The organism is Kordiimonas lipolytica, from assembly GCF_001550065.1.
On sequence record NZ_LRUB01000002.1, the window covers coordinates 408,050 to 462,672 of the forward strand.

At 55.6% G+C, this 54,623-nt stretch carries 59 protein-coding genes and 1 riboswitch (2 of these 60 running past the window's edge); of the genes, 30 read left to right on the forward strand and 29 right to left on the reverse strand.

Annotation, left to right across the window (positions count from 1 at the left end; genetic code table 11):
* On the reverse strand, positions 1 to 598 hold the 5' portion of the coding sequence (proB, locus tag KORM41_RS02050) for a glutamate 5-kinase (RefSeq protein ID WP_156431858.1). It extends 560 nt beyond the left edge of the window; 598 of the gene's 1,158 nt are visible here — the first part of the coding sequence; its start codon is at positions 596 to 598; its stop codon lies beyond the left edge, outside the window.
* A gap of 315 nt (positions 599 to 913) precedes the next feature.
* Between proB and proC the strand changes: the two genes are divergently transcribed.
* The 3 genes from proC to putP all read left to right on the forward strand — a co-directional run bounded on the left by proC (position 914) and on the right by putP (position 4,598).
* Entirely contained in the window at positions 914 to 1,693 is a 780-nt protein-coding gene (gene proC, locus KORM41_RS02055; RefSeq protein ID WP_068143857.1) for a pyrroline-5-carboxylate reductase, read from the forward strand.
* A gap of 47 nt (positions 1,694 to 1,740) precedes the next feature.
* Entirely contained in the window at positions 1,741 to 3,006 is a 1,266-nt protein-coding gene (locus KORM41_RS02060) for a glutamate-5-semialdehyde dehydrogenase (RefSeq protein WP_068143859.1), read from the forward strand.
* 92 nt (positions 3,007 to 3,098) lie between these two features.
* Positions 3,099 to 4,598, forward strand: coding sequence for a sodium/proline symporter PutP (putP, locus tag KORM41_RS02065; RefSeq protein WP_068143862.1), 1,500 nt, complete (start codon positions 3,099 to 3,101; stop codon positions 4,596 to 4,598).
* A 3-nt stretch (positions 4,599 to 4,601) separates the two neighbouring features.
* On the opposite strand, the gene KORM41_RS02070 is transcribed toward putP, so the two are convergent.
* From KORM41_RS02070 to nirD, 7 genes are all read right to left on the reverse strand, one after another.
* Complete coding sequence (locus KORM41_RS02070; protein WP_068143863.1) at positions 4,602 to 5,090, reverse strand: Csu type fimbrial protein; 489 nt, start codon at positions 5,088 to 5,090, stop codon at positions 4,602 to 4,604.
* Positions 5,087 to 7,402 (reverse strand): fimbria/pilus outer membrane usher protein, encoded by a 2,316-nt coding sequence (locus KORM41_RS02075; protein WP_068143865.1) that lies wholly within the window; start codon positions 7,400 to 7,402, stop codon positions 5,087 to 5,089. The genes KORM41_RS02070 and KORM41_RS02075 overlap by 4 nt, the downstream gene beginning before the upstream one ends.
* Positions 7,399 to 8,103 (reverse strand): fimbrial biogenesis chaperone, encoded by a 705-nt coding sequence (locus tag KORM41_RS02080; RefSeq protein WP_231727097.1) that lies wholly within the window; start codon positions 8,101 to 8,103, stop codon positions 7,399 to 7,401. The genes KORM41_RS02075 and KORM41_RS02080 overlap by 4 nt, the downstream gene beginning before the upstream one ends.
* 45 nt (positions 8,104 to 8,148) lie before the next feature.
* A complete protein-coding gene (locus tag KORM41_RS02085; RefSeq protein WP_068143869.1) occupies positions 8,149 to 8,616 on the reverse strand; it encodes a hypothetical protein in 468 nt (155 codons plus the stop codon).
* A 67-nt stretch (positions 8,617 to 8,683) separates the two neighbouring features.
* Positions 8,684 to 9,205 (reverse strand): Csu type fimbrial protein, encoded by a 522-nt coding sequence (locus KORM41_RS02090; RefSeq protein WP_068143871.1) that lies wholly within the window; start codon positions 9,203 to 9,205, stop codon positions 8,684 to 8,686.
* A gap of 159 nt (positions 9,206 to 9,364) precedes the next feature.
* Positions 9,365 to 10,096 (reverse strand): ABC transporter permease, encoded by a 732-nt coding sequence (locus KORM41_RS02095; protein ID WP_068143873.1) that lies wholly within the window; start codon positions 10,094 to 10,096, stop codon positions 9,365 to 9,367.
* A 99-nt stretch (positions 10,097 to 10,195) separates the two neighbouring features.
* Positions 10,196 to 10,540, reverse strand: coding sequence for a nitrite reductase small subunit NirD (gene nirD / locus KORM41_RS02100; RefSeq protein ID WP_068143875.1), 345 nt, complete (start codon positions 10,538 to 10,540; stop codon positions 10,196 to 10,198).
* A 374-nt stretch (positions 10,541 to 10,914) separates the two neighbouring features.
* On the opposite strand from nirD, the gene KORM41_RS02105 reads away from it, so the two are divergent.
* Entirely contained in the window at positions 10,915 to 12,093 is a 1,179-nt protein-coding gene (locus KORM41_RS02105; protein ID WP_068143877.1) for a pyridoxal-phosphate-dependent aminotransferase family protein, read from the forward strand.
* 54 nt (positions 12,094 to 12,147) lie between these two features.
* Here KORM41_RS02105 and KORM41_RS02110 read toward each other — a convergent pair whose 3' ends face one another.
* Positions 12,148 to 12,387 carry a hypothetical protein gene (locus KORM41_RS02110; RefSeq protein ID WP_068143878.1) on the reverse strand — a complete coding sequence of 80 codons (240 nt, stop codon included), beginning with the start codon at positions 12,385 to 12,387 and terminating at the stop codon, positions 12,148 to 12,150.
* A 335-nt stretch (positions 12,388 to 12,722) separates the two neighbouring features.
* On the opposite strand from KORM41_RS02110, the gene KORM41_RS02115 reads away from it, so the two are divergent.
* On the forward strand, positions 12,723 to 13,274 hold the full coding sequence (locus tag KORM41_RS02115) for a DUF1697 domain-containing protein (protein WP_068143880.1): 552 nt from the start codon (positions 12,723 to 12,725) through the stop codon (positions 13,272 to 13,274).
* Positions 13,275 to 13,285: 11 nt separating this feature from the next.
* On the opposite strand, the gene KORM41_RS02120 is transcribed toward KORM41_RS02115, so the two are convergent.
* Positions 13,286 to 14,449, reverse strand: a complete 1,164-nt coding sequence (locus tag KORM41_RS02120; RefSeq protein ID WP_068143882.1) for an alpha/beta hydrolase — start codon at positions 14,447 to 14,449, stop codon at positions 13,286 to 13,288.
* An 88-nt stretch (positions 14,450 to 14,537) separates the two neighbouring features.
* Positions 14,538 to 15,647 carry a fatty acid desaturase family protein gene (locus KORM41_RS02125; protein WP_197420922.1) on the reverse strand — a complete coding sequence of 370 codons (1,110 nt, stop codon included), beginning with the start codon at positions 15,645 to 15,647 and terminating at the stop codon, positions 14,538 to 14,540.
* 278 nt (positions 15,648 to 15,925) lie between these two features.
* Here KORM41_RS02125 and KORM41_RS02130 point away from each other — a divergent pair, with 278 nt between their 5' ends.
* Entirely contained in the window at positions 15,926 to 16,843 is a 918-nt protein-coding gene (locus KORM41_RS02130; protein WP_068143885.1) for a glutaminase, read from the forward strand.
* Positions 16,844 to 16,851: 8 nt separating this feature from the next.
* Here KORM41_RS02130 and KORM41_RS02135 read toward each other — a convergent pair whose 3' ends face one another.
* The 5 genes from KORM41_RS02135 to KORM41_RS02155 all read right to left on the reverse strand — a co-directional run bounded on the left by KORM41_RS02135 (position 16,852) and on the right by KORM41_RS02155 (position 21,135).
* Positions 16,852 to 17,415, reverse strand: coding sequence for a DUF7010 family protein (locus KORM41_RS02135; protein WP_068143888.1), 564 nt, complete (start codon positions 17,413 to 17,415; stop codon positions 16,852 to 16,854).
* Between the two features lie 94 nt (positions 17,416 to 17,509).
* The gene (locus KORM41_RS02140) at positions 17,510 to 18,265 is read right to left on the reverse strand and encodes a substrate-binding periplasmic protein (protein ID WP_197420923.1); all 756 of its coding nucleotides are present in this window, start codon (positions 18,263 to 18,265) and stop codon (positions 17,510 to 17,512) included.
* Positions 18,266 to 18,383: 118 nt separating this feature from the next.
* Entirely contained in the window at positions 18,384 to 19,781 is a 1,398-nt protein-coding gene (locus KORM41_RS02145) for a serine hydrolase domain-containing protein (RefSeq protein ID WP_068143892.1), read from the reverse strand.
* 67 nt (positions 19,782 to 19,848) lie between these two features.
* Positions 19,849 to 20,265, reverse strand: a complete 417-nt coding sequence (locus KORM41_RS02150) for a group I truncated hemoglobin (protein WP_197420924.1) — start codon at positions 20,263 to 20,265, stop codon at positions 19,849 to 19,851.
* Positions 20,266 to 20,268: 3 nt separating this feature from the next.
* Positions 20,269 to 21,135: a DUF3034 family protein gene (locus KORM41_RS02155; protein WP_068143894.1), complete on the reverse strand. Its 867-nt coding sequence runs from the start codon at positions 21,133 to 21,135 to the stop codon at positions 20,269 to 20,271.
* 162 nt (positions 21,136 to 21,297) lie between these two features.
* On the opposite strand from KORM41_RS02155, the gene KORM41_RS02160 reads away from it, so the two are divergent.
* A complete protein-coding gene (locus KORM41_RS02160) occupies positions 21,298 to 22,497 on the forward strand; it encodes an acyl-CoA dehydrogenase family protein (protein WP_068143896.1) in 1,200 nt (399 codons plus the stop codon).
* 14 nt (positions 22,498 to 22,511) lie between these two features.
* Positions 22,512 to 23,615: an acyl-CoA dehydrogenase family protein gene (locus KORM41_RS02165; protein ID WP_068143898.1), complete on the forward strand. Its 1,104-nt coding sequence runs from the start codon at positions 22,512 to 22,514 to the stop codon at positions 23,613 to 23,615.
* A gap of 86 nt (positions 23,616 to 23,701) precedes the next feature.
* On the opposite strand, the gene KORM41_RS02170 is transcribed toward KORM41_RS02165, so the two are convergent.
* Both KORM41_RS02170 and KORM41_RS02175 read right to left on the reverse strand, forming a co-directional pair.
* Complete coding sequence (locus tag KORM41_RS02170) at positions 23,702 to 24,412, reverse strand: energy transducer TonB (protein WP_082719674.1); 711 nt, start codon at positions 24,410 to 24,412, stop codon at positions 23,702 to 23,704.
* Positions 24,413 to 24,750: 338 nt separating this feature from the next.
* Complete coding sequence (locus tag KORM41_RS02175) at positions 24,751 to 26,841, reverse strand: TonB-dependent receptor domain-containing protein (RefSeq protein WP_068143902.1); 2,091 nt, start codon at positions 26,839 to 26,841, stop codon at positions 24,751 to 24,753.
* Positions 26,842 to 27,152: 311 nt separating this feature from the next.
* On the opposite strand from KORM41_RS02175, the gene KORM41_RS02180 reads away from it, so the two are divergent.
* Both KORM41_RS02180 and KORM41_RS02185 read left to right on the forward strand, forming a co-directional pair.
* Positions 27,153 to 27,731 (forward strand): PAS domain-containing protein, encoded by a 579-nt coding sequence (locus tag KORM41_RS02180; protein WP_082719675.1) that lies wholly within the window; start codon positions 27,153 to 27,155, stop codon positions 27,729 to 27,731.
* A 111-nt stretch (positions 27,732 to 27,842) separates the two neighbouring features.
* Positions 27,843 to 28,793 (forward strand): DMT family transporter, encoded by a 951-nt coding sequence (locus KORM41_RS02185; RefSeq protein ID WP_231727082.1) that lies wholly within the window; start codon positions 27,843 to 27,845, stop codon positions 28,791 to 28,793.
* A 31-nt stretch (positions 28,794 to 28,824) separates the two neighbouring features.
* Here the strand turns inward: KORM41_RS02185 and KORM41_RS02190 are convergent, their stop codons facing one another.
* Positions 28,825 to 29,604: a substrate-binding periplasmic protein gene (locus KORM41_RS02190; protein ID WP_068143908.1), complete on the reverse strand. Its 780-nt coding sequence runs from the start codon at positions 29,602 to 29,604 to the stop codon at positions 28,825 to 28,827.
* Positions 29,605 to 29,953: 349 nt separating this feature from the next.
* Between KORM41_RS02190 and KORM41_RS02195 the strand changes: the two genes are divergently transcribed.
* On the forward strand, positions 29,954 to 30,334 hold the full coding sequence (locus KORM41_RS02195; RefSeq protein ID WP_068143910.1) for a helix-turn-helix domain-containing protein: 381 nt from the start codon (positions 29,954 to 29,956) through the stop codon (positions 30,332 to 30,334).
* Here the strand turns inward: KORM41_RS02195 and KORM41_RS02200 are convergent.
* Positions 30,325 to 31,113, reverse strand: a complete 789-nt coding sequence (locus KORM41_RS02200) for a substrate-binding periplasmic protein (protein WP_068143912.1) — start codon at positions 31,111 to 31,113, stop codon at positions 30,325 to 30,327. The two genes, KORM41_RS02195 and KORM41_RS02200, sit on opposite strands and share 10 nt — an antisense overlap.
* A 133-nt stretch (positions 31,114 to 31,246) precedes the next feature.
* On the opposite strand from KORM41_RS02200, the gene KORM41_RS02205 reads away from it, so the two are divergent.
* From KORM41_RS02205 to KORM41_RS02225, 5 genes are all read left to right on the forward strand, one after another.
* Positions 31,247 to 32,386, forward strand: a complete 1,140-nt coding sequence (locus tag KORM41_RS02205) for a fumarylacetoacetate hydrolase family protein (RefSeq protein WP_068143913.1) — start codon at positions 31,247 to 31,249, stop codon at positions 32,384 to 32,386.
* 559 nt (positions 32,387 to 32,945) lie between these two features.
* Positions 32,946 to 33,434, forward strand: coding sequence for a hypothetical protein (locus KORM41_RS02210; protein WP_068143915.1), 489 nt, complete (start codon positions 32,946 to 32,948; stop codon positions 33,432 to 33,434).
* Position 33,435: 1 nt separating this feature from the next.
* The gene (locus KORM41_RS02215; RefSeq protein ID WP_068143917.1) at positions 33,436 to 33,909 is read left to right on the forward strand and encodes a DUF4279 domain-containing protein; all 474 of its coding nucleotides are present in this window, start codon (positions 33,436 to 33,438) and stop codon (positions 33,907 to 33,909) included.
* 12 nt (positions 33,910 to 33,921) lie between these two features.
* Complete coding sequence (locus tag KORM41_RS02220) at positions 33,922 to 34,167, forward strand: hypothetical protein (protein ID WP_068143919.1); 246 nt, start codon at positions 33,922 to 33,924, stop codon at positions 34,165 to 34,167.
* Positions 34,168 to 34,462: 295 nt separating this feature from the next.
* Entirely contained in the window at positions 34,463 to 34,666 is a 204-nt protein-coding gene (locus KORM41_RS02225) for a hypothetical protein (protein WP_068143921.1), read from the forward strand.
* Positions 34,667 to 34,686: 20 nt separating this feature from the next.
* On the opposite strand, the gene KORM41_RS02230 is transcribed toward KORM41_RS02225, so the two are convergent.
* Positions 34,687 to 35,304 (reverse strand): TetR/AcrR family transcriptional regulator, encoded by a 618-nt coding sequence (locus KORM41_RS02230; RefSeq protein WP_082719677.1) that lies wholly within the window; start codon positions 35,302 to 35,304, stop codon positions 34,687 to 34,689.
* A 92-nt stretch (positions 35,305 to 35,396) separates the two neighbouring features.
* Here KORM41_RS02230 and KORM41_RS02235 point away from each other — a divergent pair, with 92 nt between their 5' ends.
* Positions 35,397 to 35,876: a PaaI family thioesterase gene (locus KORM41_RS02235; protein ID WP_068143923.1), complete on the forward strand. Its 480-nt coding sequence runs from the start codon at positions 35,397 to 35,399 to the stop codon at positions 35,874 to 35,876.
* Positions 35,877 to 36,076: 200 nt separating this feature from the next.
* On the opposite strand, the gene KORM41_RS02240 is transcribed toward KORM41_RS02235, so the two are convergent.
* The gene (locus KORM41_RS02240; RefSeq protein ID WP_068143925.1) at positions 36,077 to 36,856 is read right to left on the reverse strand and encodes an RDD family protein; all 780 of its coding nucleotides are present in this window, start codon (positions 36,854 to 36,856) and stop codon (positions 36,077 to 36,079) included.
* A gap of 181 nt (positions 36,857 to 37,037) precedes the next feature.
* Here KORM41_RS02240 and KORM41_RS02245 point away from each other — a divergent pair, with 181 nt between their 5' ends.
* Complete coding sequence (locus KORM41_RS02245) at positions 37,038 to 37,844, forward strand: hypothetical protein (protein WP_068143927.1); 807 nt, start codon at positions 37,038 to 37,040, stop codon at positions 37,842 to 37,844.
* A 54-nt stretch (positions 37,845 to 37,898) separates the two neighbouring features.
* Here the strand turns inward: KORM41_RS02245 and KORM41_RS02250 are convergent, their stop codons facing one another.
* Entirely contained in the window at positions 37,899 to 38,705 is an 807-nt protein-coding gene (locus KORM41_RS02250) for a hypothetical protein (RefSeq protein ID WP_068143929.1), read from the reverse strand.
* Positions 38,706 to 38,766: 61 nt separating this feature from the next.
* On the reverse strand, positions 38,767 to 39,618 hold the full coding sequence (locus tag KORM41_RS02255) for a hypothetical protein (protein WP_068143930.1): 852 nt from the start codon (positions 39,616 to 39,618) through the stop codon (positions 38,767 to 38,769).
* 309 nt (positions 39,619 to 39,927) lie between these two features.
* Here KORM41_RS02255 and KORM41_RS02265 point away from each other — a divergent pair, with 309 nt between their 5' ends.
* Together KORM41_RS02265 and KORM41_RS02270 are read left to right on the forward strand one after the other, a co-directional pair.
* Entirely contained in the window at positions 39,928 to 41,037 is a 1,110-nt protein-coding gene (locus KORM41_RS02265; protein ID WP_068143934.1) for a c-type cytochrome, read from the forward strand.
* Positions 41,038 to 41,211: 174 nt separating this feature from the next.
* Positions 41,212 to 41,991 (forward strand): sterol desaturase family protein, encoded by a 780-nt coding sequence (locus tag KORM41_RS02270; RefSeq protein WP_082719679.1) that lies wholly within the window; start codon positions 41,212 to 41,214, stop codon positions 41,989 to 41,991.
* Here the strand turns inward: KORM41_RS02270 and KORM41_RS02275 are convergent.
* On the reverse strand, positions 41,988 to 43,025 hold the full coding sequence (locus KORM41_RS02275) for a GlxA family transcriptional regulator (protein ID WP_068143936.1): 1,038 nt from the start codon (positions 43,023 to 43,025) through the stop codon (positions 41,988 to 41,990). The two genes, KORM41_RS02270 and KORM41_RS02275, sit on opposite strands and share 4 nt — an antisense overlap.
* A gap of 356 nt (positions 43,026 to 43,381) precedes the next feature.
* Here KORM41_RS02275 and KORM41_RS02280 point away from each other — a divergent pair, with 356 nt between their 5' ends.
* A complete protein-coding gene (locus tag KORM41_RS02280) occupies positions 43,382 to 43,801 on the forward strand; it encodes a heavy metal-responsive transcriptional regulator (protein WP_068143937.1) in 420 nt (139 codons plus the stop codon).
* A gap of 9 nt (positions 43,802 to 43,810) precedes the next feature.
* On the opposite strand, the gene KORM41_RS02285 is transcribed toward KORM41_RS02280, so the two are convergent.
* Positions 43,811 to 44,371, reverse strand: a complete 561-nt coding sequence (locus tag KORM41_RS02285) for a hypothetical protein (protein WP_068143939.1) — start codon at positions 44,369 to 44,371, stop codon at positions 43,811 to 43,813.
* Positions 44,372 to 44,475: 104 nt separating this feature from the next.
* On the opposite strand from KORM41_RS02285, the gene KORM41_RS02290 reads away from it, so the two are divergent.
* Positions 44,476 to 44,934: a S26 family signal peptidase gene (locus KORM41_RS02290; protein WP_231727084.1), complete on the forward strand. Its 459-nt coding sequence runs from the start codon at positions 44,476 to 44,478 to the stop codon at positions 44,932 to 44,934.
* Here KORM41_RS02290 and KORM41_RS02295 read toward each other — a convergent pair.
* Positions 44,931 to 45,824, reverse strand: coding sequence for a LytR/AlgR family response regulator transcription factor (locus tag KORM41_RS02295; RefSeq protein WP_068143943.1), 894 nt, complete (start codon positions 45,822 to 45,824; stop codon positions 44,931 to 44,933). The genes KORM41_RS02290 and KORM41_RS02295 overlap by 4 nt on opposite strands.
* Positions 45,825 to 46,007: 183 nt before the next feature.
* Here KORM41_RS02295 and KORM41_RS02300 point away from each other — a divergent pair, with 183 nt between their 5' ends.
* On the forward strand, positions 46,008 to 47,186 hold the full coding sequence (locus KORM41_RS02300; protein ID WP_068143944.1) for an acyltransferase family protein: 1,179 nt from the start codon (positions 46,008 to 46,010) through the stop codon (positions 47,184 to 47,186).
* A gap of 64 nt (positions 47,187 to 47,250) precedes the next feature.
* Here KORM41_RS02300 and KORM41_RS02305 read toward each other — a convergent pair whose 3' ends face one another.
* The gene (locus tag KORM41_RS02305) at positions 47,251 to 47,493 is read right to left on the reverse strand and encodes a hypothetical protein (RefSeq protein ID WP_068143947.1); all 243 of its coding nucleotides are present in this window, start codon (positions 47,491 to 47,493) and stop codon (positions 47,251 to 47,253) included.
* A gap of 219 nt (positions 47,494 to 47,712) precedes the next feature.
* On the opposite strand from KORM41_RS02305, the gene KORM41_RS02310 reads away from it, so the two are divergent.
* Positions 47,713 to 48,186 carry an Lrp/AsnC family transcriptional regulator gene (locus KORM41_RS02310; protein ID WP_068143949.1) on the forward strand — a complete coding sequence of 158 codons (474 nt, stop codon included), beginning with the start codon at positions 47,713 to 47,715 and terminating at the stop codon, positions 48,184 to 48,186.
* On the opposite strand, the gene KORM41_RS02315 is transcribed toward KORM41_RS02310, so the two are convergent.
* Positions 48,183 to 48,809, reverse strand: coding sequence for a TetR/AcrR family transcriptional regulator (locus KORM41_RS02315; protein ID WP_068143950.1), 627 nt, complete (start codon positions 48,807 to 48,809; stop codon positions 48,183 to 48,185). The genes KORM41_RS02310 and KORM41_RS02315 overlap by 4 nt on opposite strands.
* A 148-nt stretch (positions 48,810 to 48,957) precedes the next feature.
* Here KORM41_RS02315 and KORM41_RS02320 point away from each other — a divergent pair, with 148 nt between their 5' ends.
* From KORM41_RS02320 to KORM41_RS02345, 6 genes are all read left to right on the forward strand, one after another.
* Positions 48,958 to 49,911, forward strand: coding sequence for a homocysteine S-methyltransferase family protein (locus KORM41_RS02320; protein ID WP_068143952.1), 954 nt, complete (start codon positions 48,958 to 48,960; stop codon positions 49,909 to 49,911).
* Positions 49,912 to 49,977: 66 nt separating this feature from the next.
* A riboswitch (cobalamin riboswitch) is annotated at positions 49,978 to 50,196 on the forward strand.
* Between the two features lie 136 nt (positions 50,197 to 50,332).
* The gene (locus KORM41_RS02325; RefSeq protein ID WP_068143953.1) at positions 50,333 to 51,220 is read left to right on the forward strand and encodes an ABC transporter substrate-binding protein; all 888 of its coding nucleotides are present in this window, start codon (positions 50,333 to 50,335) and stop codon (positions 51,218 to 51,220) included.
* A complete protein-coding gene (locus KORM41_RS02330; protein ID WP_068143955.1) occupies positions 51,217 to 52,224 on the forward strand; it encodes a FecCD family ABC transporter permease in 1,008 nt (335 codons plus the stop codon). The genes KORM41_RS02325 and KORM41_RS02330 overlap by 4 nt, the downstream gene beginning before the upstream one ends.
* Positions 52,221 to 53,000 carry an ABC transporter ATP-binding protein gene (locus tag KORM41_RS02335; protein ID WP_068143957.1) on the forward strand — a complete coding sequence of 260 codons (780 nt, stop codon included), beginning with the start codon at positions 52,221 to 52,223 and terminating at the stop codon, positions 52,998 to 53,000. Before KORM41_RS02330 ends, KORM41_RS02335 begins: the two co-directional genes overlap by 4 nt.
* Positions 53,001 to 53,003: 3 nt before the next feature.
* Positions 53,004 to 54,461 (forward strand): cobyric acid synthase, encoded by a 1,458-nt coding sequence (locus KORM41_RS02340; protein WP_068143960.1) that lies wholly within the window; start codon positions 53,004 to 53,006, stop codon positions 54,459 to 54,461.
* Positions 54,462 to 54,497: 36 nt separating this feature from the next.
* Positions 54,498 to 54,623, forward strand: the beginning of a protein-coding gene (locus KORM41_RS02345) for a trimeric intracellular cation channel family protein (protein WP_068143962.1). Its footprint extends 486 nt past the window's final position; the window shows 126 of its 612 coding nt (coding positions 1–126); the start codon lies at positions 54,498 to 54,500; its stop codon lies beyond the right edge, outside the window.

Sequence of the window (54,623 nt, forward strand, 5' to 3'; positions counted from 1 at the left end):
CCTCCAGATAGGTGCTGACATCCTCCAGCTTTTCGATGAACTGGGCGCCAGGCTCTGATGGGGGGCGGTCATAAAGTCCGTCGATGCTGGTCAGCAGGACAAGATGATCGGCCTGAATCATCTGGGCCACTTTGGCGGCCAGACGGTCATTGTCGCCCACGCGCAGTTCTTCGGTTGTTACCGTGTCATTTTCGTTCACGATTGGCATGATGCCATTCTCGAACAGGCGCTCTAACGTGTTCTTAATATTGATGAACCGGCGGCGGCCTTCCATGTCGCCCAAGGTGACCAGGATTTGCGCTATATCGAAACCGAATTCGTGGGCGACCTGCTTGTAGGCGTTCAGGAGAAGCGGCTGGCCGTAAGCGGCGGCGGCCTGCTTGTCCAGAATGCCTGCTTCCTCCGGTGTCTTGCCGATCGCGTTCAGTCCGAGGGCGACTGCGCCTGAGGACATAAGCACCACCTCGTAGCCTTGTTCCTTGAGGCGCGCAATGTCGCCCATCAGACCGTGCATGAAGGCATACCGCAGCGTCAATTGCTGGCTGTGGGCCAACAGGCTTGAGCCGATTTTGACGACGATACGCTTGGACATAGACACTACAGAATCTCCTTTTTCATGGCCAAAACTCGGCCCCTCATATAGGGGGCATTGTTTAAATATGCCAGAAATATTTTGAATTAAAATTAATTTCAAACGAAATGGTTGGTGAAAATATTCATATTATCTCATAAAAAACATTAGCTTATGGCTAAAATATGCGTCAGTGTCCCTGACCTTCTAGAAATTTAGACTTGAAAATATCATTCGAATTCTAATATTTAGCTCCAGCCGAGCAGCCACGCTTTTGTCGGGGCAATGCGCTTGGCCAAATGAAATCAAATGCCGGACGGCGTGAAGAAATGGAGTGAAAGAATGGATATTCTGATGGTCGGTTGTGGCCGTATGGGCGGGGCAATGCTGGGATGCTGGAGCACTCGCGAGGATATTCATTTTACTGTTGTGGACCCGGCTAAGCCGGATGTGCCTGCGGGCGTTCGTGTGCTGAGCGAGGCTTCCGCGCTGGGTTCAGACCAGTTCGATATCATTATTATCGCGGTCAAGCCGCAGATGATCGAAGCTGTCATGCCGGATTATACCGCTCGCCTCAAGGATGGTGGCTGCATGGTTTCCATTGCGGCGGGGTTCAGCATGGATAGCCTGAGGCGTGTGCTTGGCGATGCTCCTGTGATCCGCGTCATGCCCAACCTGCCAGCGTTGATTGGCAAAGGCGCCACTGGAATCTATGCCACCAACGATTGCCCGACCGCCCTTAAGGAAACGGTGGGGGATCTGATGGGGCGTATCGGCAAGGCAGTCTGGGTTCGGTCCGAAGACGAGCTTGATCGCCTGACAGCCGTTTCCGGCAGCGGGCCAGGTTATGTATTCCAATTTATCGAAAGCTTTATCGAAGGTGCCAGAGAGCTCGGCTTTGCTGAAAAGGACGCCCGCACGCTGGTTATCCAAACCATGGTTGGTGCGACTGAGATGGCCGCCAGCACAGATGCACCGATCAGCGAGCTGCGTACTTCAGTTACCAGCAAAGGCGGCACCACGCAGGCTGGCCTGGCACAGTTGCGGCAGGATCATATGCTGGACCTGTTGATGAAAAGCACGACCAAAGCCGCTTACGAGCGTGCCCTTGAGCTTAAGTAAGCCCCTGGCCGCACCTCATTTTTCCAATAACACAAACGGAGCCATTCATGACCTCCCTGTCCAACGAAATCAGAGAATATGTCCATTTGCTTGCCAAGCGCGCGAGTATCGCTTCCAGAAAGCTGGCAACGGCAACGACTGAGCAAAAGAACGCTGCCCTGTTGGCTGCAGCACGGGCTTTGCGCGCAGACAAGAAACTGATTGTGGCAGCGAATGAGCGGGACGTTTCCAGCGCGCGCGAAGAGGGCCGCAACGATGCCTTTATCGACCGCCTGATACTGAACGATGATCGGGTGGAGGCGATGGCAGATGCGCTTGAGGCGATTGTCGAATTGCCGGACCCTGTTGGGCGTCAATTGGCGATGTTCGACCGCCCGAACGGCTTAAAGGTTGAACGTGTAGCCGTGCCGATTGGTGTCATTGGTATGGTCTACGAGAGCCGCCCGAACGTGGGGGCGGACGCCGGTGCCTTGTGCCTCAAGTCAGGGAACGCAGTTATTTTGCGCGGCGGATCCGAAAGCTATCATTCTACAAGCGCCATTGTTGCTTGTATGAAGCAGGGCCTTAAGGAAGCCGGGCTGCCGGAAGATACAATCCAGTTTGTTGACACGCGTGATCGGGCCGCTGTAACGCATCTTCTTAAGTGCGCGGAATATGTCGACCTTGTAATCCCACGCGGCGGCAAGGGCCTGGTGAAACTGGTGACGGAACAGGCTGAAGTACCAACACTTCAGCACCTGGACGGGAATTGTCACACATATATCCATGCGGCAGCTGACATTGATAAGGCAGTGGCAATTGTGAAGAATGCCAAGCTGCGCCGTACAGGTATTTGCGGCGCCACGGAGAGCCTTGTAATCGACCGCGAGATCGCGCCAGATGTTCTGCCGCGCCTTCTTGATGCCATGCCAGACTGCGAATTCCGTGGTGACGGGCTCGCCATGACAATCGATGACCGGATCAAAGAGGCTGCTGAAGACGACTTCAGTACCGAATATCTGGATGCTGTCCTGTCAGTGAAGCTGGTGAACGGCGTGTCGAACGCTGTTTCATTCGTGGACCAGCATTCGTCCAAGCACACGGACGCAATCATTACTGAAGATCAGGAAGCCGCAGACCTATTCATGGATATGACCGATAGCGCCGTGGTGATGCATAATGCGTCAACCCAGTTTTCTGATGGCGGTGAATTCGGCATGGGGGCCGAAATCGGCATTGCCACCGGCAAGATGCATGCGCGTGGGCCGGTGGGGCTCGAGCAGCTGACAACCTTCAAATACAAGGTGCACGGTAGCGGCCAGACAAGGCCCTGAGGTGTAACAGCGAAACCATGATGGGCGCCCGGCACCTGTGTGACCGGGCGTTTGCTTAACAGATATATCAAGAACCGAAGGGGTAGGAGACAATGCAGATAGAAGTGATGATTTCACTGGCGGCCTATTTCATTTTGATGATGGGTATTGGGCTCTATGCCTACAAGAAATCCACCGATGACGTATCCGGTTACATGTTGGGTGGCCGGCAACTTAGCCCGGCTGTGGCATCCCTTTCTGCCGGCGCATCAGATATGAGCGGATGGATGCTGATGGGCTTGCCGGGGGCAGTCTATGTCTCTGGGCTATCGAGCGCCTGGATCGCGGTTGGCCTGATGGCCGGGGCATTCCTGAACTATCTGTATGTGGCACCGCGCCTGCGGGTCTATACCGAGATCGCGGATGACGCGATTACCATTCCAGACTATTTTGAAAAGCGATTCCATGACAGCTCGCACATGCTGCGTGTCCTGTCCTCTGTGGTCATCATTATTTTCTTCACGCTTTATACATCTGCGGGTGTGGTTTCCGGTGGCAAGCTTTTTGAGGCTTCCTTCGGCATGTCTTATGAAGTAGGCCTGTTCGCGACTGCAGGCGTGGTTGTTGCTTACACACTGTTCGGCGGCTTCCTTGCGGTAAGCATGACTGACTTCGTCCAGGGCTGCATTATGTTTGTCGCCCTTATTCTGGTGCCTGTTGTCGCTTTCTTCGACATGGGTGGCGGGAAGGCCATCTCCAATACAATTGGTGAGATCGACCCGGGGCTCATGAATATGTTTGGCGGGCTGACGATCGCGGGTGTTGTCTCCAGCCTTGCCTGGGGGCTTGGGTATTTCGGTCAGCCGCATATCATTGTGCGCTTCATGGCGATCAGGACGCTTCGCGACGTGGCAACTGCACGCAATATCGGCATGAGCTGGATGCTCATCACCGTTATTGGTGCGGTGGCTACGGGTAGCGTAGGGCTTGCATATATCGTGAAAAACGGCCTCAGCCTCGAAGACCCGGAAACGGTTTTCATCGTGTTGTCTGAGCTTCTGTTCCACCCCTATATTGCGGGCTTCCTGCTGGCGGCAATCCTGGCTGCGATCATGAGTACCATCTCGAGCCAGTTGCTGGTGTCCTCCAGTTCATTGACGGAAGATTTTTACAAGACCTTCCTCAGGAAAGAGGCGTCGCAGAAGGAATTGGTGTTGGTCGGGCGCCTGTCCGTTCTTGCCGTGTCGCTGGTAGCCATCGGGCTGGCATATGACCGATCCAGTACGATTCTGTCGCTGGTTTCCAACGCCTGGGCTGGCTTTGGCGCAGCCTTTGGACCACTGATCCTCCTGAGCCTGCACTGGCGTCACATGACGCGCGATGGTGCGATGGCAGGTATGATTGCCGGTGCGGCGACCGTACTGTTCTGGATCTATGCGCCTATCACCATTGGTGGCAAATCGCTTTCTGACAATCTCTATGAGATGCTGCCAGGATTTGCGGTCAGCATGCTGGTGTCGATTGTTGTCAGCAAGATGACGGAAGGCCGCGGCGAGGCCGAACGGTCAAAAGCACTGTTCGCGGAAATGGAAACTGAACTGGCAAAGGGCTAGGGGCTACCATTCGACCGTAACAATGATGGCATCGGAATAGAGGCCGGGGGCTGCGTTCTGTCCCCCGGCGATCCGGCCATAGACCGTGTAATTCCGGATTTCGCAGCACAAGAGCGACAGGGTATAACCGTCCGATACGACGGAAGTCCCGCCAGCGCCATCGGCCCAGATGGCTGTATGGGTGACATCCGTATAAAGATTGTAGAGCAAAGTATTACGACCGGAAGCCATTTTCCTGTCTGTCTTCTTGCCGTTTTCGCCCATGCTCAGCGATACCAGATAGGAAATGCTGTCCCCAATCGTGTCCGAGCCGCAGCTGACCTCGACATTGCCTGTGCTGTCGACAGCTTGTTGGGTCAGGGCATTATAGGTCCCGAAGCTTACGGCAGTGGCATTGACGGTGCAATAGCAGCCGGTGCCGCTACAGCTTGCTGCCGCCTGCCAGGACAGCAGGAAGATTGAAGCAAGCATGTAAAGGGCGGCGCGGGTCATCGTTGTATCCTCTTACAAACAACAGGGCGCGATACTGTTTGGCCTATCGAAGCAGAGATTGCTTGAATGTCTATTGTACAGCTTCCTGACGGCATATGGACAAAAAACCGGCGCGCTTTCTGCAGGCCCGAGACATAAGCCATCCCCCGAAAGCCGATTGGGATATCTTCGCCATCGTCTGCGGCATGCATCCTTGAACCCGGAGGAAGATCGTTGCCGTCCTCATCAACAATGTGAAACAGCGCTGCTGTCACTGCCTGCACAGGGAAGTCGGCAGATACGCCGCTGCGTCTTTTGGGAACCACGCGAAGCGAGGTCTTGCCGATATCTGCCGAAAGCGGCAGGTCCAACGGATCGATGGAAAGCCTGTTTTCCTCATAAGCGCGCAGGCCCGTGACCAGTGCATGGCCTGACTTGTTCGTTTTGGTGACAACGCGGTTGTCCTGCATGACGTCCACACCTGCAAAATTGCCTACGCTTACGAGGGCGAAGCTGTCGCGGACGGGCCGCGAAAGATAAGCATCGCCCTTGAGGATAACCAACCCACCCTTGAGGCCCAGGCGCGCCGCATCACGGCCATACCAGTGGCTGACATCAAGTGAGGCAATAGCTTTTGGGCTATCATAGGTGACGCCGGCCCTGCCGCTTTGGGTGTCGTCCTGCCGAATTTCCGCGCGGTAGCCCAGCCCACCCTCATATGGGGCGTTTTGATTGATCCGTGTGGTACCCGCCCAGTCACGGCCTGTTTTTTCCATCGTCACATTGCCAGCCGTGCGCGCCCCCAGCCGGGTTGTGAAGCTGATAAAAAGGCTGGTCTCCCGGAATGCACCGACACGGCGCGAGAAGTTAACGCCCAGCCCGCCCAGCTTGCCGAGTTGCACCGAATAGGTGGCGCCGATGACTTCAAAGTCGTCTCTGTCGCGTTCGTCAACCCGGGTGTAATTGACGGAAATAGACCCTTTGGATTGCATCTCGAACCCGATGTTGGCGCTGCTGCGGCTGCGTGCGGGGCGGAAGTCTTTACTCTCGCCCAGGCGCGTGAAGTCGGCGGTTGTCATTTCATGGGACGCGAATATGCCGAACGTCTGTGATGACCAGCTGGCGTCAAGTTGCAGTAGCCCGCCGACATTTCCGCCGCGAAAGCTGACGGCTGTCGATGTGGAAAGTTGGCCGCCAAAGGGCAGCTTCCAGTCGATGAAGGGGCCAAGGCTTGCTTGTTGGGTTGATCCTTCAAGGTGCATGCCGGCGGTGAAGCTCTGGCTCAACCCTTTGCGGAAACTGCCGGCTATGAATGGTTCCTCATAGTCGTTGCTGGTTGTCCCATAATTTTTCCGCAGCATGCCAAGGGACGCCGAGTAGGAGGCAAGGCCCGGTGTTAGCAGGTCGCGGTTGGCATAGAAGGGTTGCATCAAGACGGTTTCCCTGCCCAGCAGGTCTCGCACCACGACGCGCATGTTGCCTGCGCCCGTGATGATGGGCAGATGCTGGATGGTGAAAGGCCCAGGGTCTATGGGAAGGCTCGACCGTTTGACGTCATTAACGAAGATATCCGCAGTTGACGGCAGTGAGGCAGTGCCCGAGACGGTTGGTGTCGGGAAAGTAATGAAGCCGGGCTGCAGGTTGAAGTCTGTGCCGAAGCGGATGCCTGCAAATCTGACGGGTCGCCCCCAGCCACTGGCCCTTGTCACGCTGTCTCCCAGGTCCAGGCGAAGGCGCTTGTCCGGGAAGTCGATTGTCCATGTTGTTTCAAGCCGGGTCAGGCTGGCGTTCCCTGTCAGGTCTCTTCCCACGAAGGTCGCGTTGCCGGTGCCGCGTTCGGAAAACACAGATAGTTCAGCCAGGCCCCCGCCAAAATCGCTGCCGTCCCCGATTTCCAGGGACAGGTCGTAGTTGAGGAACATGCCCAGTGGTGTTGGGTCCGGGGGAACATGCCGCCAACGCTCGCCCACCTGATGATGAGGAAAGCAGCTTGCTGCACAGCTGATGTCCAAATGCTGGCGGTGCGTATCAAATTCATAAGACAGGCCGGGAATAGCCAGCAGGGGCAGCAGTGAAAAGGTACGGTATGACCGGGGTGTTATAATTGGTGGGACCAGCCCAAGCGAGTCGAGGGCCCGAATGTCCAGATAGAAGTCATCTGGCGTTTCAAGCGCCGCATATATGCCAGGCTGGCTGATGCCGTTCACGGCGACTGTGGTAAAATAGAGTGATTGACGCGGCTCTTCAGCGTCTTGTGCCAATCCGGTGTCGGCAATCCCGAAGATCAGGATTGCCAGTCGGAACAGGGACATCAGCTGAAGGCGCGATGTCATTTTTCCGCCGGAAGTGTTTCCTGATAGATGCCTTGGTCGGTCGCGGCCATTACTTCGAAGCTGTCAGGAAGTCTGGCGGCAAACGGCTCAGCGGTATCAAGACGCCATGTCATTGTCGATCCTGGCAAAATATATTGATGGGTGTTGGCTTCAAAGAAGATTTCATCGTCTTTCACCAGCCTGATGCCCGCCACCAGCGCGTGCGCATTGCCACTGTTTTCAACGGTTGCCCAAAGGCCGCCATCCTGGATGATCTTCCACGACAGGGGCGGCTGGGAAACAGTTTCAGGCTGCAGGAATACCGGAATGCTGATCCGGACGGCAAACTGAACCTGGCTGCCAGAGTCCTCATCAGGTGGGGACGGAACCTCCTGAATATACAGGCGATAGGTGCCTTCCCTGTTCCAGTCGTCATGTCGTGTACCCAGCGCTATGCGAACAACCTGTTCTTCACCGGCTGCTACACTGAATATTGGGGGGCAGGCGATGAGATTGTCTGAGTCCGCATATTGGTCTTTACCACCCGTTTGATCCCACTTGACCAAGCGTAACTGCACGACAGTGTCAGTGGTGCCGCGGTTATGGATGGTCATGGCAGCCAGAGCTGTGTCTTTTGTGAGCGTGATCCGGATCGGGCTGACTTCAAGGGAAGCCGCAGCCTGTGCTGCCTGAAACGGGGCAACTGAAAAAAATAAAAGCACCAAAAATCGTGCGACGTTATTCATGAAAAATTGCTCCCTGCTTCCCTAGAAATCCAGCGCTAAAATGGTGATTTCGCCTGAAGCGCCAGTTTCTCTTTTTTTGGCTGAGTTTCCTCTAGGTAACTGATAGTAGGACGCCTGGCCATATAGATTGCCTGCCTTGTTGATATTTGTTGACTGGTAGGCAGCTGTTTTTATCGAGACGGACTGCTGCCCTGGCCTTTGCACGGCTAGCTGATAATCGGTCTCACGTGTGCATAAAATTTCGAGCGGTTCTGCAGAACCTGCCACCTGTACTCTGGCCATGCGGACAATGCAGCGCGGCAGAACCACAGCTGAGACGCCAATGCGCGCGGTGGGTCTTTTAGTGTTTTTGTGCAAGTTGTTTTCTTGGGGGCTGTCTGCGGCGGCTTGCTGACTGGCAAGCAAAATCTGAGACCAGATGGCCAGAATGGCCGCGCTTCTGGTGGCAGAGCGATGCCAATGTCTGGTCAATAAATCCGCAAGTGTCATGCGTGCATCACCTGTTTCAGCATTGCAGCATTCGCCTTTCCTTCCCCATATGAAGCAGTATAACTCTCTAGAAAGTTACTGTCACTGTTACGGTGTCGCTATAGGACCCGGGGGCTGCGTTCTGAAGCGCAAACAATCTGCCATATACCGTAAAGGTCTGGTTTGATCCGGTACCTGTATCGGACACAGTATCGACGCCAACAGTATCGCCCCAAACTGTGGTGCGCTGGGTGTTTTGATAGAGCGAATAAGTCAGGTCATTGGCGCCGGATTCCATAACGCGGGTGGTCACTGTTGCGCCTTGGCCCGTGCCCTCATCCAGGCCGATGTCATAGTCGGTCGTGTTAGTGCAGAGAACGGTCAGTGTTACGGTGCCATCGATATCTGTTGCAGAAAACGGGTCATAAACGCCAAAGGCCAAATCTGTTGCGCTGACGGAGCAGGTAGCATTCACGGTTGCAGTGACCTGAAATGTATCGGTTTGCGCCGACGCGCCCGAAGTTGCGGTCATCCCCAACAGTAAAGTCGCACTAACAAGGGCAAGAAACTTTGCCACGTGATACCGTATCTGAGTTTTAAAATACTTCATATCTCCAGCTCCTTGTTGGCTAGAAAATATATCTACATATAGCTTATATGATGTATTCTTAATTTTATTTAAAGAGATCACAATCTGTCTTGTGTTTGTTTGCGGCAAACTGTCGCGATATAACGCTATTAATGATACCATGAGTTATTTTTTACATCTTTAAGGCGCTTTTTCTGACGTGAATTGCTCTGCCTGTGGCCGAATGAACAAGAGGAAAAGCGTTGCTGACAGCCCGGCTGCGGCAAACATCATACACATCACCATGATCTGGTAGCGCGCTGCGACAAGGGGCGATACGCCGGAAAGGATTTGCCCTGTCATCATGCCGGGCAGCGATACCAGCCCAACAGCAAACAAGCTGTTTGTGATGGGAATGAGGGCCGCTTTGAGGGCCACCGAGCGTGCGGTCAGATAGTCGTCGCCGCGCTTCATCTCTGCGGCGAGGCGTTCTGCAGCAAGGCTGACACTGTTCATTGAAGCTGCGAAAATCATCCCAGCCAGCGGGACCATGACTTGCGGTTTGAACCACGGGTCGGGGCGCAGAACTCCTTGTGTGATCAGGGCTAGGACAGAGCCGCCCCCAAGTGCGATTGCCAGTAACGCGACCGGATACAGCGTGCGTCTGGAAAGCTTGGTTGTCCTTAGTGAAATCCAGCTGGAAACAAGGGCCATTATGGCCAGAACCGAGACGACCACCCAGGGCGTTTCCGCTGCGAACAGGTAAACCAGGAAATACCCGATGAGCGACAATTGAAGGATCATTCGGGCAAAACCATATAGGGTTTCCCTCGCGTCACGTGACCATGTGTGCAGGATGGCGACCACGACGGCGACCGGCAAGAGCGCCAGCGCCAGATTGGCCAGTGGGATAGTGTGGGTCGCATCAGCCATGTTTCGGCTCCTGATTTTTATCTACGGCAAGTGATAAGCACGTTCGATTTTTATCAGGAAAGTCATATATTCACACGCTGCAATTCTTTAGCGTGTCTGTCATGCGGCTGCGCCTTCTTCCTTTGGTATTGCCAGATAGATGTTCCCTTTTTCGTCAGTTTTTGTCTCAAGGGCGGGGGTGCAGCCTTCGTTCGCGCCCTGTGCGGTGCCGGTTTTCAGGTCAATCACCCAATTATGAAGCGGGCAGGCAACGGAATGGCCATGCACAATCCCTTCCGACAAGGCAGCGTGTTTGTGTGGGCACTCGTTTTTCAGGGCAAAAATCCTGTTGTCCGAGGTACGAAACAGCGCCACTTCAAAGGCGCTCGTATAAATGCGGCGGGCCCCGCGGGCCGGGATGTCGTCAATATGACAGACAAGGGTAAAAGTGGGTTGAAATGTCATCGCTTCATCCTGCTGGGATTTTATTCTGATTGGGCGTCTTATTTTCTGCCTGCTGTGTCCGGACTCTGGCGTGAATTAGCAAGGCACGTGCCAGCATGGGAGGTGCTCAAGAATGAAAATAAAAACAGAGATTTAGTCCTTTTTTGAGACTATTGATGCAATTCCAACGAGAAAAACCTGATTATAATTTAGACATCGGCCAAAAAAATAGTCAGCCCAACTAACTCAGGGCGCCAAGCATGCTGGGGCGGCGGTGGGCAGGTTGCACCGGATAGTCATATGGGCTACAAAAGCCGCGCCCTGTTCGACATATGCTGGCGCCCGCCTATGTCATAGACAATCAACCGATTTGTGACTTTTCAGGAGTGCTTCCCATGCAATCATTCATCCCCCCGAAACGCACACTGATGGGGCCCGGCCCATCGGACGTTCACGACCGTATCCTCGAGGCAATGGCACGCCCCACACTTGGTCACCTGGACCCTGAATTCCAGCGCATGATGGAAGAGCTGAAGGAAGGCCTGCGTGCACTTTTCAAAACTGAAAATTCCATGACTTTCCCGGTCTCGGCTCCCGGTTCAGCGGGTATGGAAATGTGCTTTGTCAACCTGATTGAGCCCGGCGACAAGGTCGCCGTGGTCAAGTACGGTGTGTTCGGCGAGCGGATGAAGGAAAATGTGATCCGCGCCGGTGGCGTGCCTTTGATGGTGGAATTTGAATGGGGAAAGGCCCCGCTGCCGGCAAAAGTGGCAATGGTGCTGGAAGCCAACCCAGACGCTAAAATTCTGGCCTTCGTGCACGCAGAGACCTCCACGGGGGTGTGTGCAGATGCCAAAGCACTGTGCGATCTGGCGCGGGAATATGATTGCCTGACCATTGTTGATGCCGTGACCAGCTTGGGTGGCCTGCCGGTTGAGGTGGACAAATGGGGCATCGACGCCATTTATTCCGGCAGCCAGAAATGCCTTTCCTGCACGCCGGGGCTTTCACCTGTAAGCTTTTCCGAGCGCGCGCTGGACCGCGTGCGGGCACGTAAAACGCCAGTACAAAGCTGGTTCCTGGATCTCAGCCTGGTGATGGCATACTGGGACGGCACGGGGGGGCGGTCCTATCATCATACGGCGCCTGTGAATCCGCTTTACGGCCTGCATGAAAGTCTCGTGATGCTGTTCGAAGAGGGGCTTGAAGAAAGCCATGCCCGCCATGCGGTGATGCATGAAGGCCTTGTGGCAGGCCTTGAGGCAATGGGGCTTGAAATGCTTGTGGATGCCGACGTGCGCCTGCCCATGCTGAACGCGGTCAAGGTGCCGGACAGCATCGATGAAGCCGCGGTGCGTGCGCATCTCCTGGCGGAATATGATCTGGAAATCGGTGCAGGGCTTGGGCCGATGGCGGGCAAGGTATGGCGTATCGGGCTGATGGGAACATCCGCACGCGAGGAGAATGTGGAACTGTGCCTGACCGCACTCGCCGACGCGCTTGGCCGGCAGCAGATGCATGTGGATGGCATCAAGGCGCTGGAAGCTGCGCGCGCCGCCATGAGCGACGACTAGGCTTCAAAAGTCAGTTCCTGCAGATGATAGAGGGCGGGGATTTCCCCGCCCTTTTTACTCGCTCTTACCAATCAATTTGCGCCACATGCGTCTTTCGCACGCCAGGCTGCCGCCAGTAAGCGTGCTGGTGGCGGCCAGAACGATCAGAAGCCACATTACTTTGTCTGCCTGTTCTGTGCCTTTCAGCAAGAGGGCGCTGCCGATCAGCGCGGCAGCCCACAAAATTGCCTGGGTAACTTTTTGGCGTCCGCCGGCGTTTTTTTGGTTGATATCAGGTTTGGTGTCCTCGGTCATAACTTTCCCTTTTTGTTTCCTTGGGGTTCTTTAATGTAACCTATAGGTATCAAATAGGGATAAATTAAGGCCATGTCAAGAGCATGCCCAAATTTTGTCTATGATGGACTTGATCCAAAGCCTGGCGCAGTTCGTAAAAGAGACATTCCTCGTTTAAGCGACCCCCAAAGGGTCTCCTCCCTCTCCATCCAAAGGAGGCCCTCGCTGACTGACCCGCCCCGTTCCCCCGAGGGCGGGTCAATTTTTTGGCGTCCGACCGATCATTCAGTCCAATTTACATCTTGAGGTCGTCATATTATGCCGCCATGGTGCGCGGAAACTGAGATGGGAATGTTATGACCAAATTCGTAGCGCTGTTGCGTGGCATCAATGTGGGTGGCCACAAGAAAATCAACATGGCGGACCTTAAGGAAGTGGTGTCAAAATGCGGCTTTGCGGGCGTGCAGCATTATATCCAGTCGGGCAACCTGGTCTTTGATGGCAAGGGCACGGCAGAGGCGGCCAGGAGCAAGCTGGAACGCGCCATCGAAAACGCCTTCGGCTTTCCTGTGGATATTATGGTGCTATCGGAAAACGGCTTCCGCGGGGAAGTAGCGGCCTGCCCATTTGCTGATGGCGATAGCCCGAAAGGTGAGCTTGATCCCAAGTTTCTGCAGTTAGCTTTCCTGAAAGGTACGCCAGACGCAGCGCATATCGAAACTCTCTTCAGCGCATACGAAGGGCCGGAGATGATTGCGTATAAGGGGCACACGATCCATATCTATTTCACTGAAGGGTCTGGCCGGTCAAAATTGACACCATTGCTGACCGACAAGAAGCTGGGTGTGCCAGCCACTGCGCGCAACTGGAACACGGTTCAAAAGTTACTTTCCATGCTGGACGGCTAGGCTTGCGAGCTTCAGTCTTCGTCAAGTACGCCGTGCGCTGCTTTTAGCCCTGTCTGGATGTCGGTATTGTCTGGAAAGCGCTTGATGCCGATCTCAAAGAGAGGCAGTGCTTTTTCGGGCATGCCGCCTTCAAGATAGGCATTGCCGAAGCTTGTCAGCCAATAGGCGCTGGTGTGGGTCAGGAACTCAGGGAAGGCGTCCAGCACTTCCGTCAGTGTGTTCATGTTGCCTTCACGAACCGATATCATCGCGATTCTGTGGATCGTCTCATTGTCCACCTCTGGCGCGGTGCCATATTTTGAAGCCCGCGCCTCGTAGAAGGCACGCACCGCGGGGATGCCGCCGAAGGCCTGATATTCGGCCACATCTTCGAACCGTATCCAGCGATAGTCGGCGAAGGCTTCATTCAGGCCCAGGGCGATTGTGCGGTAGGCGGTGGTGACATGCTCTTCGTCGGTATATTCCTTGACCGTCCATTTGATGCGGTCGCCGGCATTTGCCTCAAGCGATTCCCGGATGGCTTGTGCTGCCAGAGTGACCACGCCTTCATTGTCAGCAATTGCAATCACAAGCTTGGTGTTAGAGTGTGGCGCGGCCTTGAGTGTTCCAGTGAACGTACCAATAAAGTCGCGGTCAAGCGGCCAGGTGCTGGCGGTGACATAGGTGTCGAACAGGGTGCTGTCGGCGATAAAGCTGTTCATCACCATGCGCCCGGCATATTGCCAGCCGAACAGCAGGCGGACATCCCCAGCGCCGTAGCGGTCGGTCATGAAGGGTAGTAGCTCGTCCTTGAGGAAGCGCTGGTAGGCGGCAGCATTTGCAACGAAGTCGGCGGCGCGGTCATCGAACACGGCGGAGCTCTCGATGCCAACAACGATCAGATCAGGGACTTTGCCGAAATCCCCAAGGCTTTTCGCCAGCCCGATGCCGTGACTGAAATAGCGTTGGCCATCCAGCAGGTACAGGACCGGATAGCTTTTGCCCGAGCTAGCGTCATGGCCTTCTGGCAAGTGAACGCGAATAAAACGGTCGCCATCTAGGGCCGTGGAGCTAATGCGGTGGCGCGTCCCCACCACAATGGCTTCTTCGCCAGTTGCCGCACTGATATTTTTGCTGAAGGCGGGCGTCGCAAAAAGCAGCGCACCAAGCGCCAACACAAAAAGTCGATAAGCCATAAAGCCGGATCCCCATCTGGAAGTTTCGTTACCTTGTAACGTCAGTGAGGCACTATTGCTATAGGCGATTGGTTTAGCCGGGGGTGCTTCAGGCTGCCTTCTGAGCATCCTTCTGTGCAGCTTTGGCTTCACGCCACAATTGTGCAACAGCAGCCATCAGGCTTGGGCGCGTGGCCGCAAGATACAGGCGGTTGTCCGGCAGCTCGGCCTTCAGCCGGAAATAGGCTTTCTCAAGCGAATGGTATGGCATGCCAGGAAACAGGTGGTGCGTTGCATGGAAGCGGAGCCCTACAGGTGCCCAAAGCGCAGAGATATAGCGGTTGCCAGGGATGTCCACGCTATCGAGGAACTCTTCCTGCTGGGTCATGCGCTCGCGCCCGCCGTTCCTGTAGGCGTGGGCGGCCAATGTGCGCAGGCCGTTCAGCACAAAAATCAGGATCGTGACTACATACCACACGGCCAGGAGCTTCCAGGGCAGGGTACCCATATACATCAGGCCAAGGGCCACATAGGCATAGATGCCGGTGAAGATGTCTTCCAGGAGCCAACCCGCGACCTGATCTTTCTTGGGCTCTGGCCGGATATAGGCGAAATCAATGACCAGCGAGCTGGCACGCTTCCAAACATAGCGGCGGAAGGCGGGAATGATCAGCGTCAGCGGCATCAGCACCGTATAGCGCAGCAGCAGCAGGCCAGGCACGATCAGCGCCTGCACGATGAAAGCCACAATCTTCCATGGTTTGTCCACGGCGAACGGCAGATATTCGCCGTCTTCTGCCGTGCCGTATACTTGCGGTTTATGGTGGTCGATATGCACGTCGGCATATGTATAAGCCGGCACCATCATGGGCATGCCGCAGAAGGCATTGAAAAAGCGCCTGAAGGCCGTGAAAGTACCTTTGCGGAAATGCGCGATCTCATGAATGAAGATAACGGCGCGGTAGAGGCCGAGCGTGGCCACAACAAGGGCAAGGATTTGCATCAGCGAATAGTTGGCAGCCATGGTTGCCACAGCAACCGCGCCCCAGCCGATGGCAGCTGAGAGCGTAAAATCTGTCCAGTAGATGCGGGCGTCAGGCTTCCACAGATCCTTCACCAGCTTGCGCGCTTCCTTCAGCGGGAAGTCAGCCGCTTCCGGGTGCTTGCCCGAGCGGACGGGTGCACCTGTCGCCGCGTCTGTCACCTTTTCTACAGTCATACTCTCTTGCATGTCATTCTCTTGAGCTGCGATCATGTTCGGACCACAGCGAAAATCAGTTGTGCGCCTAATTGCCATAAAATCGCCGAAAGGCAAAGCGTCTTAAAGCCGCACCTGCCTCACAAATCCTTGACTTTGGGCAAGCGCCCGGCGGCTTGTGGGGTATTTCTGTGGCCAAACTATGTTCCGCGCGCAGGGCAGCGGTGCATAATTGTGCTCTTTTTTTCAGGCCTTTGTCCGTCTAATCTTGCGGACTGGACAGAGAGGAATTTTGGAACGTGCTCGATTATCAGGCATTGCTGGACTATATCGCTGAGGCAGTGCAGCCGCATTTCGGCAAAGGGAAAGTGGCGAATTATATTCCTGCGCTGGGGCGCGTGCCGGCCAGCAAATTTGGTATGGCAGTGCAGTTGGCGTCCGGTGAAAGCTTCACGGTCGGGGATGCGTTTGAGCCATTCTCTATCCAGAGTATCTCGAAGCTTTTCGTGCTGGAACTCGTCATGTCCCACTTTGGCGACATGGTCTGGACACGGGTTGGCAAGGAACCATCGGGCGACCGCTTCAACAGCTTGATCAAGCTGGAAATGGAACAGGGCGTGCCCCGCAACCCCTTCATCAATCCTGGCGCACTCGCGACGCTTGATCTGCTGATGGGCCTGAAGGGTGATACCAAGCACCGTATCCGCAACTATCTTCGGTTTTTGGCGATGAATGAGGCGGTTGATACGGATGCTGCGGTAATGAATTCCGAACTGGCGCACTCGGACCTTAACCGTGCGATGGCCCACCTGATGAAAAGCCACGGCAACATCGACCAGGATGTCGATACTCTACTGGAAACATATTGCTACCAGTGCGCCATGACCATGAGTTGCAAGGATCTGGCGCTTGCGGGCTTGCCGCTCGCAACAGGCGGTTATTCGGCCCTTCATGACGCTGCCGTCGTCTCTGCAGCGCAAGCCAAGCGCATCAATGCCGTGATGTTGACATGCGGTATGTATGATAGCGTCGGCAGCTTCGCCTACCGTGTTGGCGTGCCAGCCAAAAGTGGGGTGGGCGGCGGCATTCTGGCGGTTATACCAGGCAAGATGAGCGTGGCAGTCTGGTCGCCGGAACTGGACCAGTTCGGTAACTCATACGTGGGTACAGCTGCGCTTGAGATGTTCACAAGCATGACCCACAGCAGTATCTTCTAGGAACAGGGTTAGCCCGCGTTCACAGCTCGCCAGCGCTTTTCCAGGATCACGATTGTTACCAGATAGACCGCGACAACAGCCAAGGGCACCGCAAGGAAGCGGTCGTTCGGGAATAGGTACCAGGCGCCCAGGACGAGGCCTGTACGAACAATGCCGTGAAATAGCCCAACCCAGTGTTCAATGGCCCATGAGAGCGGCACCCACATCAGCCCCGTCAGGATGCCAACTGTAAGCGGCAACGACGTATAGTCCTGCTGCAGGAAGGGAATGGCAATGGCAAAGACAAGAAGGGCCATAACAACAGTCTGAAGGAACAGGCTGTCGAAGGTGTTCTTTGGCCTGTTTTTGCCAAGCAGGTCTTCACCTGTGAATTTAGAGATCAGTACACCGAGATAGAAGATCGATCCGGTACAAATGAACAATAGCCACACTGCGTGCTGTGGCGCGAGCTGGGGTGCCACGGCACCCACAATTGCCCAGGCAATGGTTCCTGCGACCGGCATCGCCAGGAAGCGGCGTTTCTTGTAATCGGCCCTCTGGTCTTCCAGCGATCTGGTTGCTTCAATAGTCATTGGTTTTCCCCCACCGTTTTCCTAATTGCAGGTTTTAGTGAGACAAAGAAGGGGAAATGTCCAGCCCCGTTGTGAGCATGGCGAGTGTGGCAGGTTAGTCCACAGTCGATGTGGCTGCCTGCATCATGTCGAAGTTGCCTTCACCTACAAGCTTCTTGTACGCCACCTCTATTTTTGTCGCGAGTTCAGGGCGCAGGTTGGCCCCGCCTGCCAGGTAAAGCGTTAGTCCTATGTTGAGGTCATATACTGGCTTGAATGCGCCCCGCCAGGCTCCGTTATGCTGTTGTTCTGTGCTATAGTTGATCATGCTGCCAGGGAAAAGGTCCACACGCTCGGCCTCTACCATCTTGAGGGTGCCGGGCTGGTCAAGGTCCGTTGATCGGATGATGCTGGCCTCCGGCAGGCCGGTGCTTTGCAGAATGCTGCATGAGATGTCACCACGAACGCAGATGACGGAAAAGTCCCCCGCCATAAGACGTTCGTGCGTGTAGATGCGCGTGTCATCCTTGCGTGCAAACAGCCTGTAATTGTCAAACGCCAGGGGCACCAACCACCGAAAGCGTTTCTCCCTGTTGGGGATGCGGGCGATGGAATAGATCAGCACATTGTCCGCCGTTTCGGCATAGCGTACCGCTCGTGCCCAGGGACCAATGGTGATGGTATAGTCCAGCTCAGTTGCTTCCATTACCTTGTTGACGAGCGCCGTGGCTTCTCCGGCAACGCTGCCATCATCGGCGGGGAAATTATAGGGTGGATAATTTTCTGTGACGATAAAGACATCCGCGGCGCGCACGCAGCAAAAGCTGCTGAAAATCAGCAAGCCAACAAGAAACACTAAGCTCTTGACCAAAAGCCGACGCCTCCCCATTGCACGCCCCACCATTGAATTGTAGCCGGATAACGGCTTGGGCGCACGTGTTTGTTGGTGGCAGGGTCACGCAGTGGTTGTGTTCATGCCTTTGCTACAGTTACTCCAGCGCTTTCAACACATCCGCTGCGAAGCTATGAATCTGGAAACCTTCGCCGCCAGCAGGGTCATGCCCGCGCCGCACTATCACCAAATTCTTTGATGGGATGATCATCAGTATCTGGCCCCTGTTGCCGAGGGCCGCGAAGCTGTCATTCGGTAGTTCCGGAAAGCGTTCGTTATAGAGCCAGAATTGGGCGCCGTAGCCCGGGATTGCGCTGCCATTTGCGCGAGCAGCAGGGGGCTGGCTTGGGGCTGAGGTGGCTACATATTTGGCCCAGCCTTCAGGCAGGATGCGCTCGCCGTTCCAGGTGCCGTCATTCAGATAAAGAATGCCAAGGCGCGCCAGATCCCGCGACGTGGTCCATACCTGGCTGGACATCACAAAGTTGCCGCCCCAGTCCACCTCCGGCACGGTATCCAGCATGCCGATCTTGTGCAGCAGTGCCTCGAAAGGAAACTCCAGATAGGCCTGTTCGTCGCCTATCGCGTCCTTGAGTGCGCGCACAGCAAGAAGCGTATCGTTATTGGCATATTTCCAGCGGCTGCCCGGATTTACTTCAAGGGATGTGCGCATGGCCGTGTCGTCCACCCGACCACCACCGATATAAAGCCGGTCTGTGCGGTTACCCGCCTGGTTGCTGTCCAGTCCCGATGCCATATGCAAAAGGTTTTCCAGCGTGATGCCCTTGCGCGGATCAAGCGGCGACTGCCAGCTTGCCACTGGTGCGGGCGCTTTTATGTCAATCTGTCCTTCTTCTACCGCTGCGCCGATGACACTGGCGGCAATGGATTTGGCGACGGACCATGTGCGCTGGCTGGTGCGGTGGGTATAACCGTCGATATAGCTTTCAATCAGGATTTCATCCGGGCTTGCAACCAGAAGTGCGGTGGTGAAGGCATCCTTGCCGTATTTAGGGTCCTTGAAAGCGCGGGCTACGAGTGCGGCAAGTGCTTCATTGTCTGCCTCTCCATAGTTAGACGGGATGCGCGACCATGGGGCGCTGTCATTGCGCGCCGGAACGTCAATATCAATGCGGGGCAAGGCTGCGGTGGTCTCCGCCTTTGCACCAACAGGCAACTGCGTGCAGCCAAGATGGGGACGCCATTGGCTGATGCGTGGCGGAAGCGTATCGCTGAAGGCAACGGTGACGCGCTTGGCGTCATGATCGATTTTTGCTTCAAGTGTTGGCACAACATCAGCTACCAGTGGGTAGATGCCCGTCAGTTCCTGCGCTTCTATCTGCTCTGGCGACTTGCCGCCGTTGAAAGTGGCGCTGCAGGTGAAGGCAGCCTTATAGCCAGCTGCATAGGCGCGGATCGTGGCATCGGTTTCTTGTGCGAACCCGACTGTGGAAACGCTGGTAGCTAGCACCAGCGCGGCGATGACATTTTTCATGGTTGTGTCCCCTTTTTCTCAGAGTGTCATCTGAGGCGTGGGAACGCAAAGTCAAATGGCTGTGAACTCACCGTTCGACAATATCTCGCTTCATGGGGGCCAGGATCGCCAGCAGACGGTTTTGCGTGTGAAACGGTACATCGGCCTCACTCATCGCCTGTTGCAGTTGTTCCACCAGCGCATTGAATTCAGCCTCTGTGATCCCAAGCTTTATGTGGGATTTCTTCATGTTCACGCCCTTGTACCGGCAGGGGCCGCCAGTGGCCTCGCAGATCTGGTCCACCAGCAGGCGGGCCAGGCGGTCTTTCTTGGTTTGCTTGAATTGGTGGGCGGTGCGTGGGTCCGCGAATGTCCGATCCACCAGCCGGTTGGTAAAACGAGTTATGTTGTCGAGCCCGCCCAGATCATCATAAAGGCTGTCGGCATTCGCGACCGGCGCTGCACCGAGCAATGCAGCGGCAAGAATGAGTGTCTTCAGTTTCATGATTTAAAACCCCAGTTGGAGAGACAGGTAGAAGCCGCGCTGACGCCCTTGCAGCGCGATTTTCCCAAGGTCAGTATAGGCGGCAGTGATGGTGAAGTGCTTGCTTGGCAGCCAAACCACATAGGCAGCCATGGCATCGTCTTCTTCCGCGAAAGCCAGGTTGTCGGGCTTAGTACGATAGTCTGCGCCGACTACAAAATGGCGGCTCAGGAGGTAAGCGGCAGACCCTTCAAACTGCAGCGACCTGCCCGAACCGTTCGGGCCTCCAAAGCCCAAAAGGCCGAACTGGTTGGCTCGCGTCGCCCGCGCGGTGCCGGTGAGCACCAAGCTTTTGTCCAGAAGGATTTTGGTGGCAGCCAGATAGAGATCGATATCGTCATCACCTTTGGCGCCGACCGCGCGCACAATCGCGCCTTTGTCGGCTTTCTTATACTGCGCGCCCAAGGAGACCTGCGGCATCCATTTATCCTGGTCATAGACAGCATCCCCGAACACTTTCACCTTGGCGCCGACGATGTCCTGGTTGAACTTGAACCCGTCCCCCAGGCCCAGCCTGCCGCCGGCGCTGCGGGTGTTAAACCATTGCCGGGTGAAGCTCAGCTCAAGGCGGTCGAAAAGCCCCACCGTGACGCCTGTGGCGTTTAGGGTGAAATCACCTGTCGTGACATAGGTATGGTGCGCACTGCCGCCGATTTGGCGGTTGGTGCCATAGCCGGAAATAACGGCCCAAGGGTTCAGGCCACTGCCGCCAGCTCCTTCAACCTGAATCACACCTGGTGTGGCCAATATCTTGCCGCTGCCAAAAAGGCTCTCCTCGGCGTGGGCCGCTCCAGTCGCGATAAGGGCCAGAAATATCAGTATTTTTTCCATGCGAAGCAGCTTTCCATTCCCCAGGCGTTATAATGCATACTTAATTGGTCAGTTATTAAGAACGAATAAAAATTCATTCTCTGTTACGACAAATCTTGATCCTTGGATGATGCGGCCTAGTTGATGACATGAAAATGTGTTCAACCAACAGCGAGTCGACCAATGCGTCTTGAATATAGCGATGAAGACCTGGCCTTCCGCGCGGAAGTGCGGGCGTTTCTGGAAGAAAGGCTGCCAAGCCATGTTTCCGAGCGAACAAAAGCTGGCCTCGGGCTTGAGAAAGAAGATTATCTGAACTGGCAGCGCACCCTCTTGGAAAAGAATTGGGTGGCGCATTCATGGCCAGTTGAGCATGGCGGATCAGGCTTTACGCCGTTCCAGAAGCACATCTTTGAAGAAGAGTGTGTGCGGGCTGGTGCGCCGGAGCTGCCGCCATTCGGCCTGTCGATGCTTGGCCCTGTGTTGATTGCTTTCGGTTCCGATGAACAAAAGGCCCACTATCTGCCACGTATTCTCGATGGCACTGACTGGTGGTGTCAGGGCTATTCCGAGCCGGGATCAGGGTCTGACCTCGCAAGCCTGAAGACTAAAGCCGTGCGCGACGGTGATCATTATATTGTCAATGGCCAGAAAACCTGGACCACGCTTGGTCAGTATGCGGACTGGATTTTCTGCCTGGTGCGCACCTCCTCAGAAGGCAAGCCACAGACCGGCATCAGCTTCCTGCTGATTGACCTGAATACGCCCGGCGTGGAAATGCGTCCGATCATCACGATCGAAGGCGGCCACGAGGTGAATGAGGTGTTCTTTGACAATGTCAAGGTGCCAGCTGAAAACCTTGTTGGTCAGGAAAATATGGGCTGGACCTATGCCAAATACCTGCTGCAGCACGAACGTGTTGGCATTGCAGGCGTGGCAGCCGCCAAGGAAGGTCTGAAGCGTCTGAAGAAGATTGCGGCCGAGACCGATGACGGCGAAGGTGGCAAGCTGATTGATGATGCCCATTTCGCGGAACGTATCGCCAATGTGGAAATCGATTTGATGGCCATGGAACTGACAAACCTACGTGTGCTTGCGGCCGCCCAGGCCGGTGGTGCGCCGGGCGCTGAAAGTTCCATGCTCAAGATCAAAGGGTCAGTGATCCGTCAGGAAATCAGCGACCTGATGCGCCGGGCTGTTGGCCCATATGCGCTGCCGTTCATGCCGGAACTGGATCAGATGGGCTCGAACGCCGAGCCGCTTGGGCCTGATGGGGCGCATTTGTTCGCAGGCCAATATTTCAACCGCCGCAAATATTCCATTTATGGCGGCTCAAACGAGATTCAGCGCAACATCATCTCCAAGATGATCCTTGGGCTTTAAGGGAGGGTACAGTTATGGATTTCAATCTCTCTGATGATCACCGCATGCTCAAGGACATGGTGTCTCGCTTTGTGCGCGAGCAATGCGATTTCGAAAGCCGCCTGAAGCTGATCAGCTCGGAAAAAGGGCATGATGAAGCGGTGTGGGCACAAATGGCTGAACTGGGCCTTGTGGCTGCGGTGTTGCCTGAGCGCGTTGGCGGCCTGGGTGGCTCTGGCCTTGATATCATGGTCGTGGCCGAAGAGCTCGGCCGCGGTATCGTGGTGGAACCTTTCCTCGCAACAGCCGTTCTGGGCGCAGGCCTGTTGGCTGAAGAAGCAGCGGAAGGCCGTGGCCCGGCACTTTTGGACGATGTTATCGGCGGTGGCCACAAGCTGGCGTTTGCCCATTATGAGCCGGGCGCGCGCTACAATGCCGCGAAAGTTGACGCGAAGATCGAAGGCGGCAAGCTTTCGGGCGCGAAGTCGATGGTTGTCAACGGCGGTGATGCGAACACTCTGATCGTGTCGGCCAAGGACGGTGACAAGCTGGTGCTGTTGCTGGTTGCGACTGACGCCGATGGCGTGTCCATGCGTACCTTCAAGACCAATGATGGTTTCGGCGCAGCCGAGATTACCTTTGACGGTGTTTCCATCGCTGCAGACGATGTGCTGCTCTCAGGCTCTGCGGCCGAAGACGCCCTTGGCCGTGCAATTGCGCGCGCTACACTGGCGCTTTGCGCGGAAAGCCTGGGCGCTATGGAAAATGCCCGCGACGCGACGCTTGAATACTTGCGCACGCGCACGCAGTTTGGTGTGCCTATCGGCAAATTCCAGGTGCTTCAGCACCGCCTTGTGGATGTGTGCCTGGAGATTGAACAGGTTCGTTCGATCGTGCTTCTCGCGGCGTCCAAACTGAATGCCGAGGACCGTGACAAGCATCTGTCAGCTGCCAAAGCCCTAGTTGGCCGTGTGGGCCGCCAGGTGGCTGAGGAATCAGTTCAAATGCACGGCGGCATTGGTGTGACATGGGAACTGGAACTGGCACACGTTGCCAAGCGGCTTGTGATGATCGACCATTATTTCGGTGATACCGACTATCACCTGAAGCAGTTCCAGAAGCTGTCGAAAGCGGCCTAAAGCCTGCATTCCGAAACAATAGAAAGCCCGGCCATTTGGTCGGGCTTTTCTTGTTTTGCCTCAGTGTGTCGTGTGCCTCGGGCTGCCTATCCTTTTGCGCCGATCCTGTAGCTGAGCGGGATGGTTAGTGACACGCTCTCTTTGTTTTCCGGCAGTTTCGGGAAGCTGATGCGCCGCATCAGGTCGATGGCTTCGTCGTCGAGGATCGGATTGCCCGAACTTTCAACAACCTGTTGGGCCATGATCGTGCCGTCCATGGCAATCTGTACTTTGACCCTGACGGTGCCCTCAATGCCTTCTTCTATAAGCTGTGTCGGATACCCCTGATTGCGCGCCAGAATTCGGGATACATCGCGCTGCCAGCCTTTCCAGTCCGGTGTGGCCTGGGCCACTTGCACTTCTGCGCCCAATCGAGTTTGTTGGTCATCCATGTTGAACCGCAGCGGAATCTTGAAATTGAAACTGGAAAGCCCTTCAGGCAGCGGGGGCAGCGGATTGATCCTGTTCAGGATTTGAAGCACCGATCCGTCAAGCACATTGTGCCCGGACGACTGGTTGATCTTGAAGCCGATAATGTCACCGTTTTGACCAACGGTAACCTCGACCTTAACGGTACCCTCCAGCTTGGCGTCCAGGGCACGCTTGGGGTAGCGTTGCTTGGAGGCGAAGGCGTCATAAACCCGTTCGCCCCAAGTGGCGAGATCATAATCTTGTGCGGAAACAGATGGTGAATTGGCGCAGCAAATAAGCGCAAACAGGCCCAGGGCGAGCATGTTTCGGGGGGACGTCGGCGACATTGCGCGTTCTCCTTGCGGAAAGAGCTAAAGCAGTAAAACGCAAAACTGTCGGGCAGGCCTTTCACACCGAAAATCGGATGGTTGTCTGTCCTCTGTAGGAGAGAATAGGTAACATTAGTTTAAATCAAATTAACAGCATTTTAGTGCCGGGCGCGCACGCCACCTTTGGCCGGCTGGCCTGGTTCAAGAAAATGTGATCGGGGGAGGGCTTATAATTTTGGTTTTCAGCCCCATTTCTGATGGGCCCGGGGCGATCCCCTACCTCCCCCCCCTGAAGCTCCGGGATTGCCCGTGCGTCAGCCCCCATTAGGCGCACGGGCTTTAATTTTTTGGCGGTGTTAGAACTGACCCGAAAAAGAGATGCGGAAGCCCTGGTCGCGGACACGCTCCGAGATTTCAGTGCCGATGAATGTGTCGCCACGGGTTGGGCTGTAGAGATAGCGAATTCGGTCCCTGCCGACCCCGCCGATGCTCCAGGCTCGCAGGGTAATTCTGACGCCTTTGACGGCGGTGGTCTCAATAAAGCCACCCCAGCGACTGGCGCCTTCAAAGTCTTCAAACTCATTGACGAAAAAGCCATGCCAATTGAAGCGGCTGTTATAATCAACGCCCCAGGACCATTCGGTGTCCGGTATGTCATGACGGAACTCAACGACATATTCGAGCGGAACGAAGTTATGCAGGCGCCGTTTTTGGCCAGTGAGCGGGTCCAGGAAGCTACTGTCTTTCGCATCAAGCTCCACTTCAATCAGGCCGCCTTTCAGAACTTGGTCGGTAGGGATGCTAGCCTGGGCTTCCAGGCCCCAGCGCCTGGCGCTTCCTACATTGGCACGGCCCTGTCTGCCTGAAGGCAGGATGATGCGCTCCAGTACATCATCTTTCCATTCATAGAATAGTTCGACAGATAGTGCGCCACGTTCGCCAAATTGGTAGTTGAATGTGCCCTGCAGCCGGTCAGTGCGGTCTGGCCTCAGGTTTGGGTTGCCCGCGAACACGCGGTCATCGGATGCGTCTGCGCTTGCAGCAAAATCTCCAAAATCCAGTTGACCGACACTGCGTTCAGCGGAAAGCCCGACCTGCAGATCAGGTGTGACCGTATAGGTGATGCCAACGGAAGGCTTCAGGAACTTGAAAGTCTGTGCCTGGTCAGTTGCGCCGCTTGTGGAAATTTGGCTGATTTCGGCTTTAATGCCTCCGTCCATTGTTAGTGTGTCGTTCAACTTCCACACAAGATTGGTAAAAGCTTCTGCACGCTTTTCTTCCACGCGCACGGGCTTGGCGGGCAGGGCAAAAAGCTCAGCCCCGGTTCCGTCTGTCTTCACAATATCAAGGCTGGCATTCAGGGTGTTGAAGGCGCCTTCTATTCCGAACTCAGGCTGCACCATTGCGCCACCATTTTTACCAAGCGTTGTTCGGAAAATGGTTTCCGTGTTTTTTTCTTTTGCCGTGAAATGCGTCGTGTCCAGCAAAGTTGCTTCAGGCATTTCGTTGGTGATCAGGTCGCGTGCCGTCCAGTCCGCTATGGTGGTCAGGCCAATAAGCCGCCATTTCCAACCGCTTTCGAAAGTGCGGGACCAGTCGGCGCCGAATTCTCCTGAATACTCTTCAAAGTCGTGGTCATCGAAAAAACGGTCGGCGACCGGGTCTGTTGGTTCTCCTGTGCCGCGGCCAAGGCGCTCTGTGTCGCCGTACCAGCTGTCAAAACCAAATCGACCGTTCAGTTGAAGCCTGCCGCCAAAGACGTCACGCCCTGCATCAAATGACAGCGAGGCATCACGGTTGCGTTCGTCCCGCACTTCGGTTTGCAGTCTTGTCTTGGTCCCTTCGGCATCACGCGCAGTAATAACCGCGTCGCGAGATTCATTGATCATGAAGCTTTCCAGCTGGAATGATGTATCCCAGCCAGCCAGTTGGGTCGAAAAGGAGGCACCTGCAGATGGCATGATCCGGTCCGGTCCTACCTTGCGGATGTCAACGGACCAAGTGCCGGTGCTGACATTCTTCAGCCGTACCACATTCGCCACCATGCTTTGGCCTGCCGCTTCGCCAGCGCCAATGGCGCCGCGCTGCACTTCGATATGGGAAACCTGTCCCGCGGGTATCCGTGAGAGGGCTTCACTTAGTCCACCGGACTTCGATGTGGGGCGAGTGCCGTCGATCAATACATTGCCAGCGGTGCCGCCGAAGCCTCGTGCACTGGAGCCGCTGTCGAAAACGAAGCCAGGCAGCCGGTTGATCATGTCCAGGGCTGTTTGAGGGGTATATTGCTCGAAGAACTCGGCATCAAAAGACTGATGATCGACGTCAATAACCACTGATGCACTGGCCCCTACCGCCGCATCAGACGCTGCTGCTGACGCGAAAGAAGAAGCAAGTACGATCCCGAATATAATGGAACCGCAGGCCTGTCGTGTGGCCTTGGTTGGCATTCCAGAATTCCCCAGAGTTAACCCACGGCAGGGCTGCGCAGGATTAATATGTTATATTGTTCGGCTTCAGCCTACAGTCAAGGCCTTGATTTGGATGCTCTTTTGCGGTGAGTTGAGCCCGGCTCGCGACAAATCGTTTCAACCATTTTTGACTTTTGTCGCCACTCTCATCCTGCCTTCACTGGGCATCAAGAGAAGAGCACAATACTGCCCGATAATATTCCAACTAATTTTGTACGAATTTACAATTGCGAAAGGAATTCACCCATAAGGTGACCTTGGGGCGTAATCGTTGTTCGAGGGGTATTTACATGGTTCCTGGAAATGCAGGAGACGGCACTTTAGGGTCATCATTTGAAGCGTCAAGCATCGCTGGAGAACTAGACGAACTACCATCCGCAAATGCCGATATGCAGCTATTGGTCGGCGAGGATTCCATGCGCGCTGGTATACGTAGTGCACAGCTTCGAGAGATGTTTGATCACTATATTTCGCTGCGCCCGGAAAAGGGCAAGATGCCGCCCCGAGATTCATTCAGCCCTGCAGCACTTCCACGCCACCTGCCCAATATATTTCTGGTGGAGGTAGAGCCCCAGGAAGATGGCGTGCCGGATTACCGCTACCGCGTATTCGGGACGGCTCTCAGCGTCCTCTTTGGTGCGGAAATGACCGGGAAATTGGTCAGCGAATTCACCGATCATAACCGTGCTGAACGCTCCCGCCGTATTCTGGATCACGTGGCGCTTCTGCGGCGGCCGGTGCGTACGGCTGGCAACTTTGTCTCGAAAAACGGCATGTCGGTGTTTGGCGAGTCTATTGTTCTGCCTTTTGGTGAAGAGGGAAGGGTGACGCACATTCTGGCGGATCTCGATTACGATCAGGTCGACTAGTCTCTGACAGTTCTACATTTCGTTGAAACGTCCGAAATTGGCGTGCAGAAAGCTGCGCGGCACACTATGTTGCGAGGTGATCAAGGCATAGGTGCTCAAAAGGAAAACATCGTGACACAGCCAAGTTTGCAGATGGGCCCGCGCCAGTGGGGCCTGCTGGCAATGCTTTCCATCCTTTGGGGTGCATCCTTCATGGCCATTGAGGTCGCAGTCGGAGCGTTGCCGCCACTGACTGTGGTGGCCATCAGGGTCTCATTTGCCGCATTTGGACTATTCCTGTTTATGAAGGTAACCCGTGTGCCGCTTCCTGGCGCCGGGCACGCGGACAGATGGAGGGTCTGGGGCGCGTTGGCCGTGATGGGACTTCTGAATAACATTATGCCATTTTCCCTTATAGCCTGGGGGCAGACCCAGATTGCATCCAGCCTTGCCTCCATCCTGAATGCCACGATGCCCCTGTTCACTGTTTTCGTTGCGCACTTCTTTATTCATGATGAACGACTGACAATGCGGCGCTTTTCAGGTGTTCTGATCGGCTTTATGGGGGTCGTGTCCATTATTGGGCCGGGCAGTCTTGCCGGCATGTCCGGTGAATTGATGGGGCAGTTGTCGGTTCTTGCGGGGTCACTCTCCTATGCCTTTGCGGTGGTCGCGGGAAGGCGGTTTGTCGGGCTTGGATTGCAGCCTGTCCAGATGGCTTTTGGGCAGGTGACGATGGCGGCCATCATGCTGGTTCCTGCCGTTCTTGTCATAGATGCGCCATACCTGTTGCCGCTGCCTGAAGCAAAGGTTTGGGCTGCACTGCTGTCACTGTCGCTCCTGTCTACCGCGCTTGCTTATCTTCTGTATTTCCGTCTGATCGCCGAAGCAGGCGCGACCAGCGCGTCCCTGGTGACGCTCACCATACCGGTTGTAGCAACCACATTTGGCGTGCTGTTTCTGGGGGAGCGGCTGGAAGCCGGTCACGCTGCAGGGCTGGTGCTGATTGGCGTTGGTCTGATGGTGTTGGACGGCCGTTTGATCAGGCGGCTACGAAACCGGCTTGCCGGGCGTGCCCTATAGGCCGCGGGCGGGGTGTATGCAGGGAAGAGCTTCAGGGCATATAGACTATCGGGGATAGCCCAAGTTTTTTCAGATAGTCTGCCATTTCACCGGATGCGGCCAATTCTTCCAGTCTGTGATTGAACTCTTTGATGAATGCCTTGTTGTTGGCGGTGTCATGGCAAACGATACGGATGCTGGGCACTGGAATGGGGTCATAATTTGGGTCATGAGGCGGAAGCTCCTGGCCCAGGCTTTTAAACACGAAGTAGGCGTCCGGCATATTGGCGATCATGGCATCAACAGTTCCTGTTTCCAGGATTTTGGCCTTGTCGACCTCATCTGCGATCGGCACATATTCAACGCCGATATCACCCATTGAATTCGGGACTTTTGCACCAAGGGCATACGCCAGTTTCTTGCCTCGCAGGTCTGCCTGACTGTGGATGATAGAGGTTGCATCCCGGGAGAATATCCGCATGGGCGACCTAAGCATGGCGCTGCTTTCGATATAGCTTTCGCCCTCGCTCCAATCGCCTGTCCGCATGAGCGTATCAATGCTTTTCGGGTAGATGCAGCTTGTCCTGTCGCGCTTGAAGCTCCGCATGGCGCGTTTATAGGGAGCCACCAGATAGTTCTCCTGTGCCAGGTCAGAGCCAAGAGTGAAGCGGGCATAGTCATTATAGAAACCGCTGCCGTCAGCATCGAGTGTGATACCCCAGCCGGTGGCGAAAATATGGGGAATTTTAAGTTCTGGATGATGAGCCTTGCTGGGGCGCGTGACAATTGTCAGAAGGAAAACAAAGACTAATAACAGGGGAATGTGACGCATCCAGCAGTCCTTGATGAAAGGTTGATCGGTTCCTTCACTGGTGACTATAGCAGTAAAGATCAAGAATGCGCAAAGCCTGAGGGCGTCTGCGGGTTTCGGCGGGTGTTTAACCGGAGTAATGGCTCTTGATTCGTTGGATAGATTGGTCGCACCAGCCCAGATAGTTTTTCTGGAACCGATGGCCTGAAATCTGTGTCATCTACATGAATAATTGCTCTTCCGACAGGCCATAAGGATAGGTGGGGCTTTCGGCTTTCTACACTGACCCACGGCTTGCTGGACGAATCAATAGGCTTGTATTTGGTGGCGATTGGCGCAAGCCTGTAGGCATGAAACAGAGAGTGTAGCTATGACCCCTGCCGAATTCAGATGCCTGCGCGAAGGGCTTGGCTTGTCGGAGCGCGATATCTCCATGCTAACACTGGCTACGGAAGCACAGGTGAAAGCATGGGAGCAAGGGCGCGAGGCCGTGCCTGAGCGAGAAGGCGGCCTGTTGGCGGATCTGGAGCGCGAGGTTGAGCGCCGCCTGGCAGGCGCGCTTGAGCACGCTCAAGCGAAAGATGTAGTTACCCTCAAGCTCTTCAGAAATGCACTTGATTTCAAGAAAAGCGGGCCGGACATGAGCCCCATACCGCCGATGCTTGCCTATCGCTGCCATTCGGCCTTAGTCGGGCGGCTTTGTCGGGCCCTCAAGCGCGATGGTCGCAATGTTACTGTCATCTATTCTTGACGCGGCATGTGGGCTGCCGGGGTCAAGCCTTGGGATGTCAGAAAGGCCTGAAGCCTACCGTCCTTGATCAATTCCTCAAGATGGCTGTTGAAGCTTTCTATGAATGCCTCATTGGTTTCAGACCGATAGCAGACCAAGCCGATTTCAGTTGAATCAATCGAGAACCTCGGGTCAAAGGGCGGCAGGCCCGTGCCCAAGCTGTCAAATACAAACTTGGCGTCCGGCAAAACCGCTACCAGTAAATCTGTCCGGCCTTCCAGAAGCATACGCGCTTTGCCAACTTCGTCCGACACGGCGACAAAGTTGGCCCCAGAGCCTTTGAGAAGCTTGGGTGCATCCGACCCCAGCGCAAAAGCAACTGTCAACCCTTTGAGGTCTTCGAGCCGGGCCGGTGGGTGGGTGCCATGTGGGCTGAAAATGCGGGACTGTGCCGCCACCACGCTGCGGCTGCCAACGAATTGGTCTGGCTTTTTAATCGTGCCTGTGCTGACCAGATAACCGAGGCTGTTTGGATAGAGGCAGTCTGCCTGCTTGGCAAGGAATGCACGTTTTGCTCGCTTATAAGGCAGGATTTCATAGTCAATCGAGCCAAGGCTTGTTGGCAAGACCAGTTTGGCAAGATCGTTATAGAAGCCGGTACCATTGGATTTCAATGTCAGGCCCCAATCGGTGGCCATAACATGCACGGAGTCCTCAGCGGCACAGAGCGATGGTGCTACTGAAAAGAACAATCCGTATACTGCTGCACCAAAGGCGCGGCGTGCCAGTGCGAGGACCATAAGTTATTGCTTCCCACATGCGCCCCCCAGCGCGCTACCAGCATACCGTCTAACTTATCTCCTTGGCAAATGCTGGTCGATTGCCTGATGTATGGGCAGGGGGGTAGAATGATGCAGCAAGGAAGGATTGAGGATGGTACGTTTACTGCTGTTTTTGGGTGTTTTTCTGTTTGCTGTGGCACCTGCTTCAGGGGCGCAGAAAATTGAGATTGCTCCACGCGAAGAGGCCCTGACATTTGCTCGTTCTTATGAGAATGGGATTCCGCAAAAGCTATTGCTGGTTATTCGTTACGAAAACGAAACAATAACTGGAATCGATGTATCTCAGGCGCTTGGTCGGCCGGTGTTTGATCCGATCATTCTCTATAATGAACTTGGGCGTGACGCTATTCTCGCCGCCTTGGAGGTGATACCTGACAGCGCGGCCGTGACCCTGCCGATCACAAGTCTTGGGATGCCGGTTGGACTCGGCGGCAGCCACATCGCTGCAGGCGCGAATTTTCCGGCTCATGCTGATGACGCTGAAGTGGAGGACGGGCCGTTCCTTTTTCCCAAACAGGTCCAGCCGACGCATTGGACAGCGCCGATTCCATCGGGGGATGGGCTGCTGGACTATGAGGCAGAACTTTGCTTTGTGCCCTTGCGGGATTTCCCACCGGTGCGCACATCGCGCGAGATAGGGTTGATCCTGTGCAACGATGTGACCGACAGGGCATTGCTTCTGCGACATATTGATGCGTTTGACATTGAGTCCGGCCAAGGCCTCACAACAGGCAAAAGTGCTCCCGGCTACTTGCCGGTGGGAAACCTGTTTGTCATCCCGCTGGATGCTGAAGGTTTTGCCCAGTCCTTGACGCTCGAGCTATCGGTAAATGGGGAAATCCGGCAGTCGGCACCTGTGTCACGCATGGTCTGGGGTCTTCCTGAAATTCTCCGGGAAACTGAAGCTCGAAAAGACCGCCAGTGGGTTTTCCGTGGCTCCCGGGTCGGTCTGCCGACCCGCAACGGCAGGGTGCCGGCGCGTGCCATGATCATGTCAGGTACGCCCGCGGGTACCGTGTTTGAAGGTATTCGCACCATGCACAAGGTGCGTGGTTTTCTGGACTATGCCCTAGGTGGATGGGACCGCCCGATGCAGCAATGGGTCGTAGACCGGTACATCCGTGAAGAGCAAAAGCTGGGGCGGTACTTGAAGTCCGGGGATATAGTCCATGTGCGGGTTGACCGAATGGGCGAGCTTCGGAATCCTGTCAAAATCTCTAGGGATGAATGACCATAATAACTTGCGAAAGTGCAGCCTTAGGTCCCGGTTTTGTCCTTTTATTTCCGCGCCTTGAAATAAAATTTCACTTTTTAATCTTTTCCTTGTTGACAATTGCGTGGCGCTTCGGTTAGTGATGCAAATATCGGATGGCCTCAATAGGAGGGGCCTCGAGTATTTAGGATTTTAGGAACATGACCACCCTTTGGAAACAGATGTATGCAGTGAAAGGCGCGCAGTTTATTTGCGTCCGTCTTGCATGCATTCCGGAGGGGAGAGAACTTTAAGCCACCAGGGCTGAAAAGTTGAAAAGGTTCCAAACCCCTCCGAAGCATCGCTCCGGAGGGGTTTTTTGTTGAGCCACCGACTTTGAAGCCCGCAATCAACCCTGACGGAGCCTGATTGAAGCAGACGATAGAAAGACCCGAGTACGGCACGTTTAGAGTTGAATTTGCGAGGACAAGAAATGAACCCCCGGGGTGCGGTAAGCGACCTTTGCCAATCCTCGGGGTCCATAAATTGAAAGAAACATGGCCCGGGATATGCATGGGCAAAATGGTGAGACAGAGACATGACAGCAATTGTTAACATACGGCCCGGCGAGACGGGCGAAGAGCGGTTTAACGAGTTCCGAGAGGGTCAGCCGCTGAAGATTGCTCGCGCACGGCGGGGCTTTGGCGGCTTTATTACGCTCGATTTGGGCGATCCGTGCGAAGCGGATGCGGTCACGGGCGATGCCCAGTGGCAGTGGCATCTGTGGATCTACAGCTGTGACTGGGACCTGTATCTGGATGATGCACGGATTCTGTGGCGGCGTGAAAGCGATACCGCGCGGGCCAGTCACATCCTGTCGAAACTGGAAGGCGAAAGCCTTACTGAGATTGAGCATGACAAGGCAGACGACTGTTTTGTGTTCACCTTTACAGGTGGGTTCCGTCTGCATGTAGACCCGGACTTTTACGGCTATGACGCCGGGGATGACCTGTTCATGCTCTTTAAGCATGGCGAGCGCGATGTGCTCTCCTATTCCCCGAAACGACGTTTTTACAAGGCAGCTTAAGATGACCAGTGCAGCGTATGACATGACCGTAGACCACCCTGATTTCGAGATCAGCGTGAGCCTGGAGATTGATACACAGGAAAGTTCACCCGACGCGGTGACAAAATCCTTGGGCGTCTTTCCAAGTCTTGTCACGCGCAAGGGCGAGCCTGAGGCGCCGGAAGGCGAACACCATAGCGTGCTTACGCACCAGGCGCTCAATAGCCATAATATCTGGCGGCTCGACAGTGGCCTCCCTGCTGCCAACACAACGCTCGCGGACCAGATTGACGCGCTTCTCGACCGCCTGGAAGGCAAGGAAGATGAAGTGCAGAAGTGGGCGGAAGGCGCGCATGTGTTTGTCGCGGCCTATGCTTACCACCGGGTGCCGGTTCTGACCCTGAGCCCTGAACAGATGAGCCGCATGGCGGCGCTTGGGGTGACGTTGGAGGTCGATTTGCATGACCTCACGCATGCCCAGGATAATGATAATTAACGGAGACAGACGATGGAAAAATTTCATGACGTAATGCTGCCGCGGGATGTTGAGCAGTTCGACCTGAAGAAGGGTGCTAAGGGCGCGATCATCGGGTCTGGCCTCACTCACCAGCGTGTCTATACCGCCGAGTTTCCAAGCATTCGTGGCGGTGCTTCCACCCTGCTGGAGCTGGACGCCGACGCGTTCGACAGCCTTGGTGAAGTTGTGGTTGTCGCCGGTTGGCGCCAAAGCGCAAGCCAGATGGGTCATCACTAGATGCCTGCCTTGCTGGCATCACTGAGTGCATTGATTGAGTTTCTTTAGCCCCTGATTCCTCCCCCGGCCTCCCCTTTGGCCATCAGGAATCCCCTGGCGTCGGCATCCTCCCCTTAAACCGGCGCCAATCCTCAGCCCCCTCGCTTCCGCGAAGGGGCTTTTTTTTAGGTTCAGCCAGAGTCCTGTGGCCGATTTGCAGCAGTCAGTTGTGGAGTGAGCTTGGGAAAGCAGATTCCACTTCACCAAATCTTTGCCTCACCGTCGAATGGGCTAAAATGACAATCGGGAGTGGGGAATGCGCGACAAGTTTTTTGATATCGCAGATACGGCGGCCGAAACCTTTGCCAAGCTGGTTTTGTTGCTGCTGTTTGTTGCTTGTACCATTTTCCTGATGGTTGATGCCGCGCCTGTTGGCATCGTTTTCTTCTTTGTTGTGCTTAGCTTTGCCCGCTGGGTTTGGGCGAAGCCGTCCGAGACGGACGATCAATTGGTTGATTGACCCTTCGCGCGTGTTCGGGCCTACACCTTCAATAGAATAGACAGTTCGTCGGCTGCGTCCAGAATAGGGCGGGACGACCTTTCCACGCGCGCGCTAATGAGCGCCCCTTCAAACGCGGACAGAATCAATGTGGCTGTCGCCCGGACCCTGGCACGAGGCCAGTCATGGCTTAACAGCATATCTGTTATGGCTTGTTGCCAGTGCCCGAAAGACGCTTTTGCAACCGGGGTGATGATATCGGAAGTAGGTACTGTCTCAAGAACTGTCGTTGCGACCGGGCAGCCGTCAGTGAAGCCAGACTTTTCCATCCACTGAGACAGCAGCGCCGCATAAGCCTGCACGAAATCGGCCGGACTTTCGGCCGAACCTGCCAGTTCGCGGAAAGTGCGTGTGGCAACCTTGCTGGCGGCCTCAAGGGCCGCGGCGCCAATGGCCTCCTTGCCTTCCGGGAAATAATAATAAAGCGATCCACGCGGCGCGCCGGACCGTTTCAATATTTCTGCTGTTCCGGTGGCGGCATAGCCCTGCTTGCGGAACAATACAGCCGCAGCATGAATAAGGGCAGCCTCATGCTTTGAGCGGTTTTGAGCAGTCTTTTTTCGCTTGGATTCTGGCTTTTCGGCTATGGCGTTGCTCATGGAAAATTCCCGAAATTTGACTCTTGGGCTTGACTTTGGTTAAAAGTTATACAGATCAGTCTATATAATCAACAATTATCGAGGATGGAAAAATGACACAGGAAGCAGTTGGCAGCGAAGCCGGATACCAGCATGGAGCCAGAGAAGCGGTAGAGATGGTAGCTGAACGCACCGTTGCGACAACGGAAACGATGCGAGCTATCGTGCAGGTTTCACCCTTCACGCGCTGGACCGGGTGTGAAGTTCTGACGTGCGAGGAGGGCGTGTGCGAAGTACGGATGCCTTTTCGGAAAGACCTGACGCAGCATCATGGCTTTGTCCATGGCGGGATCATCGGTTTCCTGTCAGACAATGTCTCGGCTGCTGCTGCCGCGAGCGTTGTGGGCGATGTTGTGACTGCCGACTATAGCGTCAAATTGCTTGCCCCGGGAATTGGTGATGAGTTTATGGCGCGGGGTGAGGTTGTAAAAGTCAACAAGAGGCTGGTGGCTGTCGAGAGCCGCGTTTTCGCGGTAAGTGACGGAAAACAAAAGTTGATTGCCGTCGGGGCGGCTACTATTTTACCAGTATAAAATAAACTTTTAATTGTTTTTTGTTCCCAAGGCAGGCGGGAACGCCTATGGTTATTTCTTGTCGAGAACTGGTTTTGGGGGATGACTTATGTCGGACGGGACAGGCACGCGACGCGAGAAACTAACTATATCGACCATTCTGTGGGCGCTTTTGACCGCCCTGTTCTTTTCGGCTGCTTTCTATCTTGGCGAAGGATAGATCACGAGATGCGCTGAAATTCCGTGGCGGCCATCAAGTCGCCGATCAAGGTTGATTTCGAACCCTTCGCATTTACATGGAAAATGGCGCGAAAGTCGTCTGCTTTCTTTGCGATGTTGGGGTCCGTATTGTCTGGAAGGCCTACATCATTCGGAAGTAGCATCATCTGGCTGCTGCCGTAAGCATTGCAGGCAAAATAGGTTCCCCAGAAGCTGCTTTCTTTCTCCACCAGCTTGATGCCCAGGGCCTTCTCCAGGTCGTGGCGGGCGTCGCCAATTTCGGCCTGGCGTGTGCCAAATATCATTTCCTGCTCATCCGCTTTTTTCCCCTCTTTGGGTTCAGATGACGGCGCCTGAATGGGGTGATCCACGGTCTTCTTCATCTTGAGGCGCAGGCCAAAAATGGGGTCGAAGGGCGCGTGATCCTGCAGGAACAATTTCAGCGGCAGGTGGAAGCTGATAATGATAACCCCGAAGGGAAAGAAATACAGGCCCCTGGCCAGGGAGGCCCAGCTGACAGGGGCTGCGCCGCCTTTCGTGACACGGTAGCCCAACAGGCGGGCACCGATTGTGCTTCCATGCATCATCAGTGCCGGCAAGGCAAACAGAAGGGCATTAAGCGCCACAATCATGGTGAAGTCAAAGCCGGTCAAGACATCGGGCTTGCGGTCAAAAACCAGTTTGAACAGGCCAAATACACCAATGAACCCGATAACTGCATCAATCGCGAAGGCGGATACCTGCCCAAACCAAGGCGCTTCCCTCAAAACTGTCTTTTTCACCGCCACCCCTACAGTCTACATCTTTACCTGCATTCTTTAGCGCAGGCTTGTATTTATCCCTCTACAGCATAATGAGTGTTTTGTTAACACGAATTGACATCCTGTATCGCTTTGATTTCATGATCGCAAAAGCGTGGGCGTGATAGTAACGTGCGGTGATATACGGGAGAGGGAAACTGGAATGACAGGACATAGTGGTAAGGCCAATGCAGAAGGCATGGTTTCACTGATACTGCGCGACGCCGGGCGACTGTTTGCTCGTGTGTGGAGTCGGGCTGTCATCGTCTGTTTTGTGATGGTCTTCTCCCTTTTGGCCATCGGCGGCGTGCTTCAATTGTTTGGCGTTCCGATTTTTGAGGTTCAGCCCGAACCCGGCTGGCGGTTTGATATCTTTCTTTTCAATTGGTTGGGGTGGCTGCTCAACTATCTCGCATATATGGTTCTAGTGGGAAAAATGCTGGCCGGGAATAGCCGGGCCGGGAAGATACCTAATGGCCTGATGGTGCGCGCCGGGGTGCCGGTGTTTATGCTGATGGCAATGCCAAGTGCGTTCGTATCCACCTGGATGCCTGACGGGGATTTGACGCGCGAATATATCATTATGATGGTGCCTCAAAGCCTCTTTGACGTGTCGCTTTCTGTCATTGCACTTTTTTGGTTTTTAAGGCGCCTGGCGCGCCGGGCAGATGGGTTGGCCAGTCCAGATTGGCGCGAAATGCCCACCAGAGTTTCACTCACGCTGGTGATCTTGCTCGCGGGTTTTCTGATCGGGTCTGAACTGTTGTACACAGCACTTGGAAGCATCGAGTGGCAGGTCATGACAGGTAGCGACGACCTTTCTGCCATCATGGGGCTCGTGGCCTTGATCGGGGCGATTGTAGCGCTTTACCTGAATGTGATTGTTACCCCCAGCTTGATTGCGGCTTGGTACCGCAACCTGCCGTCTGTGAAGGCAAGCAGCAGCGGGATCAAGGAAATATTCGCATAGGCGGCTTACAGCTGCTCTTGTGCTGAAGCGCAGGACCGGTTCCGGAGAAACCCATTAATGCCCCAGCGTCTTGCGCTCCAGCGGGCCCAGATAATAGGTCGGGTCAATGCCTCGGGCTGAAAGGAAAGCGGCCAGTTCGCCACTGTCTCTCAGTGTTTTGATGCGGGCATTGATGCGGGCAATCATGTCCTCGTTTTCCACTGTGCGGTGGCAAACAATGGCAATGTTGTCGTCATTGATAGTGAAAGACGGATTGTAGGGTGGCATCGGCTTGCCAAGTTCGCGGAAGACAAAAAGCACATCCGGCATATAGGCGATCATCAACTCAACTCTGCCGCTGATCAGAAGCTCGGCTTTGCCTTTCTCGTCATTGACCGGAATGAAGGATGCGCCAAAACCGTCCAGCAGGCGTGGGACTTCCGCCCCCATTGGGTAGGCGATCACCCTGTCTGTCACATCTGCTTTTTGAGAAACCGCTGGCGTGTCATACCGGGAAAAAATATGGGCCACGCTGCGGAGCATGAAATAACTTTCCACGAGTCCGGACGTATCATCGACGATTCCGGTGGCGGCCATATAGTTCAATGTGCTGGGATAGTGGCAACCCGTTTTGTCCTGGGCAAATATCCGGTTCGCGCGGCGGTAAGGCACGATGTCGTAGCGCGGGGTGCGGGCAATTTCATCCAGAACCAGGTGCGCCAGATCATTATAGAAACCTGTACCATCTTCAGCGAGCGTCATGCCCCAGGCAGTGGCATAGATTTTCCCTGCCTTTTTTTGGGCGTCATCGGCCTGCTGTGCCGATACGTCTACCGTTAGGGTAAGGAAAAGGAATGCTGAGATAAGTCTCGTTACAATCATAAACGGTCCAGTTGCGACCCCAATATTCATGATAGGCCAACAGGGCTTGGCAGGCAATGGTTTAAGGTTTTGGCTGCGGCAGGTAGCTTGCTGCATCAAGGCGGTTTTCCAGCATCAGGGCGTGTGCCTTGCCGCCCTCAAGGACAGCCATGGCGTGGGTGTTAAAGGCTGCCAAAAAGGCCCTGTTTTTGGGTGTGTCGTGGCAGGTGACGCGTGCCAGCGTATTGTTCAGCTCATACTCCGGGTTGAACGGGGGCAGGGGTTTCTGCATGGCCTCAAACACAAACTTGGCATCGGGCATTGCAGCTGTCATCAGGTCAACCCTGCCTGACAACAGCATCCTCGCTTTGTCACTTTCGTTGGCGACCGCGATGAAGTCCGCATTGGCGCCGCGAAGGAAAAAGGGCACCCGTGATCCCATGGCATAGGCGACGGATCGGTGATCGACGTCGTGAGCACTGGCCGGTGGGGCGGTTCCTGGCGGGGAGAAAACATAGACCTTTACGTTGAGTATTCCTCTGGTATCGATCAAGCCATCGGCGGAAGAAATTTCACCACCATCCATCAGGAGGTCGATGTTGCTGGGATAGAGGCAACTTTCAGTGTTCCGGTAAAACAAGGCCTTGGCACGCCTGTAGGGCAGGATGTCATACTGTACCGGTGTTTCCAAACCGTCCAGGAACAGCCTGATCAGCTCGTTGTAAAAACCCGACCCATCCTCCGACAGCGTCATTCCCCAGGCGGTCCCATAAATCTGAACACCGCCTTCCGCAACCTCAAAGGGCAGGGGCTTTATGTTCTGAGGCTGTTTGGTCGGGGCGATGATATTTCCGGATTGTCCCTTCAAGAATAGCATGACAGCGGCAGCACCCAGAAGGATGGCTATGGTCCATGTCAGTGATGTCTTTTTCATAGGAGCTCCGGTGCAACTGAAGCGTCAGTATATCAGAGGACAGCGTTCAGGGGGAAGCGCTAGTGTCCTTCGGGCAGGTGAGATACAGGGCGGAGTTATGGCCGTAGCCTTAATAGAGATGGGTAAGGCAGACTTGGGTTGGATTGCCAACTATTTGCCTCCGAATAGGCACAGGTTAGCGCAAGTGCCATTGACCGACGTTCAGCCCTTCTTCTATGTGGATGTATATTAGAATTGGCACAATTGCCCAATCGGCCCAGATAATTATGTCCAGATAACTTTAATGGCATTTTGAGAAGGAAGCGCTGGATGGCGTCTATTGCACGAATGATGGTAGTGAAATCTTTGGGGCTTGCCCTGTTGCTGTCCTTTTGGGACCCGTCATCTTACGCACAGGACCATGAAACGATCCCACCTCCGCGTAAGCTGACAACAGAGCTGAGCGAGCGGGCCGCTGCTAATTATCAACGATACTGCGCCCTTTGCCACGGGGCGAACCGCGAAGGCTATGCCAACGACCATGCGCCCTCCCTAAGAAGTGAAAGCCTGTTCCAGTCAGGCGTGCCGCACGCGGTCCTTAGGCCGCTTTCATATGGGCGCGAAGGCACCGCCATGGGCGGTTACCTTGATGAGGTTGGCGGTCCGCTGACGCTGGATGAAACATGGGATCTGACATATTGGCTTTTTTGGGAATCCGGCGTCGACCGCGTGAAGCTTTCAACCAACCCTGTGCACGGCGACATCCGGCGCGGCAAAGTGGTGTATCAAGAAAACTGTGCCAGCTGCCACGGTGTGAACGGCGAGGGCGTGAATGCCCCGGCGCTTGGGAACCAGTCTGCGCTGGCGCACAATACAGACGAGTTTATCCGATATGCCATCCGCTATGGCCGCAATGGCACCCCAATGCCTGCCTGGGGTGAAACCCTGTCCGACGCGGATATTGATAATGTCACCGCCTTTCTGCGCAGTCGTGCCAGCGGTTGGAGCATGCAGAAACCTGTGCTCAAGGCGATGCCCGCGCCAGATGAATATGTCATCAACCCGGATGGTGAAGACCCGGATTTTGACCTGACAGAGGGGCGGTATGTTTCCGCCACAGACCTGCTTGCAGCAATGCAGGGCAAGAAGCGCATGGTGCTTTTGGATACACGGGTTACGTCCGTGTGGCAGCGAGTGCATCTGGAAGGCTCCATCCCCATCCCCTATTATACCAACTTCGATGAGCTGGCCGACCAACTGCCGAAAGACGTGCAGATTGTGGCTTATTGTTCCTGCCCGCGGGCTGCCGCCGACCATGTGGTCAACAAGCTTAGGCGCCGTGGGTATGAAAACACAGCTGTGCTCTATGAGGGCATTTTCGGATGGATGAATATGGGCTATCCGGTGATGCGCGGAGATTTTGAAGTCGCGGCGGACTAGGGGCGGCACGGCGATTGCGTTAGCAACCAAGATCCTGTCTACCCGTACATTCCCTCAGGGGAGCTGAGTATTATTGGCATATTTGACCCGAAAGTGACATTTTGGACACTTCGCGGTTGAAGGTCTTTCCGGCATTGTCCCGCTGTTTCTAGTAAAGACAGCGAAAGGACAAATATGTTGGAACTAATAATTTTGGGCACCTTTGCCCTCCTGGCGGTGGTCGAGATGGTTCGGCCCCGTCAACACTATGCGGCGTCGCCTTTTTGGCGTACTCGTGGCGCCATCGGGTTCATACTGTATCTGGCCGTCGGTACATTTGCCCCTTTTCTTTGGGATGATGTGCTGGCAAGTCACCGGCTCTTCGACCTGACAACTCTGCCGGTCTGGCAGCAGGCGTTAATCGGTTTTCTGGTTGCGGAACTGGTTGGATACAGCTGGCACCGCAGCATGCACACCTCCAATTTCCTGTGGCGCGCTTTCCACCAGATGCACCATTCAGCAGAGCGGTTTGATATCTGGGGTGCCTTCTATTTCAGCCCGCAGGACATGGTGGGTTTCACATTCTTTGGCAGCCTGGCGCTGGTCGGCATTGTGGGTATCGGCGGTGAGGCAGGACTGGTCGTGAACCTCACGCTCCTGTTCCTGACAGCGTGGCAGCACATGAATATCAAGACGCCTCACTGGATGGGATATATCATCGTGCGGCCGGAATCTCATTCAGTGCATCATGCGCGTGGCGTGCACAAATATAATTATTGCGACGTGCCGCTGATCGACATGCTGTTCGGCACCTTCCGGAACCCGAAAGAGATCATTCCTGAGGCGGGTTTCTATGACGGCGCGTCGCTTGAGGTCCCGAAGATGATCGCGGGCTTCGATGTGTTATCCAGCTACGCGGGGCCGAGCCCGGCGAATACAGCACGCGCAAGCGAAGCGACAGCGGGGCGGGCCTAGGCCAACTGGGCCATAGGTTTCCCCAGATTACGGATGGCTTGGTATTTTTGCCGGTATTTTGCGGGTGAAACCCCGGCCATCCGTTTGAAAAGACGGCGGAAAAAAGCCGAATCCTCATACCCGACAGCCGCGCTGATCTCCTCCACGCTCTGAAGCGTGGTTTCCAACAGTTGCTTGGCTTCCTCTACTCTTACGGTCTGAACATAGGCCACAGGCTTCATGCCAGTGGCGCTGGTGAAGCGGCGTTTGAAAGTGCGTTCGGCCAAACCGGACTTTTCAATCATTCGGGTCACTGGTTGTGGTGCATGGTAATTGTCTGCAATCCAGGACTGGCATTCACTGATGACGGCATCATCATGCTCCCTTTTGGGTGCTGGCCCGGTGAAAGGCAATTGGCCGTCGGCCCTGTCGCCAAGCAGGTAGATTTTCGCTGTTTGGGATGCTGCTTCATAGCCGAAGAAGCGCTTGATCAGATAGAGGCACAGTTCCATCCAGGACGAGGAACCACCTGTTGTTATAATGCTCTCGTCGTCCATCGCGCAGGAGAAGATAAGGTCAGGCTTCAGCTTGACGTTTGGGTATGCTGTTTCGAACAGTGCTGCCCCGGCCCAGTGGGTTGTGGCCACACGGCCATCCAGAAGCCCTGCTTCCGCGAGAAGCGCCGCGCCAGTGCACACCGAACAGATGTTGGCGCCCCGGGCGTGTTGTTCGCCAATCCAGCGTGCGCTTGCTTGCCAGTGCTCGGTATCGCGGAAGTCATCGCCAAGCAGGAAGTCAGGCGCAATGATCACGCTGCCCGGGGGCAGGTCTTCCAGGCCTGCTTCCGGCATGATCGGTATTTTTCCAACACAGGTAAAAACGCCCTTGATAGGCGAGGCGATGCGGACATCGAAGCCGTCAATATGGGTATCCTCTCCTGTCAGGGCTGTCCACATGCTGCCTACGGAATCCAGAATTTCATACAGACAGTAGAGCACCGAGCCCGTGGTTTCGGGTAGCGCAACGATATCTATCCGCGGTTTCACAATAGTCATCTTTTCTTCCTACGTGGCATAAAGGGACCGAAAATGTCATTTGAGACACTTAATTGATTGGCGGCGATTTGGCAAGGTGTCAGGTATTGAGCGACAAGCAGCCCGGCCAGGCATTGCGGGCCGCTTGTCTTTCATGCCTTGCAGCCTCGCAAGCAAGGACGGATCAGTTGGGGGATGTCTTCCTGACTGGTGTCGGGTGATGCTCCTCCCACACTAACCCCACAATCCACCCCGGCTGGTCCGTCCTTTTCAAGGTAGAGTGCACCAGCCCAAGGTTGGGGAAAACAATAGGGCTTGACCTTGTAGTAAGCTTTAAGGTGTATGATTGATGCCGACTCAAGAAAAAGGAGTGCGGCATGGCAGGCATGACCATCGGGGAATTGGCTAAATCGACAGGCATCGGCGCAGAAACCATACGCTACTATGAACGCAGCGGTTTTTTACCGGCGCCGGACCGGATGCCGTCAGGCTATCGGGTGTATGGTGGTGACGCTCAAAAACGTGTGCGCTTCATCAAGGAAGCGCAGGCGCTCGGCTTTACGCTGAATGAGATCAAGGAGCTGTTTTCGCTTACTGACGACCCTGAAGCTGATTGCGCCAGTGTGAACGCCCGCGCCCGCGCCAAGCTTGAGGAGATCAATGAAAAGCTGAGGAAGCTGAAGCTGATGAAAAAGAGCCTGGAGCGGCTCTCTGACTATTGCCCGGCAGATGAGCATCCGCTTACGGAATGCAGCATCATCAACTATCTGTACGGCAAATCAGGCCTCGATGGCTAAATCGCGTCGTCAGCGGCCCAACTGGCGTTTGGCGGTGGCCCTAAGGGCAATGTAATTGTCCTGGTTTTCTTTTGCGATGCTGGCGCAGTAGGCTTGGGTGGTCATGTTCCCTCGTTCTTTCGTTTCCCGCCGCTCGGCAATGGATGTTGCAAATTCGAAGGCGTAGATGTCCTGGCCCAGGTCACTGATGAAGGTCCTGACGTCTTCTGGGCTCATATCGCCAAACTTGGACCATTCGGTCTCCTCATAGTGTGCAATGATGATTTCGCTGAGGTTCTTGAGCGCCAGCTCATTCAGGATCGGCATATTCACGTTCAGTTCGTGGCGCCTGCACATATGCACATAGGAACGGAACCGGGCGGGCCCCAAAGCGTTGTGATACAGCGGATGGTTGGTTTTGCGCACCGCAAGCCATTTATCCAGCGACCAGGTCCTGAGGGCCGCCAGGTCCTCGTTTTCGGCCTCAAAAAGTGGGTCTGGTATCGGGAAGCTTGGTGTGTCTTGCGCTGCCAGCCCCTGGCCGCAGGCCATCAGGAATAGGGCGCAGAGAACGAGCCTGAAATCAAACATGTCTTGTTTCCTTTGTTTGGCCCGATTTTGGCGGTTTTCTTCTTTGGTGCAACCGTTAAGATGCGGCGTGAGAGAGGAAAATTACCACGATGATAGCTGCGTTTATGACACTATGGCTTGCTGCGGCCCCGCCCGCGGACTGTGCTCCTGTTGAAAAAGAGATCCACGGCACGTCCCTTGAAGGGCAGTTGATGCCTGGCCAGAAAGTGATGGCGGTGCCACCTGGCTGCCGGGACATGCAGCGGATGGATTTTGTGATCTTCACTTCAAGCGAGAGTGTCAATCTGGTGATCAAGCAAATCTGGGGTATGCCTGGGGATATACTGTCGGTCGATGACAAAGGCTATGTGTATGTCAATGGCGAGCATGTGCTGACGCCGTTTGATAAGCCCTACCGGTTGAACCCCTATTTCAAGCGCAAGCTGAAGAAGTTTGAGGGCGAACTGCATGACTATCTTTTGATGGGGCATCCGGGCAGCCTTGATAGCGGCAGGGTCGGGCCCATTGCCTATAAGGACATTGTTGGAATCGTGGAAAAGGAAGAAGGCCGCGCGCGGCCTTAAGGATTGATTGCCGAAAGCTGGCTCCGGTACCGTCGGCTGGCCGGCACGATTGAGCCATCACGGAGGCTGATCTCGGCGTCGCCGTCTGACTTGGGCTTCACAGACGTGATGCTTTCGGCATTGACGGCATATGACCGATGCACACGAATGACATTCAGCCCCGCTTCGGAAAGCTGGCTTTCCAGCCGTGCCATGCTCAGGCGCACAAGATGCATGGTGCTGCCTGCATACAGTTCCACATAATTGCCGGCGGCCTTGGCATAGAGGAAATCTGACGGCTTTATCCAGATCAGCTCGCTGCCGCATTTGAAGGCGAGGCGCTTTTCCGGCGTGTGGCTGGTGCCTTCCTTCAGGGCTTGTTCGCGCCGGACCAGTGCCTGTACGAGATACATGAGCGACACGAACAGGATATAGGTCACGACATCCTTGCGGTATTCATAAAGGGCATCCCGCCAAACCACGTCGAGGAAGCTATAGTTTTTCCCAAGCAGGCCCCAGAAGATCAGTTTCCTGAGGAATACCATGCCTGCCACGTGAATAGCAGAAAAGGCAATGCTGAGCCCCAAGTGCGCGAGCACGGCTTTCTTCATGCCGTCTGCATCAAGCGGCAGCCGACGCACAAACCAGCTGACGACAGGAAACAGCAGAATGATGAAAACGGCGCTTGTAGCTTCGGTAATCCAGGGGATGTATGTGTCAAGCTCATCGCCGCGGCGGTCTGCGTCCGTCAGGATCGACAGGGCATTGACTGCCACAATCACCAGCGTGACCAGCGAGACCACGCCCCACAGGAAGCGTTCGTTCCAGCTGGGAAGGCAGTCATTGTAGAATTTCCGAAGCCCTTTCATGCCTGCCACTATATCGCCGCGGGCCATGTCGCGAAACTGCAAAGCAAAGCGTCTTGTCCCGAATATGCCGCCGCTCGTCCCAGGACGGCGGCTACTAGGCCCTTGAGCCGCATAAGAAAGCCGCCGCTCGTCCCACCGGTGCGGTGGTTCGCGTCAGGCCATCTGGCCGTTTCGGAGGTGTCATGATTTTCTGTGCGAACCCGAATAAAACGACGCGAGGAAAAAATGACAAACTCAATAAACACCCGGCGGCACGACCTGGACTGGCTCAGGGTTATCGCCTTCGGCCTGCTGATTTTTTATCATGTGGGCATGTATTATGTAACGTGGGGATGGCACGTAAAAAGCCCCTATGAAAGCGACTTCCTTGAGCCTGCCATGATGCTGCTCAACCCATGGCGTCTGTCGCTCCTGTTTGTGATTTCTGGTATTGCAGTTCGTTTCGCTGCGGACAAGGCAAGTGCGGGCAGCTTCGCCTGGTCGCGCCTGAAACGGCTGACAGTTCCATTCTTTTTCGGTGCTTTCGTGATCGTCGCGCCGCAGACCTATTTTGAATTGCTGCGCGTAGGCGCAATTGAGCCCGGATACTGGGATTTCTACACGGGGTATGTGGATCTTGACCAGCGCTGGCAGGTGTTCACGCCCACCTATAATCATCTTTGGTATGTGCTTTATGTGCTGATCTATACGCTCCTTGTCATTCCGCTGCTGCCCCTGATGCGGGGGCTGAAGGCGGGCGTGCGCCTGCAGCAGCTGATGCAGACACCGCTGGTTCTGGTCGTGCCTGCGCTTTTGTTTGTGCTGTACCGTTTCACAACTGACGTAACCTGGCCGGAAACGCACGATATTCGCGGTGATTGGGGTGCCCATATTCGCTACTTCAGCTATTTTGTCGTGGGTTTGTTGGTTGCCAAAAGTGACGCTTTCTGGACCGGGATTGCCCACCAATGGAAATTGTCGCTTGGGCTTGCTGTTGTCGGTGGCGCGACGCTTTCGCTTGTTTGGGCCAATTGGGATATGCTCGACGTTGATGGTGTCTTCATGCAGTTGGCGCGCGCGGCCCGTATTTTCTATATCTGGTGGGTCATTTGTGCACTCTTTGGTGCCGCACAGCGCTATCTGAACCACCCAAGTCAGACGCTCAGCTATCTCACGGAAGCGGTATTCCCATACTATATCCTGCACCAGACGGTCATCATCGTGATCGGTGTGGCGGTGGCTCCTTACCTGCTCGGCGCCGTGCCTGAGTTTCTTCTTGTCACGTTTGGGACCATCGGCGCATGCATGCTGCTCCATGAGTATGTCATCCGCCGTGTCGGGTTGCTGCGGCCGCTTTTTGGCCTGAAGCCGAAAGCGGCGAGCCCGGTTGGCAGGCCTGCAATGGTCAAGGCCCAGACGATCTGAGGGTTAACGAGAAGCGGCGCAGCCACTATGGCCGCGCCGCTACATAATCGGTGTATCCATGATGTTATGCCGCCAGTTTTTGTGCCCGCAGCACGAGGGTTTCAATTCGTGCGCTTTTCACAGTGATAATCTGACGTACCTTGTTCAGAAGCACGCCGGCTGAATGATCGTCCATGTCCGAGCAATCAAGCTCAATCCACTGGAAGCCTTCTTCCGTCATCCGGGCGGAAACGGTGTCGCAATCCTGACCGCGGATCGAGAAAAGCTCCAGCACGCGCGACAGGGTGTTCGGGTCATATTCCGCCATGACGGAAAAACGGGTTCGGGTATTTCCTCGCAATACCATGACTTGGGTCTCCACTAAAAAACGCCGCCCCCGCCCGACTAATCGGGCCCTTCTGGGGTGCGGCTTTGTGTCTAAGATGTGATTAATTTAGCCCAAGAGGTGCGAGAAAAGGTTCCTATTGTCGCAGGTTTAGCATATAAAGTGAGAAAATTTCTCATTTAATAATGGCAAATCGAAACTATGGCCGACAATATTGACGATCTTGACGCACGTATCCTGAATTTGCTGCAGGAAGACGCGCGAATCCCGCTGGTGGACCTGGCCGAAAAAGTCGCCTCAAGCCGCTCGGCCGTTTGGCGCCGTATCCAGAAAATGGAAGAGGCTGGCGTGATTGCCAGACACACCGTGATCCTGGATGCCGAAAAGGCGGGGCTTGGCGTCTTGGTGTTTGCGCAGGTGAAGATGCATGCCCACAGTCGGGATGTGTTGCCGGATTTCATGGAAAAGGTGCGCGGTTTTCCCGAGGTGATCGAATGCCACACGCTGATGGGGGATATCGATTTTATCCTGAAGGTACGGGTCAGGGACGTTCAGGCCTATGAAGAGTTCTTCTGGAACCACTTGTCGCAGATCGACGGCGTGCGCGAGATCAATAGTTCCATTGCCCTGACGGCCGTGAAAAACACCACCAAGCTGCAGGTGACGGCGAATTAATCGTTTGGTCTGAACACGCGTTCCAGATAGTCGCGGTATAGCGCAACCTGCTGCGGCAGGACCGATTTTTCGCCCAAAGAGCGCGACACAACGATGCCGCCTTCAATGAGCGTGGTCAGGAGGTCGGCCATCACATCCATATCCACCTCGCCTTTTGGCGGGTATTTTTCTGCAATCGCTTCCAGACGGTCCCGGAACAGGTCCCGCCATTCCAGAATGCCCTGTTTGTTCAGGTCATGGATTTCCTTGTTGAACAGCTGATACTGGTAGGTGCAGGAGGCGATCAGGCAGCCGGGGTGTGTTTTCGGCAGGTCACGCAGCATGTCTGTGAGGCCGTCGATCATATGCAGGAACTGCTCAAGCGGGTCGTCGGTGGCCGCGTCTGCGGCTTCAAACAGGTCCGCAAAGGCCTTGTTGTCACGCTCCAGATAGCGAAGATACATATGCTTCGCCAGCTCCGCCTTGTCCTTGAAATGATAAAAGAAGCCGCTTTTGGTGATACCAGCGGCTGCGATCAGTTCATCAATACTGGTGGCGGCGAAGCCTTTTTCCAGGACGGACTGTTCCGCAAGTTCAAGGATCAGGTCTCGTTTTGACTGTTTCTGTTCTGTCACAGGCCCCATTCCGTGTGTCAAAAAACATATAAATCAATGGCTTGGCTTTACTGTACCATAAGTACACTAGCCCGCCCATGACCAAATAAAGATAGTGGCCGCGAACGGGCGCCATGGTTGGACGCCTGAAAACTAAAAACAGACGCGAGGAAAAACCATGACCAATAGCAATCTGCCAAATGCTGGCGAGCTGATTTATCTGACAGACAGCGGGCTTGAAACCACGCTGATTTTCCATGAAGGATGGGATCTGCCGTATTTTGCGGCGTTTGACCTTCTGAAAACAGAAAAGGGCCAAAAGGCGCTTCAGGCTTATTACATGCGCCACGGTGAAATCGCGATCGACCAGGGGCGCGGCTTTTTGATGGAAGGCCCAACCTGGCGCGCGAGCGCTGACTGGGGCGACAAGCTGGACTATTCAGCTGACGCACTGGCTGCCGCCAATCGTGCTTCGATCGATCTGATGAATGACGTGCGCAGGACATTGCAGGCACACGCGGATATCCCTGTGTTGGTCAGCGGCTGCATCGGGCCGCGCGGTGACGGCTATGTGGCCGGCGAGGTGATGTCGGCTGAGGAGGCGCGTACCTACCACCAAGCTCAAGCCGATGCGTTCATGGAGGCCGGGGCGGATATCATCGGTGCCATCACCATGACCAATATTCCGGAAGCAACAGGCGTGGCCCTTGCCGCAAAAGAGGCCGGGATGCCGGTTGCCATCTCCTTCACCGTTGAAACCGACGGTCGGCTGCCAAGCGGTGATGCCCTCAAGGCTGCCATTGCGGCAGTGGATGCGGCAACAGGTGCCTATCCGGCCTATTATATGATCAACTGCGCCCACCCGGAGCATTTTGGCCATGTGCTGGAAGCGGATGCCGCCTGGATGAAGCGCATCGGCGGCCTTCGGGCCAATGCATCGCGCTGCAGTCATGCAGAACTTGATGAAGCCGAAGAGCTGGACGACGGCAACCCCGAAGAATTGGGCCAGCAATATCGGGCGCTTCTTGAAATCTTCCCGCAGATCAAAGTGCTGGGCGGATGCTGTGGCACCGATCACCGTCATATCGCCAGCATCGCGAAGGCGTGTGCGTCTCTTTCAAAGGCAGCATAAAGGCGCGCGCGGCATTCTTGATGTCGCCCCCGGGCAACAAGCGCCTTGCCCGGGGGCGTGCCATGCAGTATAGCGGGAACAGGTGGTGCTGGCCCGGCGTCTGAGGCGTTGGGCAGCTAAGAGGGAACACGGAGGTTGACCTGTCAACCATATGCCGTGGCTGTACCCGCAACTGTGATTGGGGACGCGTTTCAATAAGGCCCACTGGACCGTTGTAAGGTCTGGGAAGGGTGAAACCGCGGATGATCCAAAAGCCAGGAGACCTGCCACCGCGTCGCCCATCTGTCAGCCGGGCTAGCTGATCAGAGCGGTTCTCCCGCAATGGCGACAATCCCGCTGAAACGCGCGGAGATTGTCCCTGTCTTGATAAGGCAAGCTCCCCTTCAGTGGTTTTGTGCAACCAAAGACAACGGGAGCGGGCATGCCGTTTGCCCTGCATTTGAAAAACTGGTTGATCGCAGCATGCTTCGCGCTGTTGCTTCCAACGCGCGTCTCTGCGGGGCCGACTGTGGCGGGGCTGGACTTCTGCGCCGACCAATATGTCCTGGCCTTTGCGAACCGGTCTGACATTGTCGCCGTGTCCCGTGATGCGCAGGGTCCCAGTTCCTATTACCGAAATCGCGCAGTCGGTCTGCCTGTCCTTCAGGGCGGTGCGGAAGAATTGCTGATGCTGAGGCCAGATGTTCTGGTGCGCAGCTGGAGCGGAAGTGCCGCCATGGACCAGCGTTTTGACCGGGTCGGCATTACGGCCTATCAGCCACCTTATGCGCTCAGTTTTGAGGCCAATCTGAAGAATTTCGCCGATGTGGCGGCCCTTCTTGGGCATGAGGCCGAGGGCGAGGCCTTCATGGCGGACTATATGGCCCGCTACCGGGCGCTGCAGCAGGCAGCGCCGATCCCCCTGAAGGCTGTCTACATGACGCCCAGCGGCTTCACTGCAGGTCGCGGTAGTTCGGTGGATGATGTGATCCGCCTGGCAGGGCTCGACCCTATTGCAGAGGATCTCGGCCTCAATGGGTGGGGTCCTCTGCCGCTAGAGCAGTTGGTGATAACGCCGCCTGATGTTGTGATCGGCAGTTTCTTTGAAGAAGGGGCTGTGCATGTCTCGAACTGGAGCGGTGGGCGCCACACAGTGTTCCGCGACCTTGTAGCCGATGTCCCCTCCATCATGGTGCCCAGTGGGATGATGTCCTGTGGGGGCGCCTTCATGGTGGATGCCGCTGAATATATTCGTGCGGAAATCAGGCGTATGGGCCTTGTGCCCACAACAGTGGCGACCGCCTCCAAAGCGCTGGAGGGCCGCCGATGATCAGGGCACTTGGGCAGAATGGAACGCCGCTCAATGTGGCGCTCGTGGCGATTATCCTGATCGTCGCGTTGATGTCAGGAATGTTCGGGCAAGTTGATCTGGATTTGGTGCAAGTGGGGACGGCCGTGTTCGGGCCAGCCGATAGCCCTGAGGCCATCATCGTGCGCGAACTCAGGCTGCCGCGGGTGCTTCTGGCGATCCTGGCCGGTGCATCGCTCGGCTATTCGGGGGCGGCGCTTCAAGGCCTGCTCAGGAACCCGTTGGCGGACCCGGGCGTGATTGGCGTGTCGGCAAGCGCGAGTCTCGGTGCCGTGATTGCGATCTATATGGGGCTCGCGGCCCTGACGCCGGTCGCTATTCCTGTGATGGCCATGGTGGGGGCTTTTGCTTCTACCGCCATCCTGATGCTGCTGGCATCAAGGGACGCCAGCGTGCTGACGCTGATCCTCGCGGGCATCGGGATTTCGAGCCTCGCGACGGCGGCGATCGCGCTTGTTATGAATTTTACATCCAACCCGGTGACCGTGCAGGAAATGGTGATGTGGATGCTGGGCTCGCTTGAGAACCGCACCTTTGATGACCTGACGCTGGCGGGGCCTTTCATCGTGGCCGGTTGGATTGTGATGATGGGCGTGGGGCAGGGCCTGAATGCCCTTAGCCTTGGTGAAGACGCGGCACACACGTTGGGGATTGACTTGAAGCGTTTGCGCTGGCGCGTTGTGCTTGGGACTGCGCTCTCGGTTGGGGCGACGGTATCTGTATGTGGTGCGGTCGGGTTTGTCGGGCTTGTGGTGCCGCATATGGTGCGGGCAGTAATCGGCTATGAGCCGCGCCGCTTGTTGTTGCCCAGTGCCCTGCTGGGTGCAATCCTGATGATGCTGGCTGATATCCTCACACGCCTGCCTATTGGCCACGGCCAATTGCGCCTGGGGGTGGTGATGGCCATTATCGGTGCGCCTGTGTTCCTCTATATCGTGTTCAAGACGCGGGAGAGCATGCGATGAACGGGCTGCATGTCTCGGGCCTCTCCGTCACACTGGGCGGCAACCGTATCCTCAGCGACGTGTCTTTCGATGTTGAGCCCGGCCATGTGGTTGGGCTGATCGGCGCCAATGGGGCGGGAAAAAGCACGGCGCTCAAGGCGGTGCTGGGCATCGTGGCGCCTGAGGCGGGCGACATCCGAGTTGGCGAACAGGATGTGGTGGACCTCAGTCCTCGCGAACGCGCCAAGAAGCTTTCCTATGTGCCACAGGGCGCTCCGGTCCACTGGCCGCTAACGGCGGAACGCCTGGTGGGGCTTGGTCGCACACCACACCTGACACCCTGGCAGGATGTGACGGACGCTGATCAGGCCATGATTCGGTGTGTGATGCAGGAGACCGATTGCTGGCACCTGCGCGACCGCCTTGTGACGACTTTGTCTGGCGGGGAACGCTCGCGTGTGCTTTTGGCGCGCACCATGGCGGTGGGTGCCCCCTTCATGCTGGCGGATGAACCAACATCATCGCTTGATCCGCTACATCAGCTGCAGGTGATGGATATCATGCGTGGCCAGGCTGCTTGTGGCGCCGGTGTGCTGGTGGTGCTGCATGATCTTAGCTTCGCCCTGCGTTACTGCGACCGCCTGGTGCTCTTGCACCAAGGCGGCGTTCTGGCGTCTGGTAGCCCCGCTGAAGTGCTGACCGACGCGAACCTCGAGACCGCTTTCCAGGTGAAGGTCGCCCGATGGACCGAGGGCGGGGAGCAGTTTTTGGCGCCCCACGCCGCAAACGGGGGATAGGCCGTGGCCCGCTCGCTCATGCTGCAGGGCACGGGCTCTGACGTTGGCAAGTCCGTGTTGGTGGCGGGGCTGTGCCGCGCCTTCCACAATCGTGGACTGAAAGTCCGGCCCTTCAAGCCGCAGAATATGTCGAACAATGCCGCCGTCGCCAAAGAGGGTGGCGAGATCGGCCGCGCCCAGTGGCTGCAGGCCCGCGCCGCGCGCGTTCCTCCAAGCGTTCATATGAACCCGGTTCTTCTGAAGCCCGAAAGCGATACAGGTGCGCAGATTGTGCTGCAGGGTCAGGTTTACGGCAGGGCTGAGGCTCATACCTATCAGGAATGCAAGCAGGACCTGTTCGCGCGCGTGATTGAGAGCTATGAGCGCCTGAAGGCGGAAGCCGATCTTGTGCTGGTGGAAGGTGCCGGGAGCCCGGCGGAAGTGAACCTGCGGGCCACGGATATTGCCAATATGGGCTTCGCACTGCCGACCCAAACCCCCGTGGCGCTGGTGGGGGACATTAACCGGGGTGGTGTTATCGCCGCCGTTGTGGGCACGTATGCCCTGCTGCCGCCTGAGGAACGCGCCCTGATCAAGGGTGTGATCATCAACCAGTTCCGGGGCGATGTACGCCTGTTTGATGGCGGCCTCAAAACGATCACGGAAGTTACAGGCTGGCAGGACTTTGGCGTTGTGCCTTTCCTGCGCTGCGTGCGCGACCTTCCGGCGGAGGATGCTGTGGTGCTTGAGGGGGCGAGTGAAAAACGCAAGGGCCATCTGCGCATCGTCGTGCCCATGCTGCCGCGTATTGCCAATTTTGATGATCTGGACCCCTTGCGAGCGGAGCCGGGTGTGGAGGTGATTTTCATACGTCCAGGCACACCGTTGCCGCGTGACGGGGACCTAATTGTGTTGCCTGGAACCAAAGCGACCATCGCTGACCTCAGGTTTCTCAAGGCCGAAGGCTGGGATCTGGACATCAAGGCCCATGTGCGAACCGGTGGACGCGTGCTGGGCATTTGCGGCGGCTATCAGATGCTGGGCATTAGGGTGTCTGACCCGAACGGCGTGGAAGGTGCAACCGGTGAAGAAGAGGGACTTGGCCTGTTGAATGTTGAGACCATCCTGCAGAAGAACAAGGAAGTGCGTGAGGTGATGGCACACGCGCCGGTGCTTGGTGTGGACCTTGTCGGATACGAAATCCATACAGGCGATACCATTAGCATGGGCTCTGGTAGCCCCTTCATTCTTTCTGGAGGGGCAAGCTTAGGTGTTATGTCTAAAGATGGTCGTGTGATGGGAACATATGTGCACGGTCTTTTTGAGAAAGCAGCCTTTAGGCAGGCCTTTCTCAGTCGCTGTGGGAAAGCAGGGGAAACATTACAGGATCATAGCCAAAGGGTAGACCAAACGCTGGATGATCTGGCTGAAGCCCTTGAAAAGCACCTTGATCTTGATGCCCTTTATGCGGCAAGCAGATAAACAGGCGAGCAGCCAAGGCTACCAAGGGACAGGGCCATGGAAAATTTACTGACCATCTTCGATATCGCGGGCATCTTCGTGTTCGCTGTTTCCGGTGCACTGGCGGCGGTCAGAAACGGTATGGACCTGTTCGGGATTATTGTGCTTGCGCTGATGCCAGCT

What these genes read in the sequence shown, in the direction of transcription:
- proC (WP_068143857.1), top strand. Translation starts at nt 914, where the DNA reads ATGGATATTCTGATGGTCGGTTGTGGCCGTATGGGCGGGGCAATGCTG.
- KORM41_RS02060 (WP_068143859.1), top strand. Translation starts at nt 1,741, where the DNA reads ATGACCTCCCTGTCCAACGAAATCAGAGAATATGTCCATTTGCTTGCC.
- putP (WP_068143862.1), top strand. Translation starts at nt 3,099, where the DNA reads ATGCAGATAGAAGTGATGATTTCACTGGCGGCCTATTTCATTTTGATG.
- KORM41_RS02070 (WP_068143863.1), bottom strand. Translation starts at nt 5,090, where the DNA reads ATGACCCGCGCCGCCCTTTACATGCTTGCTTCAATCTTCCTGCTGTCC.
- KORM41_RS02075 (WP_068143865.1), bottom strand. Translation starts at nt 7,402, where the DNA reads ATGACATCGCGCCTTCAGCTGATGTCCCTGTTCCGACTGGCAATCCTG.
- KORM41_RS02085 (WP_068143869.1), bottom strand. Translation starts at nt 8,616, where the DNA reads ATGACACTTGCGGATTTATTGACCAGACATTGGCATCGCTCTGCCACC.
- KORM41_RS02090 (WP_068143871.1), bottom strand. Translation starts at nt 9,205, where the DNA reads ATGAAGTATTTTAAAACTCAGATACGGTATCACGTGGCAAAGTTTCTT.
- KORM41_RS02095 (WP_068143873.1), bottom strand. Translation starts at nt 10,096, where the DNA reads ATGGCTGATGCGACCCACACTATCCCACTGGCCAATCTGGCGCTGGCG.
- nirD (WP_068143875.1), bottom strand. Translation starts at nt 10,540, where the DNA reads ATGACATTTCAACCCACTTTTACCCTTGTCTGTCATATTGACGACATC.
- KORM41_RS02105 (WP_068143877.1), top strand. Translation starts at nt 10,915, where the DNA reads ATGCAATCATTCATCCCCCCGAAACGCACACTGATGGGGCCCGGCCCA.
- KORM41_RS02110 (WP_068143878.1), bottom strand. Translation starts at nt 12,387, where the DNA reads ATGACCGAGGACACCAAACCTGATATCAACCAAAAAAACGCCGGCGGA.
- KORM41_RS02115 (WP_068143880.1), top strand. Translation starts at nt 12,723, where the DNA reads ATGACCAAATTCGTAGCGCTGTTGCGTGGCATCAATGTGGGTGGCCAC.
- KORM41_RS02120 (WP_068143882.1), bottom strand. Translation starts at nt 14,449, where the DNA reads ATGGCTTATCGACTTTTTGTGTTGGCGCTTGGTGCGCTGCTTTTTGCG.
- KORM41_RS02125 (WP_197420922.1), bottom strand. Translation starts at nt 15,647, where the DNA reads ATGACTGTAGAAAAGGTGACAGACGCGGCGACAGGTGCACCCGTCCGC.
- KORM41_RS02135 (WP_068143888.1), bottom strand. Translation starts at nt 17,415, where the DNA reads ATGACTATTGAAGCAACCAGATCGCTGGAAGACCAGAGGGCCGATTAC.
- KORM41_RS02145 (WP_068143892.1), bottom strand. Translation starts at nt 19,781, where the DNA reads ATGAAAAATGTCATCGCCGCGCTGGTGCTAGCTACCAGCGTTTCCACA.
- KORM41_RS02150 (WP_197420924.1), bottom strand. Translation starts at nt 20,265, where the DNA reads ATGAAACTGAAGACACTCATTCTTGCCGCTGCATTGCTCGGTGCAGCG.
- KORM41_RS02155 (WP_068143894.1), bottom strand. Translation starts at nt 21,135, where the DNA reads ATGGAAAAAATACTGATATTTCTGGCCCTTATCGCGACTGGAGCGGCC.
- KORM41_RS02160 (WP_068143896.1), top strand. Translation starts at nt 21,298, where the DNA reads ATGCGTCTTGAATATAGCGATGAAGACCTGGCCTTCCGCGCGGAAGTG.
- KORM41_RS02165 (WP_068143898.1), top strand. Translation starts at nt 22,512, where the DNA reads ATGGATTTCAATCTCTCTGATGATCACCGCATGCTCAAGGACATGGTG.
- KORM41_RS02170 (WP_082719674.1), bottom strand. Translation starts at nt 24,412, where the DNA reads ATGTCGCCGACGTCCCCCCGAAACATGCTCGCCCTGGGCCTGTTTGCG.
- KORM41_RS02175 (WP_068143902.1), bottom strand. Translation starts at nt 26,841, where the DNA reads ATGCCAACCAAGGCCACACGACAGGCCTGCGGTTCCATTATATTCGGG.
- KORM41_RS02180 (WP_082719675.1), top strand. Translation starts at nt 27,153, where the DNA reads ATGGTTCCTGGAAATGCAGGAGACGGCACTTTAGGGTCATCATTTGAA.
- KORM41_RS02190 (WP_068143908.1), bottom strand. Translation starts at nt 29,604, where the DNA reads ATGCGTCACATTCCCCTGTTATTAGTCTTTGTTTTCCTTCTGACAATT.
- KORM41_RS02195 (WP_068143910.1), top strand. Translation starts at nt 29,954, where the DNA reads ATGACCCCTGCCGAATTCAGATGCCTGCGCGAAGGGCTTGGCTTGTCG.
- KORM41_RS02200 (WP_068143912.1), bottom strand. Translation starts at nt 31,113, where the DNA reads ATGGTCCTCGCACTGGCACGCCGCGCCTTTGGTGCAGCAGTATACGGA.
- KORM41_RS02205 (WP_068143913.1), top strand. Translation starts at nt 31,247, where the DNA reads ATGGTACGTTTACTGCTGTTTTTGGGTGTTTTTCTGTTTGCTGTGGCA.
- KORM41_RS02210 (WP_068143915.1), top strand. Translation starts at nt 32,946, where the DNA reads ATGACAGCAATTGTTAACATACGGCCCGGCGAGACGGGCGAAGAGCGG.
- KORM41_RS02215 (WP_068143917.1), top strand. Translation starts at nt 33,436, where the DNA reads ATGACCAGTGCAGCGTATGACATGACCGTAGACCACCCTGATTTCGAG.
- KORM41_RS02220 (WP_068143919.1), top strand. Translation starts at nt 33,922, where the DNA reads ATGGAAAAATTTCATGACGTAATGCTGCCGCGGGATGTTGAGCAGTTC.
- KORM41_RS02225 (WP_068143921.1), top strand. Translation starts at nt 34,463, where the DNA reads ATGCGCGACAAGTTTTTTGATATCGCAGATACGGCGGCCGAAACCTTT.
- KORM41_RS02230 (WP_082719677.1), bottom strand. Translation starts at nt 35,304, where the DNA reads ATGAGCAACGCCATAGCCGAAAAGCCAGAATCCAAGCGAAAAAAGACT.
- KORM41_RS02235 (WP_068143923.1), top strand. Translation starts at nt 35,397, where the DNA reads ATGACACAGGAAGCAGTTGGCAGCGAAGCCGGATACCAGCATGGAGCC.
- KORM41_RS02245 (WP_068143927.1), top strand. Translation starts at nt 37,038, where the DNA reads ATGACAGGACATAGTGGTAAGGCCAATGCAGAAGGCATGGTTTCACTG.
- KORM41_RS02250 (WP_068143929.1), bottom strand. Translation starts at nt 38,705, where the DNA reads ATGATTGTAACGAGACTTATCTCAGCATTCCTTTTCCTTACCCTAACG.
- KORM41_RS02255 (WP_068143930.1), bottom strand. Translation starts at nt 39,618, where the DNA reads ATGAAAAAGACATCACTGACATGGACCATAGCCATCCTTCTGGGTGCT.
- KORM41_RS02265 (WP_068143934.1), top strand. Translation starts at nt 39,928, where the DNA reads ATGGCGTCTATTGCACGAATGATGGTAGTGAAATCTTTGGGGCTTGCC.
- KORM41_RS02270 (WP_082719679.1), top strand. Translation starts at nt 41,212, where the DNA reads ATGTTGGAACTAATAATTTTGGGCACCTTTGCCCTCCTGGCGGTGGTC.
- KORM41_RS02275 (WP_068143936.1), bottom strand. Translation starts at nt 43,025, where the DNA reads ATGACTATTGTGAAACCGCGGATAGATATCGTTGCGCTACCCGAAACC.
- KORM41_RS02280 (WP_068143937.1), top strand. Translation starts at nt 43,382, where the DNA reads ATGGCAGGCATGACCATCGGGGAATTGGCTAAATCGACAGGCATCGGC.
- KORM41_RS02285 (WP_068143939.1), bottom strand. Translation starts at nt 44,371, where the DNA reads ATGTTTGATTTCAGGCTCGTTCTCTGCGCCCTATTCCTGATGGCCTGC.
- KORM41_RS02290 (WP_231727084.1), top strand. Translation starts at nt 44,476, where the DNA reads ATGACACTATGGCTTGCTGCGGCCCCGCCCGCGGACTGTGCTCCTGTT.
- KORM41_RS02300 (WP_068143944.1), top strand. Translation starts at nt 46,008, where the DNA reads ATGACAAACTCAATAAACACCCGGCGGCACGACCTGGACTGGCTCAGG.
- KORM41_RS02305 (WP_068143947.1), bottom strand. Translation starts at nt 47,493, where the DNA reads ATGGCGGAATATGACCCGAACACCCTGTCGCGCGTGCTGGAGCTTTTC.
- KORM41_RS02310 (WP_068143949.1), top strand. Translation starts at nt 47,713, where the DNA reads ATGGCCGACAATATTGACGATCTTGACGCACGTATCCTGAATTTGCTG.
- KORM41_RS02315 (WP_068143950.1), bottom strand. Translation starts at nt 48,809, where the DNA reads ATGGGGCCTGTGACAGAACAGAAACAGTCAAAACGAGACCTGATCCTT.
- KORM41_RS02320 (WP_068143952.1), top strand. Translation starts at nt 48,958, where the DNA reads ATGACCAATAGCAATCTGCCAAATGCTGGCGAGCTGATTTATCTGACA.
- KORM41_RS02325 (WP_068143953.1), top strand. Translation starts at nt 50,333, where the DNA reads ATGCCGTTTGCCCTGCATTTGAAAAACTGGTTGATCGCAGCATGCTTC.
- KORM41_RS02330 (WP_068143955.1), top strand. Translation starts at nt 51,217, where the DNA reads ATGATCAGGGCACTTGGGCAGAATGGAACGCCGCTCAATGTGGCGCTC.
- KORM41_RS02335 (WP_068143957.1), top strand. Translation starts at nt 52,221, where the DNA reads ATGAACGGGCTGCATGTCTCGGGCCTCTCCGTCACACTGGGCGGCAAC.